This window comes from Pantoea sp. K16 (genome assembly GCF_048452805.1).
Classification (GTDB): Bacteria; Pseudomonadota; Gammaproteobacteria; order Enterobacterales; family Enterobacteriaceae; genus Pantoea; species Pantoea agglomerans.
In genome coordinates this window covers 286534-329774 of record NZ_JBLWNV010000004.1, presented here as the reverse complement: position 1 = coordinate 329774, position 43241 = coordinate 286534, and the positions used below count along the sequence as shown (strand labels likewise).

Annotated in this window: 36 protein-coding genes and 1 riboswitch; of the genes, 21 read left to right on the top strand and 15 right to left on the bottom strand. The window is 56.2% G+C overall.

Annotated elements, in window-relative coordinates; genetic code table 11:
* Window positions 1–227: 227 nt before the first annotated feature.
* The 4 genes from metA to aceK all read left to right on the top strand — a co-directional run bounded on the left by metA (window position 228) and on the right by aceK (window position 6149).
* Window positions 228–1157 (top strand): homoserine O-acetyltransferase MetA, encoded by a 930-nt coding sequence (gene metA, locus ACK13D_RS07650; protein WP_010252696.1) that lies wholly within the window; start codon window positions 228–230, stop codon window positions 1155–1157.
* A gap of 263 nt (window positions 1158–1420) precedes the next feature.
* A complete protein-coding gene (aceB, locus tag ACK13D_RS07645) occupies window positions 1421–3019 on the top strand; it encodes a malate synthase A (RefSeq protein WP_346550596.1) in 1599 nt (532 codons plus the stop codon).
* A 17-nt stretch (window positions 3020–3036) separates the two neighbouring features.
* Window positions 3037–4338, top strand: coding sequence for an isocitrate lyase (aceA, locus tag ACK13D_RS07640; RefSeq protein WP_033770824.1), 1302 nt, complete (start codon window positions 3037–3039; stop codon window positions 4336–4338).
* Between the two features lie 62 nt (window positions 4339–4400).
* Window positions 4401–6149 (top strand): bifunctional isocitrate dehydrogenase kinase/phosphatase, encoded by a 1749-nt coding sequence (aceK, locus tag ACK13D_RS07635; protein WP_418796056.1) that lies wholly within the window; start codon window positions 4401–4403, stop codon window positions 6147–6149.
* Here the strand turns inward: aceK and iclR are convergent.
* Entirely contained in the window at window positions 6124–6951 is an 828-nt protein-coding gene (iclR, locus tag ACK13D_RS07630) for a glyoxylate bypass operon transcriptional repressor IclR (protein ID WP_010252683.1), read from the bottom strand. The genes aceK and iclR overlap by 26 nt on opposite strands.
* A gap of 194 nt (window positions 6952–7145) precedes the next feature.
* On the opposite strand from iclR, the gene metH reads away from it, so the two are divergent.
* Window positions 7146–10829 (top strand): methionine synthase, encoded by a 3684-nt coding sequence (gene metH, locus ACK13D_RS07625; RefSeq protein ID WP_418796067.1) that lies wholly within the window; start codon window positions 7146–7148, stop codon window positions 10827–10829.
* A gap of 286 nt (window positions 10830–11115) precedes the next feature.
* On the opposite strand, the gene ACK13D_RS07620 is transcribed toward metH, so the two are convergent.
* The 5 genes from ACK13D_RS07620 to pgi form a co-directional block, all read right to left on the bottom strand.
* Complete coding sequence (locus ACK13D_RS07620) at window positions 11116–13206, bottom strand: YjbH domain-containing protein (protein ID WP_010672199.1); 2091 nt, start codon at window positions 13204–13206, stop codon at window positions 11116–11118.
* On the bottom strand, window positions 13206–13949 hold the full coding sequence (locus ACK13D_RS07615; protein ID WP_418796054.1) for a capsule biosynthesis GfcC family protein: 744 nt from the start codon (window positions 13947–13949) through the stop codon (window positions 13206–13208). Before ACK13D_RS07615 ends, ACK13D_RS07620 begins: the two co-directional genes overlap by 1 nt.
* The gene (locus ACK13D_RS07610; protein ID WP_010672200.1) at window positions 13946–14593 is read right to left on the bottom strand and encodes a YjbF family lipoprotein; all 648 of its coding nucleotides are present in this window, start codon (window positions 14591–14593) and stop codon (window positions 13946–13948) included. The genes ACK13D_RS07615 and ACK13D_RS07610 overlap by 4 nt, the downstream gene beginning before the upstream one ends.
* Before the next feature lie 197 nt (window positions 14594–14790).
* Window positions 14791–15039 carry an exopolysaccharide production protein YjbE gene (gene yjbE / locus ACK13D_RS07605; protein ID WP_010252668.1) on the bottom strand — a complete coding sequence of 83 codons (249 nt, stop codon included), beginning with the start codon at window positions 15037–15039 and terminating at the stop codon, window positions 14791–14793.
* Between the two features lie 565 nt (window positions 15040–15604).
* A complete protein-coding gene (pgi, locus tag ACK13D_RS07600) occupies window positions 15605–17251 on the bottom strand; it encodes a glucose-6-phosphate isomerase (protein WP_010672201.1) in 1647 nt (548 codons plus the stop codon).
* Window positions 17252–17642: 391 nt separating this feature from the next.
* A riboswitch (Lysine riboswitch) is annotated at window positions 17643–17835 on the top strand.
* Between the two features lie 113 nt (window positions 17836–17948).
* On the opposite strand from pgi, the gene lysC reads away from it, so the two are divergent.
* The 3 genes from lysC (at window position 17949) to panS (ending at window position 21335) form a co-directional block, all read left to right on the top strand.
* Entirely contained in the window at window positions 17949–19301 is a 1353-nt protein-coding gene (gene lysC / locus ACK13D_RS07595; RefSeq protein ID WP_022625207.1) for a lysine-sensitive aspartokinase 3, read from the top strand.
* Window positions 19302–19541: 240 nt separating this feature from the next.
* Window positions 19542–20234 (top strand): aquaporin Z, encoded by a 693-nt coding sequence (gene aqpZ, locus ACK13D_RS07590; protein WP_010672203.1) that lies wholly within the window; start codon window positions 19542–19544, stop codon window positions 20232–20234.
* Between the two features lie 183 nt (window positions 20235–20417).
* Window positions 20418–21335, top strand: coding sequence for a ketopantoate/pantoate/pantothenate transporter PanS (gene panS, locus ACK13D_RS07585; protein ID WP_010252655.1), 918 nt, complete (start codon window positions 20418–20420; stop codon window positions 21333–21335).
* A gap of 95 nt (window positions 21336–21430) precedes the next feature.
* Here the strand turns inward: panS and ACK13D_RS07580 are convergent, their stop codons facing one another.
* The 6 genes from ACK13D_RS07580 to ACK13D_RS07555 form a co-directional block, all read right to left on the bottom strand.
* Entirely contained in the window at window positions 21431–23056 is a 1626-nt protein-coding gene (locus tag ACK13D_RS07580) for a Na/Pi cotransporter family protein (RefSeq protein ID WP_163799198.1), read from the bottom strand.
* A 108-nt stretch (window positions 23057–23164) separates the two neighbouring features.
* A complete protein-coding gene (locus tag ACK13D_RS07575) occupies window positions 23165–24157 on the bottom strand; it encodes an ABC transporter ATP-binding protein (RefSeq protein WP_010252646.1) in 993 nt (330 codons plus the stop codon).
* 2 nt (window positions 24158–24159) lie between these two features.
* The gene (locus ACK13D_RS07570; RefSeq protein WP_031593877.1) at window positions 24160–24945 is read right to left on the bottom strand and encodes an ABC transporter permease; all 786 of its coding nucleotides are present in this window, start codon (window positions 24943–24945) and stop codon (window positions 24160–24162) included.
* A gap of 11 nt (window positions 24946–24956) precedes the next feature.
* Window positions 24957–25802: an ABC transporter permease gene (locus tag ACK13D_RS07565; protein WP_010252254.1), complete on the bottom strand. Its 846-nt coding sequence runs from the start codon at window positions 25800–25802 to the stop codon at window positions 24957–24959.
* Window positions 25799–26611, bottom strand: a complete 813-nt coding sequence (locus ACK13D_RS07560; protein WP_022625211.1) for an alkaline phosphatase family protein — start codon at window positions 26609–26611, stop codon at window positions 25799–25801. Before ACK13D_RS07560 ends, ACK13D_RS07565 begins: the two co-directional genes overlap by 4 nt.
* Window positions 26612–26631: 20 nt before the next feature.
* Window positions 26632–27693, bottom strand: a complete 1062-nt coding sequence (locus tag ACK13D_RS07555) for an ABC transporter substrate-binding protein (protein ID WP_187500846.1) — start codon at window positions 27691–27693, stop codon at window positions 26632–26634.
* A 206-nt stretch (window positions 27694–27899) separates the two neighbouring features.
* On the opposite strand from ACK13D_RS07555, the gene ACK13D_RS07550 reads away from it, so the two are divergent.
* The 4 genes from ACK13D_RS07550 (at window position 27900) to ubiA (ending at window position 30583) form a co-directional block, all read left to right on the top strand.
* Window positions 27900–28607, top strand: a complete 708-nt coding sequence (locus ACK13D_RS07550; protein WP_010672207.1) for a UTRA domain-containing protein — start codon at window positions 27900–27902, stop codon at window positions 28605–28607.
* A gap of 71 nt (window positions 28608–28678) precedes the next feature.
* The gene (psiE, locus tag ACK13D_RS07545) at window positions 28679–29089 is read left to right on the top strand and encodes a phosphate-starvation-inducible protein PsiE (protein WP_010252246.1); all 411 of its coding nucleotides are present in this window, start codon (window positions 28679–28681) and stop codon (window positions 29087–29089) included.
* A gap of 86 nt (window positions 29090–29175) precedes the next feature.
* Window positions 29176–29688, top strand: a complete 513-nt coding sequence (gene ubiC / locus ACK13D_RS07540) for a chorismate lyase (protein WP_010672208.1) — start codon at window positions 29176–29178, stop codon at window positions 29686–29688.
* Window positions 29689–29698: 10 nt separating this feature from the next.
* A complete protein-coding gene (gene ubiA / locus ACK13D_RS07535; RefSeq protein WP_022625214.1) occupies window positions 29699–30583 on the top strand; it encodes a 4-hydroxybenzoate octaprenyltransferase in 885 nt (294 codons plus the stop codon).
* Window positions 30584–30646: 63 nt separating this feature from the next.
* On the opposite strand, the gene plsB is transcribed toward ubiA, so the two are convergent.
* Window positions 30647–33070: a glycerol-3-phosphate 1-O-acyltransferase PlsB gene (gene plsB / locus ACK13D_RS07530; protein WP_132499376.1), complete on the bottom strand. Its 2424-nt coding sequence runs from the start codon at window positions 33068–33070 to the stop codon at window positions 30647–30649.
* Between the two features lie 128 nt (window positions 33071–33198).
* Between plsB and ACK13D_RS07525 the strand changes: the two genes are divergently transcribed.
* The 4 genes from ACK13D_RS07525 to ACK13D_RS07510 all read left to right on the top strand — a co-directional run bounded on the left by ACK13D_RS07525 (window position 33199) and on the right by ACK13D_RS07510 (window position 36090).
* The gene (locus ACK13D_RS07525; protein ID WP_010252234.1) at window positions 33199–33567 is read left to right on the top strand and encodes a diacylglycerol kinase; all 369 of its coding nucleotides are present in this window, start codon (window positions 33199–33201) and stop codon (window positions 33565–33567) included.
* A gap of 105 nt (window positions 33568–33672) precedes the next feature.
* The gene (gene lexA, locus ACK13D_RS07520) at window positions 33673–34287 is read left to right on the top strand and encodes a transcriptional repressor LexA (protein ID WP_010252231.1); all 615 of its coding nucleotides are present in this window, start codon (window positions 33673–33675) and stop codon (window positions 34285–34287) included.
* Between the two features lie 100 nt (window positions 34288–34387).
* The gene (gene dinF, locus ACK13D_RS07515) at window positions 34388–35710 is read left to right on the top strand and encodes an MATE family efflux transporter DinF (RefSeq protein ID WP_033759527.1); all 1323 of its coding nucleotides are present in this window, start codon (window positions 34388–34390) and stop codon (window positions 35708–35710) included.
* 167 nt (window positions 35711–35877) lie between these two features.
* On the top strand, window positions 35878–36090 hold the full coding sequence (locus ACK13D_RS07510) for a CsbD family protein (RefSeq protein WP_010672212.1): 213 nt from the start codon (window positions 35878–35880) through the stop codon (window positions 36088–36090).
* A gap of 73 nt (window positions 36091–36163) precedes the next feature.
* Here ACK13D_RS07510 and zur read toward each other — a convergent pair whose 3' ends face one another.
* The gene (gene zur, locus ACK13D_RS07505) at window positions 36164–36685 is read right to left on the bottom strand and encodes a zinc uptake transcriptional repressor Zur (RefSeq protein WP_010252202.1); all 522 of its coding nucleotides are present in this window, start codon (window positions 36683–36685) and stop codon (window positions 36164–36166) included.
* A 450-nt stretch (window positions 36686–37135) separates the two neighbouring features.
* Here zur and ACK13D_RS07500 point away from each other — a divergent pair, with 450 nt between their 5' ends.
* From ACK13D_RS07500 to pspG, 3 genes are all read left to right on the top strand, one after another.
* Complete coding sequence (locus ACK13D_RS07500) at window positions 37136–38383, top strand: conjugal transfer protein TraF (protein ID WP_050679829.1); 1248 nt, start codon at window positions 37136–37138, stop codon at window positions 38381–38383.
* Between the two features lie 107 nt (window positions 38384–38490).
* Entirely contained in the window at window positions 38491–39483 is a 993-nt protein-coding gene (dusA, locus tag ACK13D_RS07495; protein ID WP_010672214.1) for a tRNA dihydrouridine(20/20a) synthase DusA, read from the top strand.
* Window positions 39484–39662: 179 nt separating this feature from the next.
* Window positions 39663–39929 carry an envelope stress response protein PspG gene (pspG, locus tag ACK13D_RS07490; RefSeq protein WP_010252199.1) on the top strand — a complete coding sequence of 89 codons (267 nt, stop codon included), beginning with the start codon at window positions 39663–39665 and terminating at the stop codon, window positions 39927–39929.
* Between the two features lie 210 nt (window positions 39930–40139).
* Here pspG and ACK13D_RS07485 read toward each other — a convergent pair whose 3' ends face one another.
* Entirely contained in the window at window positions 40140–41123 is a 984-nt protein-coding gene (locus ACK13D_RS07485) for a quinone oxidoreductase (protein WP_010252198.1), read from the bottom strand.
* Between the two features lie 96 nt (window positions 41124–41219).
* Here ACK13D_RS07485 and dnaB point away from each other — a divergent pair, with 96 nt between their 5' ends.
* Both dnaB and ACK13D_RS07475 read left to right on the top strand, forming a co-directional pair.
* On the top strand, window positions 41220–42626 hold the full coding sequence (dnaB, locus tag ACK13D_RS07480) for a replicative DNA helicase (RefSeq protein ID WP_010252197.1): 1407 nt from the start codon (window positions 41220–41222) through the stop codon (window positions 42624–42626).
* A 129-nt stretch (window positions 42627–42755) separates the two neighbouring features.
* Window positions 42756–43235 carry an Lrp/AsnC family transcriptional regulator gene (locus ACK13D_RS07475; protein ID WP_010252196.1) on the top strand — a complete coding sequence of 160 codons (480 nt, stop codon included), beginning with the start codon at window positions 42756–42758 and terminating at the stop codon, window positions 43233–43235.
* Window positions 43236–43241 lie beyond the last annotated feature (6 nt).

Sequence of the window (43241 nt, the reverse complement as noted above, 5' to 3'; positions counted from 1 at the left end):
CGATGGTAGTGTGGGGTCTCCCCATGCGAGAGTAGGGAACTGCCAGGCATCAAATAAGTGAAGAAGCCCCGCACGGAAGTGCGGGGCTTTTTTACGTCTGCACTTTGCCACGTTAAGCTGAAACATTTTCATTTTCTGCATCAAACCTCGACATCTTACAACGATCAGGCTAATGTTGGGCATCCAGATGTCTAAACGTTTATATGGTTGTAAGAGGTGAGCAGGTTATGCCAATCAGGGTTCCCGACGAATTACCGGCAGTGAATTTTTTGCGTGACGAAAATGTCTTTGTGATGACATCGTCGCGCGCCAGTGTTCAGGAGATCCGCCCGCTTAAAGTGCTCATACTGAATCTGATGCCGAAAAAGATCGAAACGGAGAATCAGTTTCTGCGTCTGCTTTCCAACTCGCCCTTACAGATCGATATTCAGCTGCTGCGCATCGACAGCCGCGAGTCACGCAATACGCCCACTGAGCACCTCAACAACTTCTACTGCAATTTTGAAGATATCCAGCATGATAACTACGATGGCTTAATCGTGACAGGTGCACCACTCGGGCTGGTTGATTTTAATGATGTCGCTTACTGGCCACAGATTCAGCGCGTTCTGCACTGGGCAAATGAGCATGTCACCTCAACCCTGTTTGTCTGTTGGGCGGTTCAGGCTGCGCTTAACATTCTGTATGGCATTCCCAAGCAAACCCGGCATAACAAACTGTCTGGTGTCTATGAGCATCAGATACTGCATCCCCATGCGTTACTGACCCGTGGTTTTGATGATAATTTCCTCGCACCGCACTCACGCTATGCTGATTTCCCCACCCATTTGATTACGGATTACACCGATCTTGAGCTGTTTGCTGAATCGGAACAAACCGGTGCCTATCTGATGGCGAGTAAAGACAAACGTCTGGTGTTTGTTACCGGGCACCCGGAATATGATGCCCTGACGTTGTCTGGTGAGTATCATCGCGATTATGAAGCGGGGGTGAATCCGGAAGTCCCTTATAACTATTTCCCGCAGGATAATCCGGTATTGCCACCCCGCGCCACCTGGCGCAGTCACGGCAATCTGTTGTTCTCGAACTGGCTCAACTACTACGTTTACCAGATCACGCCGTTCGATCTGCGTCACATGAACCCAACGCTGGAATAGTCCTGTCTGAAGATCAACTGAACCGTGTTAGCCGATAGCAACACGGTTTTTTTTCGCCTTTAAAACGTTAAATGAAAGCAATTCCTTTAATGGATTAAAGTTTTATTGCAGATAAAACATAAGGATAGGTTGATTTATATTTAAAAATGGAAATAGTTTTTGATTTAAAAAAATAAATGCTTATGCTCTGATCCTGTAGCTCACAAAATAAACACCGTGTGGATCCGCTGCTTTCGATCCTTTGAATACAGGAGAACGCCAGCATGACAGACTCAGTGATCAGCCATACCCTGATTTTCAGCCAGCCCTTTAGCCATGCAGAACAGCAGCTGTTAACGCCCGAGGCTGTTTCTTTTTTAGAGTCTCTGGTCGCACGCTTTGCACCGCAACGCGAAGTGCTGTTATCGGCTCGCCAGCAGCGTCAGCAGCAATATGACCAGGGCTATCTGCCAGACTTCGATATGGAAACGGCTTCCATAAGGGCCAGTGAATGGCGTATTCAATCTATTCCGGCAGATTTAGAAGATCGTCGGGTCGAGATCACCGGCCCACCCGATCGGAAAATGGTGATTAACGCCCTGAACTCAAACGTTAAAGTCTTTATGGCCGACTTTGAGGATTCGCTGTCTCCGGAGTGGTCAACGTTGATTAAAGGGCAGCTGACACTGCGCGAAGCAGTACAGGGCACCCTGAGTTATACCAGCGACAAGGGCAAAATTTATCAGCTCGGCGCTACCCCTGCGGTGCTGATGTGCCGGGTGCGCGGTCTGCATCTGTCAGAAAAACATGTCAGCTGGCAGGGGAAGGCAATTCCGGGCGGGCTGTTTGATTTCGCGCTCTATTTCTTCCACAACGTCCGGCCGTTACTGGCCAAAGGCAGCGGGCCTTATTTCTATCTGCCGAAAACCGAGAGCTGGCAGGAGATCGCCTGGTGGCGTGAGATCTTCAGTTTCAGCGAGGATCAGTTCGATCTGCCGCGTGGCACGATCAAAGCCACTGTCCTGATCGAAACCTTACCCGCCGTGTTTCAGATGGATGAGATCCTGTGGAATCTGCGCGATCACATTGTTGGCCTCAACTGTGGCCGCTGGGATTACATCTTCAGCTATATCAAAACCCTGAAACAGCATGCGGATCGCGTGCTGCCGGATCGCCAGTCCGTCACCATGTCTCAGCCGTTCCTGGACGCTTATTCGCGACTGCTGATTAAAACCTGTCATCGGCGGGGGGCTTTTGCGATGGGCGGGATGTCAGCGCTCATCCCCGCTAAAGATCCCACGCGCAATGCCTGGGTACTGCAGCGCGTGACGGAAGATAAGCAGCGGGAGGCAGGTAACGGGCATGACGGCACCTGGATTGCTCATCCTGGTCTGGCAGATACCGCGATGGCGGTCTTCAACGCTGCGCTGGGCGACCGGCCAAACCAGCTGCAGGTTATGCGGGAAGAGGATGCGCCGATCACAGCGGAGCAGCTGCTGGCGCCCTGTCAGGGTGAGCGCACCGAAGCCGGTATGCGCGCCAACATCCGTGTTGCGCTGCAATACCTTGAGGCGTGGATCAGCGGTAACGGCTGTGTCCCGATTGACGGACTGATGGAGGATGCCGCCACCGCTGAGATCGCACGCACCTCAATCTGGCAATGGATTCGTCATCAGCAAATGCTGAACAGCGGCCAGCAGGTCACAGCTGAACTGTTTCTGCGCTGGCTTAACGAAGAGCTGCATCTGCTGCAAAACGCGCTGGGCGAAGCCCACTTCAGCGCCGGTCGCTATGACGACGCGGCGCAGTTGATGGCTCAGATCACCACCGAGCGCGAGCTGGTTTCTTTTCTTACCCTGCCAGGCTATCGCCTGATCCCCTGAACGGAGGAGCTATTGCCATGACACGTACTCAACAGATCGATCAACTGGAACAACTCTGGCAGACCACTCGCTGGCAGGGCATTACCCGCCCTTACAGCGCAGCAGAGGTCGTCAATCTGCGCGGCTCGGTCCTGCCCGCCTGTACGCTGGCAGAGCGCGGTGCGGAAAAATTATGGGCGTTGCTGAATGGCGAGGCAAAGAAAGGGTATATCAATAGCCTGGGTGCGCTGAGCGGCGGGCAGGCACTGCAGCAGGCCAAAGCGGGCATCGAAGCGATCTATCTTTCTGGCTGGCAGGTAGCGGCGGATGCCAATGTGGCGGGCCAGATGTATCCCGATCAGTCGCTCTACCCGGTGAACTCGGTGCCGGAAGTGGTGACGCGCATTAATCAGACCTTTCAGCGCGCCGATCAGATTCAGTGGTCCAGCGGCATTGAAGCGGGGGACAGCCGGCACACCGATTTCTTCCTGCCGATTGTGGCCGATGCTGAAGCTGGTTTTGGCGGCGTGCTGAATGCGTATGAGCTGATGAAGGCGATGATTCAGGCGGGCGCGGCGGCGGTCCACTTTGAAGATCAGCTGGCGGCGGTAAAAAAATGCGGTCACATGGGCGGCAAAGTTCTGGTACCGACTCAGGAAGCCATTCAGAAACTGGTAGCGGCACGGCTGGCTGCCGATGTGATGGGCGTGCCAACCGTGCTGCTGGCACGAACTGATGCCGACGCCGCTGACCTGATTACATCAGACTGCGATGAATACGATCGTCCCTTTATCCAGGGCGACCGGACGGCAGAAGGCTTCTTCCGCACCCACGCCGGCATTGAACAGGCGATCAGTCGCGGGCTGGCCTATGCACCTTATGCTGACATCCTGTGGTGTGAAACCTCAACGCCGGATCTGGCGATGGCGCAGCGCTTTGCCGACGCCATTCATGCGCGTTTCCCCGGCAAGCTGCTGGCCTACAACTGTTCACCGTCGTTCAACTGGAAGAAGAACCTCGACGACCGCACCATCGCGAAGTTTCAGCAGGCGCTCAGCGACATGGGCTATCGCTTCCAGTTCATCACGCTGGCGGGCATCCACAGCATGTGGTTCAACATGTTTGATCTGGCCCACGCCTACGCCCAGGGCGAAGGGATGCGTCACTATGTTGAAAAGGTTCAGCAGCCTGAGTTCGCTGCCCGCGATCGCGGTTACAGTTTCTCATCGCATCAGCAGGAGGTGGGCACCGGCTATTTTGATCAGGTAACCAATATCATTCAGGGCGGTAAGTCCTCGGTCACCGCGCTCACCGGTTCGACCGAAGAGCATCAGTTCTGACCCTTTTCCTCTGACTGATTCCCCGTCCGAAAACCGTGGGCGGGCGTTTACCGGAGCTGATTATGCCGCCACGCGAATCATTGATCGCCCACACTATCCTGCAGGGTTTTGATGCACAGTATGGTCGCTTTCTCGACATCACTGCTGGCGCGCAGCAGCGGTTTGAGCAGGCGGAATGGCAGGCGGTGCAGCATGCCATGAAGGCCCGTATTCATCTCTATGACCATCACGTCAGCCTGGTTGCCGATCAACTGCGGGTGCTGAACGGTGCGGCCAGCTGGGATGAGATGTTCTGGCTGCGGGTTAAGGACCACTATCAAAGCCTGCTGCCCGGCTATCCACGGCATGAAATTGCCGAAAGCTTCTTTAATTCTGTCTACTGCCGGTTACATGGACATGCCGATCTGCAGCCGGACCGGCTGTTTATCTTCAGCTCTCAATCCCTGACCGCACCGGTCACACCTTTGCGCCCGTTATCGCGCCGTTATCAGCCGGAGCGGGGCTGGCTGGCACTGGTAGATCAGGTGTTGAGCGATTTACCGCTGACGTTGCCGTGGCAGCAGCGCGCTCGCGACGTCGGCTGGATTGTCCGCCACCTGCAGTCGCATTTTCCCCGGCTGAACCAGGGCTGGCTCGAGGTTAACAGTGAACTCTTCTATCGTAACAAAACCGCCTGGCTGGTGGCGCGCCTGCATCTGCCGGAAGGCATCTTGCCCTGTCTGCTGCCGATCCAGCGCAGTGAAACGGGCGAACTGTGGATCGACACCTGTCTGACCGATGTGAATGACGCCAGCATTGTCTTTGGTTTTGCCCGCGCCTATTTCATGGTTTATGCGCCGGTGCCTGCGGCGCTGGTCGCCTGGCTGCAACCGATTCTGCCTGGCAAAACCCTGGCGGAGCGCTATATGGCGATTGGCTGCCAGATGCACGGTAAAACCGAGAGCTATCGCGAGTATCTTCAGGCGCTGGCAGAAAATAAGACGGCCTTTGAGATCGCACCCGGCGTGCGCGGCATGGTGATGCTGGTCTTCACGCTGCCGGGCTTTGACTGGGTGTTCAAGGTCATCAGGGATCGCTTCGCGCCGCAAAAAGAGGTGACGGAAGCGCAGGTCCGCGCATGTTATCAGCAGGTCAAAGAGCACGATCGCGTGGGACGTATGGCGGATACGCAGGAGTTCGAGCAGTTTGCGCTGCCGCTGTCGCGCATCTCACCGGCGCTGCTGGCAGAACTCCACGCCTGCGTGGCTGAGAAGCTGCATATCGAAGGCGATCGCCTGATTATTCGTCACCTGTGGCTGGAGCGCCGTATGCAGCCGCTTAATCTCTACCTGGCCCAGGCGAATGCCGCAGAGCGACGTCACGCGATTGAAGAGTATGGCAATGCCATCCGACAGCTGGCGGCGGCCAATATCTTTCCCGGAGACATGCTGTTTAAAAACTTCGGCATCACGCGCCATGGCCGGGTGATTTTTTACGATTACGATGAGATTCGCCCGATGCAGGAGCTGCACTTCCGGGATGTGCCCGCGGCGCGCTATGAGGAGGATGAACTCAGCGCCGAGCCCTGGTACAGCGTCGGGCCGGACGATGTCTTCCCGGAAACCTTCCGCTATGCGTTATGCAGTGAAGCCGCTACCGGCGCATTGCTGTTGCAACTGCATCCGGAGATATTCGACGCCCGCTGGTGGCGCGCGCAGCAGCAGCGCATCGCCCAGGGTCATGTGGAAGAGGTGATCGCCTGGCGGCAGACGCAGCGTTTCAGCGTCTGCTACGGCGCAGATAAAGTTAACGACCGCTGTACGCCAGCGTAACCTGGCGCGCTTCGCGGATGACCAGTGCACCTAATTCAGTAATCCGATCGTCAGTCATGCGGGCGATGGGGCCGGAGATGGAGAGCGCGGCAAACGCCTCGCCATGTTCGTCATAGATTGGCGCGGCGACACAGCGTAGTCCAAGCGCATGCTCTTCATCATCAAATGAGAAGCCCGCTTTGCGCACCAGCGCCAGATTCTCTTTCAGACTCTGCGGCGACATCAGGGTTTTCGGCGTGTAGTAATGCAATCCTTTCTGATGCAGCAGGGCGGTGACCTGCTCATCGCCCAGATGGGCCAGAAACGCTTTGCCTGCGCCAGACGCATGCATCGGCAGCTTGCCGCCAATCGGCGCGGACATTCGCATCAGCTGGGTACACTGCACCTGATCAATGATCACCGCCTGGTGATCGCTGAGATCCAGCACCGCCAGATTCACCGTTTCACCGGACTGCTCCATCAGGCTACGCAGCACCGGGTGTACCAGCGCCAGCAGGTTACGGCTCTGCAGGAAACTGCTGCCGACCACGAAGGCGTGTGCGCCGATCGTCCACAGCCCGAGATCGCCCACCTGCCGGACAAAACCCTGCTGCTGCATGGTGCTGAGCAGGCGATGCGTGGTGGAGTTAGGCAAACCCGCCTGCTGAGCCAGCTCGGTCAGCGCTACGCTGCCATGTGAGTCAGCAATCAGCTCCAGCAGCGTCAGGCCGCGGGTCAGCGATTGCACCTGACCTCCCGCGGGTGCGGCGACAGGGGTGCCACGGGGTTTCTTGCCGCGCTTAACAGGAACCGGCGTTGCCATCATTGTTTCTCCTTTTGCATTGTGGAAATCATTTTCGTTTTAATCACGCGCTTTGCAAACGCTGGTTTTCTGGTCAGACCTGTACAGCCGTGACCTGAAAATCTCTCAGTCGAGGTTACTTTGTCGCCTGACCAGCTTGTGCCAGAATGAAAAACGGGCTTTTCCGCCAGCAGACTGACGTGAATGGGGCAACAGTGAGCAATAAAATCGACGCGTTAAAACAGCAGCTCGCACAACGCATTATGGTGCTGGATGGTGGTATGGGCACCATGATCCAGAGCTATAAGCTGGAAGAAGAGGATTATCGCGGCAGCCGTTTTGCTGACTGGTCCTGCGATCTCAAAGGCAATAACGATCTGCTGGTGCTGAGTAAACCGGCGGTGATCCGCGAGATCCACGACGCCTATCTGGCGGCGGGTGCGGATATCCTCGAAACCAACACCTTTAACGCCACGTCGATTGCGATGGCGGACTACCAGATGGAACGTTTATCGGCGGAGATCAATTTTGAAGCGGCCCGCCTGGCGCGAGCCTGCGCCGATGCGTGGACGGCGAAAACGCCGGATCGTCCGCGTTATGTTGCGGGTGTGCTCGGCCCGACCAACCGCACCTGCTCGATCTCACCCGATGTCAACGATCCTGCCTACCGTAACGTCACTTTTAATCAGCTGGTGGAGGCTTACCGCGAATCGACCCGCGCGCTGGTGGAGGGCGGGTCCGACATCATCATGATTGAAACGGTGTTCGATACGCTGAATGCCAAAGCAGCCGTCTATGCGGTGCAGACCGAGATGGAAGCGCTGGGCGTGGCGCTGCCGCTGATGATCTCCGGCACTATCACCGACGCCTCCGGCCGAACGCTCTCCGGCCAGACCACCGAAGCTTTTTACAACTCGCTGCGTCACGCCGAACCGCTCTCTTTTGGCCTGAACTGCGCGCTGGGACCCGACGAACTTCGTCAGTATGTGGCGGAACTGTCGCGCATCGCTGAAGGCTACGTGACCGCCCATCCCAACGCCGGTCTGCCCAATGCCTTTGGCGAATATGATCTGGATGCGGAAGTGATGGCGCAGCAGATTGGTGAATGGGCCACCGCCGGATTCCTGAACATTATTGGCGGCTGCTGTGGCACCACACCGCAACATATCGCTGCCATGGTGGCGGCGGTTGAAGGCGTTGCACCGCGTCAGTTGCCGACGATCCCGGTGGCCTGCCGTCTCTCCGGTCTGGAGCCGCTTAACATCACCGCAGAGTCACTGTTTGTTAACGTCGGTGAGCGCACCAACGTCACCGGCTCGGCAAAATTTAAACGGCTGATCAAAGAAGAGAAGTATAACGAAGCGCTGGAAGTGGCGCTGCAGCAGGTGCAGAGCGGCGCGCAGATCATCGATATCAACATGGATGAAGGCATGCTCGACGCCGAGGCGGCGATGGTACGCTTTCTGAATCTGATTGCTGGCGAACCGGATATCGCCCGCGTGCCGATCATGATCGACTCCTCAAAATGGGAGGTGATTGAGAAAGGGTTGCAGTGCATTCAGGGCAAAGGGATCGTGAACTCAATTTCGATGAAAGAGGGTGAAGCGGCCTTTATTCATCATGCGCGTCAGGTCCGGCGTTACGGCGCGGCGATGGTGGTCATGGCGTTTGACGAAGTGGGTCAGGCGGATACCCGCGCCCGTAAAATTGAGATCTGCCGCCGTGCTTACCGGATCCTCACCGAACAGGTCGGCTTCCCGCCGGAAGATATAATCTTCGACCCCAACATCTTTGCGGTCGCCACCGGCATCGACGAACACAACAACTACGCCATGGATTTCATTGGTGCCTGCGAAGATATCAAGCGCGAGCTGCCCCATGCGATGATCTCCGGCGGCGTCTCCAACGTATCGTTTTCATTCCGTGGCAACGATCCGGTGCGTGAAGCGATACATGCCGTCTTTCTCTATTACGCCATCCGTAAAGGCATGGATATGGGCATCGTCAACGCAGGCCAGCTGGCGATTTATGATGATTTGCCGGCAGAACTGCGCGAGGCGGTAGAGGATGTGATTCTTAACCGGCGGGATGATGGCACCGAGCGGCTGCTGGCGCTGGCGGAGAAATACCGTGGCGGCAAAAGCGATGGCTCGCAGGAAAAACAGCTCGCGGAATGGCGCAGCTGGGACGTGGTGAAACGGCTGGAGTATTCGCTGGTCAAGGGGATCACCGAGTTTATTGAGCAGGATACCGAAGAGGCGCGCCAGCAGGTACCACGGCCGATAGAGGTAATTGAAGGCCCGCTGATGTCCGGCATGAACGTGGTCGGTGACCTGTTCGGTGAGGGCAAAATGTTCCTGCCGCAGGTGGTGAAATCGGCGCGCGTGATGAAGCAGGCGGTGGCGTATCTGGAGCCCTTTATCGAAGCCAGCAAAGAGGCGGGGCGCAGCAACGGTAAAATCGTGCTGGCTACGGTCAAAGGCGACGTGCACGACATCGGGAAAAATATTGTCGGCGTGGTGCTGCAGTGTAATAACTACGAAATCATTGACCTTGGCGTGATGGTGCCGGGCGAAAAAATTCTTAAAACGGCGCGCGAAGTGAATGCGGACATCATCGGCTTATCAGGCCTGATTACGCCGTCGCTGGATGAGATGGTCAACATGGCGAAAGAGATGGAGCGTCAGGGCTTTACCTTACCGCTGCTGATTGGCGGCGCGACCACCTCGAAGGCGCATACCGCTGTCAAAATTGAGCAGCATTACAGTGGCCCGACGGTCTACGTGCAGAACGCCTCACGCACCGTTGGCGTGGTGTCGTCGCTGCTCTCCGCCACCTTAAAAGAGGATTTCGTCGCCCGAACCCGCAAAGAGTACGAGACCGTGCGCATTCAGCATGCACGCAAAAAGCCGCGCACGCCGCCGGTCTCGCTGCAGGCGGCGCGCGATAACGCCACCTCAATTGACTGGGAGAGTTACACGCCACCCGTGCCGCACCGTCCCGGGGTCAGCCAGGTGGAGGCCAGCATTGAAACGCTGCGCAACTACATCGACTGGACGCCATTCTTTATGACCTGGTCGCTGGCGGGTAAATATCCCCGCATCATGGAGGATGAGGTGGTGGGTGAAGAGGCGCAGCGTCTGTTTGCCGATGCCAATGCGATGCTCGACAGATTAAGCCAGCAGTCGCTGCTGAAGCCACGTGGCGTGGTCGGTATTTTTCCGGCTAACCGGGTCGGCGATGATATTCATCTCTACAGTGATGAGCGGCGTGATGAGATTTTGTGTGTGAGTCATCACTTACGCCAGCAGACCGAAAAAACCGACTTCGCCAACTACTGTCTGGCGGATTTTTTGGCCCCGAAATCGAGCGGCAAAGCGGACTATCTCGGTGCTTTCGCGGTGACCGGCGGGCTGGAAGAGGATGCGCTGGCGGAGGCGTACGATCGTCAGCATGACGACTACAACAAGATCATGGTGAAAGCGCTGGCTGACCGTCTGGCGGAAGCCTTTGCCGAATACCTGCACGAGCGGGTACGTAAGGTGATCTGGGGCTTCGCGCCCAACGAAAATCTCAGCAATGAAGAGCTGATTCGGGAAAATTATCAGGGGATACGTCCGGCGCCAGGCTATCCGGCCTGCCCGGAGCACACTGAGAAAGCCGCCATCTGGCGTCTGCTGGCGGTGGAAGAACAGACCGGCATGAAGCTCACCGAATCCTTTGCCATGTGGCCGGGCGCGTCAGTCTCTGGCTGGTACTTCAGTCATCCTGACAGCCGCTATTTCGCCGTGGCGCAGATCCAGCGTGACCAGGTGGAAGATTATGCGGCACGCAAAGGGATGTCGGTCATGGAAGTGGAGCGCTGGCTGGCGCCGAATCTCGGCTACGACGCGGACTAAATAAAAAAGCGGCCTGAGGGCCGCTTCAGACTGCTGACAAATCCAGCTCCGGTTAAATCTGGCAGCAATGAAGAAACTCAACGCGCAGGGAACGCGGTCAGAGGAGGAAAGCGTCCCGCGCCAGGGACGGCGCGGGCCGAGCGGCCAGGGATGGCATTAGCGCTTTTCCGATCTGACCGGGTTCCCTGAGCAGGCGCGATCTCATTGCTATGCTTTGCTTCAGGCGTATGCTCCCTGAGCCTGCTTTCTGTTAACCGCATGAAACGGCCCTGAGGCCGCCATCTGCTTAGTTAAAGCGCGCGTCGCGATCGGACGTCAGATCATACAGCTGGTACTTGCGACCCAGCATCTGACCGCCATCACGCGTCAGCGGCACCCAGTTCACCTGCGCGCGACCGCGCGTTGGCGTCACGGTGAACAGATCCATTGGGATGGAGATATAGAAGCCTTTGGTGAAGTCGCCTTCGCCATACTCTTCAGACGAGACGTTGGTTTTGGTGGCATAGACACCCACCATCACGCCACTGTCGAAGCGCTTCGACACATCGACCGTCACGCCTTTATCTTTCGCCAGATACTGACCGACGCTGGTTTTCACCAGTACATCCTGCATGAACCATGGACGCCAGTAACCCGTCAGGTTGCCGGTTGAGGCTTTATAGCGGTTAAACTGCATCATGTTGTCCCAGTCACGCTGACGGACATAGTTGGCATCGACGCCCACCGCCCAGTTCGCATCGACCGGACGATAGAGCAGCTCGCCGCCCACGCCGCCATACATCGTCTCCAGGTACCCGCCGTAAACCTGACCATAGAAGCCGTTACCGAGGTGACCCATATAGTTCGCCTGCAGATCGTTGACGTAGACGTTGTTCTCAACGTAGTCGCGGATATGGGTACGCACGCGCGGCAGCGAAGAGTCCGCCGGTGCGCCGTTGTAGTTGAACTTGTCGTAGTTGTTGGCGAGGTTACCAAACAGACTACCGCCCACCAGCAGGTGATCCGTCAGCCAGTAATCAGCGCTGGCCATCACGCCGACCTGATACATATAGAAGCTTTCCGGGCCGCCCACCGACTGATTCAGCACCGGCGACAGACTGTAGTTCAGGCGATCCTGACGGATAAACATCCCCTGCTCAGTGGTACCCGGATCGACCGGTTCTTTGCGGGTCTGTTGCAGTGGCTGCTCATGGCCCAGCGGATAGCCTTCCAGATTGTTACGCAGGCTGGCGACCTGCGTCTCAGTCGTCACCTGTGGCATGTTAAAGCGCGACTCGGTGACATTGATGGTGTCGATGCCGTCAGGCAGGTGGTTCATAATGATGCGGTTCGCACGATCCACCCCTTCACGGGTATCGCGATACTTCGTCTGCTCGCCTGACACATAGATCGTGTGACCCTGAGTCTGAATACGCGGACCATCGAGACCGGCATTGTATTTCAGATCGGTCAGCTGAGTGCCCACCACCGTCGGCTCCAGCAACTTAGGCTGCGGCTGCGGATTGTAGGAAGGCTTCTCGCTGTCGATGTGCGCCTGACGCAGATCGTTGAAGTTGGTGCGAATGGTGACACCAAACATAAAGGTGTTACCGCGTTCGTAGCTGGCGTTGATGTCGGCCCAGTCGGTCACGCGATAAATCGCGCCGACGTTGAGCTTGCTGCGCTGCTCAAGGCGACCAGCAAAGTCATTCTGGTAGTCGTTGCCCTCATACTCCATTTTAAGGCGCAGCGGCTGCCAGGGCGTCTGATACTCCACGCCGCCAAACAGCGCCGTCGGACCGTGGAACATCTGCGAGCCGTTGATTGAACCCGCTTCGCCCACCTGCGGACGCTGGCAATAGCTGTCGCTGTATGAGCAGAAGGGGTTCTTCACGGTGCCGCTATTGCCGAGATAGCCCCAGCCAAGCCCCAGGGTAAAGTCGAACGGTCCCCATGCTTTGGTCGCCACCAGGTATTCGCTGTCGAACAGACCGGTACCGCCCAGATCGCGGGTTCCCACCGCCACTTCCGGCAGCCAGAAGCCCTCCTGCCACAGACGGAGTTTCAGGTCGAAGGCTTTATCTTTATAGCTCTGCGTGCCGCTGAATTCTGAGACCGCACTGTACTGACGGGTGCGCACGTCGGTATACCGCACAGTGGTCTCCAGCCAGGGAAAGAGCTGCAGTGACGCGGAGTAGTATCGGTACTGATCGTTGTCGCGCGCGTTGAGGCTGAACTCGCCCTCTTTGGCCATGCGCGCCGTCGGCACCTGCATCAGACCCACGCCGCCGAAATCGGATTGTGAAGGGCCCACCGGCTCGGGCCAGGTGTCAGCCTGCGCCTGACAGGCTGCCGCCACGGAAACAGCCAACAGGCTGAAGAGATAACGTTTTTTCATCAGTCTGGTATCCGGTGAGTCAGTACGGAAAGGATGCGTTCATTAAGGTCTTCATAGCTGCCTGGCAGGCTCCATGACGAAAAGCCGAGCCAGATAATGCTGCCTGGCTCCACTTCCGCGTGGCGATGATTCCAGTAGGCAACCGGCACCTGCTGTGTGGCGCCTGAAGGTGCAATCACGGTGACAAAATTGCGTTCTGCCCCGGAGAGTGCGTCATGACCATCCAGATAGTCGCGTACTGATTTAACCGGCTGCCAGCTCACTTTGCCTGCGCCGCTCAGCGCGCCGAGCAGCAGTACAGAATCTGAGGGGGCCTGCAGATAGAGGTCATAGCTGCCTTCCAGCCGACGGTTGTCAGCCGGATGCAGACGGATCCAGTCCGGGTCGAGCGACGTGAACTGGCGACCTGCTACTTTGATGGCGCTCAGCTGGCGGATCACCTCATCAATGGCCGCCGCCCGATCGCCGCTGCTGTCGGCACGCCAGGCACGTAACGCGCCCAGCGTCTGTTGATAGTGCTGCTGTGCCACCGCGCTGGCGCCGCGCTCGGCAATAAAGGTCGCACGCCAGTCAGTGTTGACCTGCAGTGGAGGCAGAGTCACCAGCTGGGAGAGATCCGCGACCTGGCTCAGCTCAGCCTGACCGCCGTTGTGCGGTGCATGAACGATAACCTGCGCAGTTGCCTGCGCTTCTGCGGCGCTGAACAGGCTCAGCCCGGCCAGCAAAAAAGTGATTTTTTTCATGATTTCGCCGGCTTCAGAATAGTGATATCTACAGGGAAGGCGTCTGCCGCCAGCATCTGATGGGCCTGCACCACATCGCCGCTGCTGTTATCGATCCAGAAGGTGTTTTCCCACTCGCGGTTACTGCTGTCGATGCTCACCTGCTCATGCCAGACGCGGCACGGAATGCGGTTGCCCGCCACGGTCAGGACTTCGTCGGTGCCGCGCTGGAAGGTTGAACGCACAGTCGCGCCGCGAACCTTGCCCTGTTCGGTCCACTGCACGATGCGGGTCCAGCCTGCACCGTTGCTGATATGCAGGCTGTCAGCGAGCGGATCCTGTTGCAGATTGCTGACGCTCAGCAGGTTATCCGGCAAGCCCAGGGTTTTAACCAGGCGGCCATGCTGTGTCACCAGCATCGCCTGATCCTGTGTCACCCATTTCTGCTGACCTTTCTCGTTGTAGCCGAGCACCACAAAAATGCGCGGACCTTCATTCAGGCGAGCATAGAGACTGGCATAGGGAAGATTATTGACCTGTTGATCGGTAACGGTCACGTCGTCCGGACCGTTAACCGCAAGCAGCAGAGTCTGTTCAAGACCTTTTTGCGTTTGTGTACAGGCCTGCAGCAGCAGGCAAGCGAGCAGCAGAGGAAGTTGGCGCACTGTGTGTCCCTGATAAGTCATGCCAAAGTAAAAAATAACCACACAGGCGTGTGGTTATGTTTAAAGGTGCTCTGCCCGTCCCGTTCCGGCTGCAGAAATACAGGTTACGTGGCTCAGCGTCCTCACTCACCGAAGTCAGTGGTTCAGCCTCTGCCCGTTTGCTGCAGATCAGCAATCAGACGGGGGTCGGGCATCCATCAACGAGTGGTGCTCGTCGTGGTCGTGGTTGTTGTACCGGTATTTGCACCGTCACCACCGCCAGAAGCGGCAATGCCGAGCCCGACCAGCGCGCCAAGTGCACCGATACCCACAGCGGTCGACGTGCCAGCAGAGATTGCTCCTGCCTGCGCGCCAGCTGCGGTACCAGCTTCTTCCGGCGCAGCAAATGCGCTGGAAGAGACGGCAACGAAGATCAAGGCTGCACCGGCAACCATAGTTTTTTTCATAACAGCGTTTCCTGCATTGAGTGAATGAAGGATCTCTGTCCGCTGAGGTTGCAACGCAGTCAGACTGCGGCAAAATCGACGGACAGTCCCATTGCGGGCGCGTTCAGTATAGGGCAACAAAATACCAGAGTTCAGCACCGGAAAAACCAGGATGAATAGCGGGGTGGGCGCGTGATTTAATTAGCTGGATTGGGGATAACTACTTTTTATATCGGAATATTTCGGGCTGATGCCAGATATTTCGCTGCTGGCGAATCAATTGCAAAGCGTAATGTTCTTTTTTATTAATATCTGGTACGGAATAAGAATAATCAGAATTTACTCAGGATTGCTGAAACTGAATATGATTATGAATCAATAGCTAACAATAGAGATTACCCGATTTCAGGACCATTTTATACTTTATGCTGGCCAGTTCAGCGCATCGATGTTCAGAATTATCTTAGGTTATTTTAAGACTTTTCCCTGACAACCCATGCTCTCCAACGATATAAACAGCCCATTCAGATGTAAAAACAGTCAAAAAAAGGGCGGCAAAGTGGCCGCCCGATGAAATTAACGCCGATTAACGCCAGGATTTATAGCGGTTAATTAAGGCATTAGTGGAGCTGTCGTGAGTGGTAACTTCGTCCTCGTTTTCCAGTTCCGGCAGAATACGGTTCGCCAGCTGCTTACCTAATTCCACACCCCACTGATCGAAAGTGAAGATATTCAGGATGGCACCCTGAGTGAAGATTTTGTGCTCATACAGGGCAATCAGCGCGCCCAGGCTGTAAGGGGTAATCTCACGCAGCAGGATGGAGTTAGTCGGGCGGTTACCTTCAAACACCTTGAACGGCACGATATGGGCTACAGACTCTGCAGATTTACCGGCATCGGTAAACTCTTTCTCTACGACGTCGCGTGACTTACCAAACGCCAGCGCTTCAGTCTGGGCAAAGAAGTTAGAGAGCAGCTTCGGATGGTGATCCGCGAGCGCATTATGGGTAATGGCCGGCGCAATAAAGTCGCACGGAACCAGCTTGGTACCCTGGTGGATCAGCTGATAAAACGCGTGCTGACCGTTGGTGCCAGGTTCGCCCCAGATGATTGGGCCAGTCTGGTAGTCCACCGGATGACCGGCACGATCCACATACTTGCCGTTTGACTCCATATTGCCCTGCTGGAAATAGGCGGCAAAGCGGTGCATGTACTGGTCGTAAGGCAGAATCGCTTCGGTTTCAGCACCAAAGAAATTGTTGTACCAGATGCCAATCAGTGCCAGCAGCACCGGCAGGTTCTGCTCAGCCGGCGCAGAGGCGAAGTGCTGGTCCATGGCATGTGCGCCGCTCAGCAGCTGCTCGAAGTTATCGAAACCAATCGAGAGAATGATCGACAGGCCGATCGCTGACCACAGTGAATAGCGGCCGCCAACCCAGTCCCAGAATTCAAACATGTTGTTGGTGTCGATACCAAATTCGCCCACCGCTTTGGCGTTGGTCGACAGCGCAGCAAAGTGTTTCGCTACGTGCTGCTGGTCGCCTGCCGTTTTCAGGAACCAGTCGCGCGCGCTGTGGGCGTTGGTCATGGTTTCCTGGGTGGTGAAGGTTTTCGATGCCACCAGGAACAGGGTGGTTTCCGGGCTGAGGTCTTTCAGCGTTTCGGCGATGTGGGTGCCGTCAACGTTAGAGACAAAATGCATGTTCAGATGGTTTTTGTACGGGCGCAGCGCTTCAGTCACCATAAACGGGCCGAGGTCAGAGCCGCCGATACCGATATTCACCACGTCGGTGATCGCTTTACCGGTATAGCCTTTCCATTCGCCGCTGATGATGCGCTCAGAGAAGCCTTTCATCTTATCCAGCACCGCGTTGACCTCTGGCATCACATCTTTGCCATCCACCAGAATCGGCGTGTTACTGCGGTTACGCAGCGCGACGTGCAGCACCGCACGATCTTCGGTGCGGTTAATCTTCTCACCCGAGAACATAGACTTAATGGCACCGCTCAGGTCGGTCTCTTTGGCCAGCGCCTGTAACTTATCGAGGGTTTCCTGGGTGATGCGGTTTTTGGAGAAATCCACCAGCATCTGATCATCAAAGGTGGCAGAGAATTTGGCAAAACGATCGGCATCCTGGGCGAACAGATCGGCAATTTCTACCGACTTCATCTGCTCAAAATGCTGTTGCAGCGCTTTCCAGGCTGCGGTTTGTGTCGGATTGATATTTTTCATGGCAACACTCTTGTTGATATTAAGAACCGTCATTCCATCGGAGGCACATCATGCCCGTTTAGCGTTTCAGTATGACCACAGTTGTAACTGAAAGGAAAAATTTTGTCAGCGCGCGCCGGACAGGCGATCTGAACGCCGCTGTTTATCGCCAGCATTCACTGGCGCGAACAGCCAGCGGACCGCAGAGGCAACGCGCGGTAAAGTGTGACGCGAAAGTCTGCGCAAAACGTTGTGCCGTATCAGGGATTGCTGCATGGGCTGAACCCATTAAGCACTGTAGCCGCTGCGACGCAGAGTCATTTGTTTTCTGATGCGGCGCTCCGGGCATCGCTGACATTGACAGCAGGTCCAGAAAAGGCTAGATCTATGCGCCTACTTGCGCACCTGTGCGCAAGCCAGAAGAGGCGCGTCGCCCAGGCAGTGTGTTGGAGGAACCGTATCCGGTGAAAACACATGATGGGGAGCGACGCCGAGGTGGGTCAGCACGCGGTGTGCTGCCTGTCGGCTACAGGGGCTGAATCCTCTGGGTTGTCACCAGAAACGTCTGCAGTCGACGTTTCGCAAGGTGGGGCGCTTCTGGGTGACTCGTCTATCCGATCTTGTCCGCCCGTTTCTGCTCTTTCCTTGTGCCTGGCTGAAAGAATGTTTCTCGACCCTTTCATCGGCGAGAACAAGATAACCTGACACGAGGTCCTACATGTCTCAAACACTGATAGTGGCAAAATTCGGCGGCACCAGCGTAGCCGATTTTGAAGCGATGAACCGCAGCGCCGATGTGGTGTTGCAGGACGCCAGCACGCGTCTGGTGGTGCTCTCTGCTTCGGCGGGCATTACTAATCTGCTGGTTGCGCTGGCTGAAGGCCAGCAGGCTCCCCAGCGCGCTGTGCTGCTTGATGATATCCGCCGTATCCAGTACGCCATTGTTGATCGCCTGCAGCGTCCGGAAGTGATCCGCGATGAAATCGATCGGATGATCGACAATATCAGCATGCTTTCCGAAGCCGCCTCACTGGCCACCTCGAATGCCCTGACCGATGAACTGGTCAGCCACGGTGAGCTGATGTCATCACTGCTGTTTGTGGAAATTCTGCGTGAACGCCAGGTTAATGCGGAGTGGTTCGATGTCCGCAAGGTAATGCGTACCGACGATCATTTTGGCCGGGCAGTACCGGATGTACAGGTGCTGGCGGAGCAGGCGACGGCGCAGTTACAGCCGCGCATTGAGCAGGCATTGGTCATTACTCAGGGGTTCATCGGCAGTGAAAGCGAAGGGCGCACCACCACCCTGGGTCGCGGCGGCAGTGATTACACCGCCGCGCTGCTGGGCGAAGCGCTGAATGCGGCGCGTGTGGATATCTGGACGGATGTGCCGGGCATCTACACCACCGATCCGCGCGTGGTGCCGACGGCGAAGCGTATTGATGAAATTACTTTTGAAGAAGCCGCTGAAATGGCGACGTTCGGTGCGAAAGTGCTGCACCCGGCGACGCTGCTTCCCGCCGTACGCCGGGGTATTCCGGTATTCGTCGGTTCCAGCAAGGATCCGGCAGCCGGTGGGACCCGCGTCTGCAATGAAACCCGCAACCCGCCGCTGTTTCGGGCGCTGGCGCTACGCCGTAAGCAGACGCTGTTAACGCTGCACAGCCTTAACATGCTGCATACGTTTGGTTTTCTTGCTGAACTCTTCAATATTCTGGCGCGTCATAACGTCTCGGTTGACCTGATCACCACCTCCGAAGTGAGCGTGGCGCTGACGCTCGACACCACCGGATCGACCTCAACCAGTGCCAGCCTGCTGACCCAGGCTTTACTGACTGAACTCTCGTCGCTGTGCCGGGTTGAAGTGGAAGAAGATCTGGCGCTGGTGGCGATTATCGGTAACCAGCTGTCAAAAGCGTGCGGCGTCGGCAAAGAGGTGTTTGGTGTGCTCGACCCGTTCAACCTGCGGATGATTTGCTACGGTGCCAGCAGCTACAACCTCTGCTTCCTGGTACCGGGCAACGATGCGGAAAGCGTGGTACGTACGCTGCATCGTAATCTGTTCGAGTAAACTTCTCTGCCATTCAGGCCGCGTCAGCGCGGCCTGAAAAACGGCAAGAATGGTTCATATCTCCCTCATTACTCCCCAGCACGCGACTTCCGATAAATCCCCTTAATACATAAAGTTACATTCTGTTATTGCCAAATGGCAACCCCTTTCTCTGCGCATTTCGTGCACCTGCATTGCGCTCCCTTTCCGCAGATTTATAATCCCGCCGCTGAATCAATTCACCCAAATTTAGGAAATATCATGAAAAGGTTAGTCGCAGAGGCGCTGGGTACCTTCGTGCTGGTGGCCGGCGGTTGTGGAAGTGCCGTGCTGTCAGCTGCGTTCCCGGAGCTGGGCATTGGCTTCATGGGCGTGGCGCTGGCTTTCGGGCTGAGCGTGCTGGTCATGGCGTATGCGGTCGGTCACATCTCAGGCGGGCACTTTAACCCGGCGGTGACCCTGGGATTAGTGGCAGGCGGACGTTTTCCCGCGTCTCAGGCTATCCCTTACATCATCGCGCAACTGGCTGGCGGCATTGCCGCTGGCGCGGTGCTCTATCTGATCGCCAGCGGTAAAGGCGACTTCAGTGCAGCGGCCAGCGGCTTTGCGGCGAATGGCTACGGTGAACACTCGCCGGGCGGCTTCAGCCTGCAGTCAGGTATGATCGCCGAAGGGGTGATGACCGCTATCTTCCTGATTGTGATCATGGGTGCCACCAGCGAGCGCGCGCCGAAAGGCTTTGCACCTATTGCGATTGGCCTGGCGTTAACCCTGATTCATCTGATCAGCATTCCGGTGACGAATACCTCGGTTAACCCGGCACGCAGCACCGCGGCAGCCCTGTTCCAGGGTGACTGGGCGATCTCTCAGCTGTGGATGTTCTGGTTAATGCCGATTATCGGTGCCGTGATTGGTGGTTTGATCTACCGCGGTTTAGAGGAAAAAGCAGCGTAATTTCGTCAATAATCAGCGGATCGGCAGCAGTCGATCCGCATTTTCCCGCCTCGACCCATCTTCGCCTTACGCCATGATAATGAAATGTTATGATCCGGCCTTCGTCACGGCAGTCGTTCCTGCATGATGACTCTCTATGGCAAATCTGCATAAAACATAACATTCTTATAAGGAAGTCTGGCTATGCTCGCCACGTTAACCCGCCTGTTCCCGCTCTGGGCCGTGCTGTTGTCTGTCGCCGCTTATTACTCTCCAGGTACATTTCTCGGCATCGGACCCTGGGTCACTTATCTGCTGATGCTGATTATGTTCGGCATGGGTGTGACCCTGAATATCGACGATTTTAAACGGGTCCTGACCCGACCTGCGCCGGTGATTGCCGGAACCTTTCTGCACTATCTGGTGATGCCGTTAGCCGCCTGGGGACTGGCAAAACTGTTTCATATGCCGCCCGATCTGGCTGCCGGTATGATTCTGGTCGGCTCAGTTGCCAGCGGCACCGCCAGCAACGTCATGATCTATCTGGCGAAGGGGGATGTGGCGCTGTCGGTGACGATCTCGTCAGTCTCTGCGCTGGTGGGGGTGTTCGCCACGCCGCTGTTAACCCGCTTTTATGTTGATACCCACATTCAGGTTGATGTGGCTGGCATGCTGCTGAGCATCGTGAAGATCGTCGTGATCCCAATCTCCCTGGGACTGATCATTCATCACAGCATGAACAGCGTGGTTCGCCGGGTGGAACCCTGGCTGCCTGCGTTTTCGATGGTCTGTATTCTGCTGATCATCAGTGCGGTGGTGGCGGGCAGTCAGGCCTTTATTGGATCGGTGGGTCTGATGGTGATCGCGGCGGTGATCCTGCATAACGCGATTGGCCTGCTTGGCGGCTACTGGGGCGGTAAGCTGTTTGGCTTCGATGAGTCAACCTGCCGTACCCTGGCGCTTGAGGTCGGCATGCAAAACTCCGGTCTGGCGGCGACGCTGGGCAAACTCTACTTCTCACCGCTGGCGGCATTGCCAGGCGCGCTGTTCTCGGTGTGGCACAACCTGTCAGGTTCACTGCTGGCGGGTTACTGGTCAGGAAAGCCGATTAAGAAGAAGTAACAGTGGCGGCGCATTATTGCACTGCGCCGCATCTCACTGCTGCCGCGCCGGACGATCGCCGCTCCGGCGCGGCAGGTTATTCACTCCGCTCAGTTTTATTCATAGTCACGTTCATCGTCGGGCTGTTCCAGCACCGTGTAGGCCACACTACAAAACAGTGAATTCAGGCGCTTCATGTCGCCCAGTAAACCGAGATGCAGCGAACTGGTCTCAATACTCTGCACGTTCTTCTGGTGCAGGCGGTCAACATGCGCATGAGAGTAGCGGCGGATCATCAGACGGAAACGATGTTTAGCGCGGCGCAGACGTTTAGCACTGGTGATATCGTGTGACAGAAACACCGACAGACTCATTCTGAGGTTAGCGATCAGCAGCTCATGCAGCTCCTGCAGCTCTTTTAATCCCTCGGCAGAGAACGCGCGGCCCGCTGCCAGCGACTTGTCAGCGACATCGCCGCTCATCCGCTCAATGATGTCCCCGGCCTGCTCCAGATTTAGTGACATTTCAATGATTTCGCCCCAGCGACGTGAGTCCTCTTCGGGGAGGTCCTCTTTTGGCATCCGCGCCAGATAGAGTTTGATGGCGGTATAGAGCACATCGACATCATCATCCAGCCTGCGCACCGTGCGTTCCTCGCGGGATTCGCCATGTACCACCTTATTAAACGCCTCCAGCATCTGCTCCAGCACGTCGCCCATGCGTAACGCTTCGCGGGCGGCATTCACCAGCGCCAGCGCCGGCGTATCCAGCGCGCTGCGATCGAGGTGCTTCGGCTTGAGGTGCAGCGCGTTATCCATGTCGTCGGCGATCATACGGCGACAGAGGCGCGCCATCAGGTCAGCAAACGGCACCATCGCCACGCAGCGGATCAGGTTGTAAAACACATGGAAGAAAATCACTAACTCTTCATCGTTGACCGGCAGCTTATCCAGCCACTCCGCCACAATATCGACAAACGGCAGGATGAACACACAGCCGATCAGCTTGAACAGCAGGCTGCCGAGCGCCACGCGCTTGCCCGCAGCATTCGAGCCGCTGGCGTTGATCATCGCCAGCAGGCCGCTACCGAGATTGGCACCAATCACCAGACAGAGCGCCACCTTGAATGAAATCACGCCGGTGGCGGTGAGCGTCGCGGTGATCAGCACCGCGGCCAGGCTGGAGTAGCTGATGATGGCGAACACCGCACCCAGCAGCGCATCGAGCATCACGTCGCCGGTCAGGCTGGAGAAAAGCACCTGGACACCGGCGGCCTGGGTAATCGGGCGAGCCGCTTCGACAATCAGCTGCAGCGCCAGCAATATCAGGCCCAGGCCAATACTGGCCCGGCCTAACTGACCCGCACGGGTCTGCTTGCGGCTGAGGAAGAACACCACGCCAAAGAAGATAAACAGCGGTGAGAGCCAGGAGAGATCAAATGTCAGGATACGCGCCATAATCGCGGTGCCGACATCCGCGCCAAGAATCACCACCAGCGCGGGCGTCAGGCTGACCAGATTCTGCGCCACAAAAGAGGTCACCAGCAGCGTGGTGGCGTTGCTGCTCTGCACCAGCGTGGTCACGCCAATGCCCGCCAGAAACGCCATCGGTTTTTTTTCTATGCTGCGACTCAGGACGCGGCGCAGATCGGCACCGTAGACCCGCATGATGCCGGTTCGTACGATATGCGTGCCCCAGACCAGCAGGGCCACCGCAGAGAGTAAATTAAGCAGGGTTAACACGTGGTGTCGCTCCTCGAATGTCAGGCTTAAAGCACAGACTGCCAGCCTGACGGAAGAGAGCAATCTGTGAAGGGGATTGCCGTGCTATGCGTGATTTTTTCCTGTGTTTTAAGCCACCTGGCGCAAAGTCGACATCTCCAATTGTAGACCAATCTTCCTGCCAGCGGGATGCAAATCCGCCGCCGATCGGTTAAGCACATCAACCGAAAGTTCCACATCATGCGCCCGGATACGATAGCGGATCACGTTGCCCAGCAGGCTGTGGCTGAGGATTTCCGCAGGAATGCCCTGGCCCGGCGCGGTGAACAGCATTGATTCCGGGCGAATGGCCACCTGGCTGTGGAAAGGCTGACCGGTCAGTCGCGTCGCCTGCTCAGCGCTCAGCAGGTTGTAGTTGCCAATAAATCCGGCGGCGAAGAGATCGACCGGTTGGGTATAGAGCGCTTCGGCATCGCCATTCTGCACGATTTTGCCCCGGTTCATCAGCACGATACGATCGGATAGCGTCAGCGCCTCCTCCTGATCGTGGGTGACGAACAGGGTGGTGAGATTCAGCTCGCGCTGGATGCGCCGGATTTGATCGCGCAGATGGCGGCGAATACGCGCATCCAGCGCCGACAGCGGTTCATCCAGCAGCAGCAGACGCGGACGCGTCACCAGCGAACGTGCCAGTGCCACGCGCTGACACTGCCCGCCTGACAACTGGTGCGGATAACGGCGTGCATAATCATTGAGTTCAACCAGCTCCAGCACCTCCAGCACCCGCTGGCGAATCTGCGCTTCGGGCAGTTTCTGCATCTTCAGGCCAAATGCGACGTTCTTCTCTACCGTCATGTTGGGAAACAGCGCATAGCTCTGAAACACCATACCGATGGCGCGCTTCTGCGGGGCCAGCGGCACGATATCTTTGCCCTCCAGCCTGATTTCACCGCTGTCGACGCCGGTTAATCCCGCCAGACAACGCAGCAGCGTCGATTTACCGCAGCCGCTGGGGCCGAGCAGGGTGACAAATTCCCCTTCAGCGGCGCTGAAATCGATCTGCTCAAAAATGGGCGTGGGTCCATAGGACTTGTTCAGCTCTCTGACCTCAAGGTAACTCATATTCAGCCTCGTTCGGGATTCAGGGCGTTGGCCAGCCAGGTAACCAGCAGCACCACAAAGAAGTAGGAGATCACCAGCGCGCTGGTGAAATGACCGCTGCCGTTACGCATGTTGAAGAGGTAAACCTGCAGGGTTTCATAGCGGTTGCCGACCAGCAGGTTAGCGAAGACAAATTCGCCAATCAGGAAGGAGAAAGAGAGCAGCACGGCAATCAGCATCCCTTTGCGCAGGTTGGGCAGCACGACCCACAGCGCCGCCTGCCAGGTGCTGGCACCCAGCAACTGCGCGGCATCAATCAGCTCTTTGAGGTTGATCGCCTGCATATTGTTCGCCAGCGCCCGGTAGATAAAGGGTAACGCGATAGTGAAATAACAGCCGATTAAGATCCACGGCGTGCCGGTCAGCATCAGCGGTGACGAAGAGTAGAGTTGCAGTAATCCCACTGACGACACCACCGGCGGCACGGCGAAAGGCATCAGGATCAGGACGTTCATCACCGCATCCAGTCGAGGAAAATAGTAAGCGATTACAAACATGGCAGGCAGCACCAGCACCAGCGAGAACAGCAGCGCACCCAGGCAAATCAGCAGCGAATGGCCCAGCGCCGTCAGAAATCGCGGGTCGCTCCAGAGCTGGATGAACCACTTCAGGCTATAGCCCTGTGGCAGAATGGTGTTACTCCAGTCGGACGACAGTGCATAAAGCAGTGTGGCCAGTAAAGGCAGTGCCAGCAGGGTAAAGAGTAACCCGACCATTATCCGGTGATAGAGGTGCTCAGCACGTGACATGGCGGCTCCTTTCATGGCTGTTTCGCATTGAGATAGCTACGGCGCACCAGATATTGCTGCACCAGGGTAATCAGCGCCATAATCGCCACCAGCAGCATCGCCAGCGCACTACCGGTGTTGGGATCCAGCGAGATATCGCCGGAGACCAGCGCGGCAATGCGCACCGGCACCACGTTGAAATTACCCGTCGTCAGGGCATAAATCGTGGCGTAAGCGCCCAGCGCATTTGCCAGCAGGATCACAAAGGTCCCGAGCAGCGCCGGAAACAGAATCGGCAGGCCGATATGCCACCAGTAGTGCCAGCGGCTGGCACCCAGCAGCGCAGCGGACTCCTGCCACTCTTTTTTCAGCCCGTCGAACGCCGGGTAGAGCAGCAGCACGCCCAGCGGGATCTGGAACCAGGTGTAGACCAGCACCATGCCGTTGCGCGAGAAGAGTCTGAAGCTCTCAACCAGACCATAATGGCGCAACAGCAATGTCAGGCAGCCGTTCAGCCCCAGCAGAATCACAAAGGCAAACGCCAGCGGGACACCGGCAAAGTTGCTGGTCATATTGGTAAAAGCGATGAGAAAGCGCTGCAGTCGCCCGCCGCCGAGCTGATGCAGTGAATAGCCGGTGACCAGTGCAATCAGTAAGCCGTAGACGCTTGACCAGAGTGAGATATCCAGCGAAAAGCGAAACGCCTGCTGGTAGAAGGGCGAGGTGAGAATGTCCTGATAGTTATCCCAGCCCCACTGGCTGTTCATCTCACTCCAGAAGCTGTTAATGGCGATCCACAACAGCGGTGCCAGCTGAAAGGCGACCCAGAACAGGGTGAACGGTAACAGCAGCAGCAGCGCGACTCCTTTTCCTCTCATCTCTTCGACTCCGCCAGCAGGCCGCGACAGACCGGCTTGTCATGCGCCACCTCAAGCAGTTCACACAGCGTGCCGCACAGATCGGTCTGCTGCGGTGCCAGGTCAGGCTGCAGCGAGAAAGCCCGGCCAAAGACAAACAGCGGCACCGTGGTCTCTTCCGGCAGAATACCGCCGTGGGAGCGATCGTCATTCATGCCGTGATCGGCGGTCACCATCACCTGATAGCCTTCAGCCAGCCACAAGGGCATCCACTGCGACAGCAGGCCGTCGGCGATGCGTGCCCGGTTGCGGTACTGTGGCGAGGAGAGGCCCGATTTATGACCGGCATCGTCGATATTCATCGGGTGGATTAGCAGAAAATCGGGATCGTGACGCAGCCGCAGGCTCTCTGCATCTTCAAACAGATGCGAGTCGGGATAGCTATCATCAGAATAAAAATGGCCATACTGAATGGGCAGGTCCGGCGCGTCAGTGTGACGATCGCGCGCCGGAACGAACGGCGTTCGGTTATAAAGCTCACTCACCCAGTGGTAGGCCGCCGCCGCAGTCGTCAGTCCCGCCGATCGCGCAAAGTGAAAGATGCTACGCTCGCGGCTTAACCGACTGACGCCATTATGAATAATGCCGCTTCTGACCGGCGGAACACCGGTCAGAATGCACTCATAAAGCGGGCGTGACAGCGAGGGTAATTCACAGGTCATACGGTAATAAAACCCGTTGCCCTGCGAACATTCGGCATGCAGGTAACCCATTGCATGTTGTGCGACCTGATTGCTCAGGCCGTCCAGCACTACCAGGATGGTCTTCATTCCGTTCTCCCTGCCGCGAATTACTGCTGCATGTTGATGATGACGTTTTCCTGCCACAGGCGCGGCAGCATTTTCGACGATTTATCCCAGGCAGCCTGATCCTTCACCGGACGGGCATTTTTATATTCAGATTGCGGCAGCAGGCGAGCCTGAACGTCCGCTGGCAGCGTCAGATGTTCAGCACGGATAGGACGGGCATAGCCTTTCGCCAGATTGATCTGTCCCTGGTCTGAGAAGATATATTCGCGCGTCAGTTTTGCGGCGTTAGGGTGTTTCGCATATTTGTTGATGACGGTGGTGTAGCCGGAGGTCACGGAGCCATCAGACGGGATAACCACTTCGTAGCGGTTTTTGTCGATCTGGTCCCGGTAGTTCAGGGCGTTAAAGTCCCACACCACCGCCATCTGCACTTCGCCTTTTTCGATATTGGCAATCACCGGATCGGTAACGCCAAGACGACCCTGTTTAGCCAGATCGGCAAAGAAAGCCAGCGCCGGTTTCAGGTTCTTCTCATCGCCACCTAAGGCATAGTTTGCCGCCAGTACGCCGTTGGCCGCCTGAGCTGCCACGCCGACGTCACCGATAGTAACCACATACTTACCTTTTTTCAGATCGGCCCAGCTATGGGGGATATCTTTAACCTGCTGCTTGTCGATCAGAAAGGCGATGGTGCCGGTATAGGCCAGCGCCCAGTGGCCATCTTTATCTTTAGCCCAGGCCGGAATCTGATCCCAGTGAGTGGGTTTATAGGGCTGGGTCACACCTTTAGCGACAGCGATCGGGCCAAAGGCGGCACCCACGTCACCGATGTCAGCGCTGGCGTTCTCTTTCTCTGCATCGAATTTCGCCAGCTCCTGCGCCGATGACATATCGGTATCGCTGTGCTTAAGGCCATATTTGCTGCTGATGTCGTTCCAGGTGTCTTTCCAGTTAGCCCAGCTATCCGGCATCCCGACGCTGTTGACCTGGCCTTCATTGCGTGCCGCTTTTTCCAGGGCGGCAAGGTCGTTATCGGCGGCCTGCGCAACGGGCAGGGTGAGCACTACAGCACTGGCTACTACAGAGGCGATAAACGCTTTCATCTCAGTTGCTCCGGGTGTAAGTTGATGGGCCTGGCTGGTCTAGTCCAGCAAGAACCGAGCCAATGTAGCCCCTGTATATGAACGATTTATGACAGGGCGGCGCTGTGCGGGGGATGGGGGATGAAAGATGTGACCCGTTCGCCTGTTGCAGGCGCGTTTACCTGAACAGTAAGAGTGCGGAGTCGCACCAAAATGAGGCTACTGTTGTGGAGTCGATAGCACTCAAAACGGCGGATGCGATCGCCAGCGTCCTGCTGACGCGCATTCAGGCCGGAGAGTTCAGCGCCGGGCGACTGCCGGCGGAGCGTGCCTTAAGCGAGGCGTTCAGCACGACCCGGATTACCCTGCGGGAAGCACTGGGCAAGCTGGAAGCCCAGGGAATGATCTACCGGGAACTGCGTCGCGGCTGGTTTATCGCACCGCCGCGGCTGATCTATAACCCGCTGCATCACAGCCACTTTCATGCCATGGCAATGGAGCAGGGACGGCAGGCGGCTACCGAGGTCATCGCTGCCGAACAGGTCGCGGCGCACGACAGCGTGGCGACAGCGCTGCGGCTGGCCTCCGGTTCGGCGGTGTACTGCATCCGCCGCCTGCGGCGCATCGATGGGCGCGCGGTGCTCTATGTGGAACACTACCTCAATCCGCGTTTTTTCCCTGGTCTGCTTGATGAAGATTTGACCCGCTCACTGACCGATCTCTATGACCAGCGCTACGGCATTCGTTACGGCGGCGCGCGCTTCACCATCCTGCCCGGCCCGCTGCCGGAGGTCGCCGCACCCATGCTGAATGTGGCACCGGGCAGCCCTGGTTTGTTGATCACCCGCATCAATCGCAACCAGCAAAAAGAGGTGATTGATTGCGACTGTGAATACTGGCGTTACGATGCGCTCTGTGTTGATGTGGAGGCCTGAGGAGTTATTGTGATTTGCGTCACACTCGCGCATGATACCGCGCGCTAACAACTCCTTTTTTAAGGCGCAACATGAGTGACAAAAATCCTTTGGCCCGCCACCTTGCAACGGTACTGCAATGGGTGCTGAATCTGGGTCTGCTGAGTCTGGCGATCATCCTGATCGTCTTTTTAGGCAAAGAAACTATCCATCTGGCAAACGTGCTGTTTAACACCAGCGAGCAGTCATCCTCCTATCTGTTGATTGAGGGGATTGTCATTTATTTCCTCTACTTCGAATTTATTGCGTTGATTGTTAAGTACTTTCAGTCGGGATATCACTTTCCGCTGCGCTATTTTGTCTATATCGGTATCACGGCAATTATCCGCCTGATTATCGTCGACCATAAAAATCCCTTCGATACGCTCTGTTACTCTGCGGCGATTCTGATTCTGGTAATCACTCTGTGGCTGGCAAACAGCAACCGCCTGAAACGCGAGTAATCTCCCTGCCGTCTGTCATGACGGCAGGTGTTCGCATCGCGTCTCTGCGCTAAACTAGCGTCCTGAAAATTATTGGGAGTGGTGCTATGTCGCAAGACGCGCTCAGCTTATTACGTGCGCTCAACTGGCTTTCTCCGTCGCAGGCAACCCTTGCGCCGCCATTGCTCGACTGGCTGATGGAGGAGGATTCAATGACGCGCCGTTTTGAACAACATTGTCAGCGGGTCACGGTTCAGCCGCTGCGTGAAGGCTTTATCGACGCCAGCGAGTTGGGTGATGAAAAGGGCTTGTTGCCAGACGATCAACGCTTCTGGCTGCGTGAAGTGTTGCTGTTCGGCGACGATAAGCCCTGGCTGGCTGGCCGTACGCTGGTGCCGGAAAGCACCCTCAACGGGCCAGAAGCGATGCTGCAGCAACTGGGCACCCGGCCGCTGGGCCGCTATCTCTTCTCCTCTTCGACGCTGACCCGCGATTTTATTGAGCCGGGGCAGGTGGAGGGATTGTGGGGACGGCGCTCACGCCTGCGTCTCTCTGGCAAACCGCTGCTGCTGACTGAACTGTTTTTACCGGCATCGCCGCTCTATCGCGATCTGGTCTGAGGATCCTGTGGTGCAAAATAGCTTAAGTATAAATAAATGGCGGGCCTACACGCGCCTGATGCGTATCGATAAGCCGATCGGTACGCTGCTGCTGATGTGGCCAACGCTCTGGGCATTATGGCTGGCTGACATGGCGATCCCGCCGCTGCCGGTGCTGGCGGTGTTTGTTGCCGGGGTCATCGTGATGCGTGCGGCCGGTTGTGTGATCAATGACTACGCCGATCGCAAAGTAGACGGTCATGTCGAACGTACGAAGCATCGGCCACTGGCCAGCGGCGCGGTGAGTGCAAAAGAGGCTAAGCTGCTGTTCGTGATACTGGCTCTGGCGGCTTTTGCGCTGGTGCTGACCATGAACATGATGACGATTATGCTCTCAGTGGTGGGGCTGGCGCTGGCCTGGGTCTATCCCTTTATGAAGCGTTATACCCACCTGCCGCAGGTAGTGCTGGGTGCCGCCTTTGGCTGGGCCATTCCCATGGCATGGTCCGCAGTTAGTGAGTCCTTACCTCTGGTCTGCTGGCTGGTATTCATCGCCAACATCTGCTGGACAGTCGCCTATGACACTCAGTATGCGATGGTGGATCGGGATGATGACCTGAAGATTGGCGTGAAGTCGACCGCGATTCTCTTTGGCCGTTTCGACAAGCTGATCATTGGTCTGCTGCAACTGGCGACGCTGCTGCTGATGGCGCTGGTTGGCCTCATGCTGCATCTGAACAGCGCCTTCTACTGGACGCTATTACTGGCCGCCGCGCTGTTTGTTTATCAACAGAAGCTGATCGCCGGACGCGAGCGGCAACCCTGTTTCCAGGCTTTTCTCAATAATAACTATGTCGGGATGGTGCTGTTCCTAGGTGTGCTGATGAATACTCCGCCGTTCAGCCAGCTGTTCTGACAGGGGATTCAGGCACAAAAAAGGCGACCTCATGAGGTCGCCTTTTTACTATGCGCGCTGGGTTCAGTCGTGCGCCACAGCGGTTTCAATCGTCATGCGGACATCGCTGGTGACCAGGTCTGCCAGCATATGCCAGGTCGCCAGGGTCTGCGCAACATCGGCATCACCGCTGTCGCTGATATAACCTTCATCGCGCAGGGTCAGGACCAGTGAGGTAAAGACCGCTTTGTCGAAGAATTCCGGGGCATTGATACCGTGCAGCACCGACAGACGCTGTGCCAGCGTCCGGCTCTCTTTCTCCAGCGTGCCGCGGTTAATCGTCGGCTTGGCGCTGAGAATGGAGAACGTAATGGCATAACGCTGCAGCGTTTCACGCACACCGGCGGCCAGCAGTTGTAGCGTGCGATAGCGCGCTGAGGAAAAGCGTAATTCACCGGCTTCGAACGTAATCAGGCCCTGACGCGCCAGCTCCTGACTCAGTTCGGTCAGCAGTTGCGGCAGTTCATCGGTCTGCCAGCGCAGGAACAGCTCACTCTTCAGCATCGGGTAGATCAGGCTCACCTGACGCAGCAGTTCTGCTTCGCTCAGCGTCTGGTGCTGCTGAACAATGGCGGCAATCAGCGACGGCATCACCAGCATGTGATGAATATTGTTGCGATAGTAGGTCATCAGCACCGCCTGCTCACGCGGCAGAATGATGATGTCGCCAATGCTGTCCTTTTCACTCTCAAACTTATTCATACCCATGGCGTGATCCAGCAGCGCTTCCGCTGAAAGATCGGGTACGGTCGCATTTGGCGAGTAAGGCACGTTGCGCAGCAACTGGGTGTAGCACTCCAGTTGTTCAATCAGCTGTTCACGGGTTAGTGAGCGCTGACGTGACGCCAGCAGGGCGGTGACACAGAGGTTCATGGCGTTAGCCGCGCCCGCTTCATTGATACGCACCATCAGGCTGGCAGCAATATCGTTGACGGTTGGGGTTAACCAGCTGGGACGCTGTGGCTCAATCGGATCGATGGCATCGCGCCATTCCGGCACCCGCTTATTGAGATAGTTGACCAGCGGCAGGGGTTCGCCAAAGTTCACGTAACCCTGACCGAGATTGCGCAGCTTGCGTAAGCCGCGCACCATCTGCATGAAGCCCTCTTTCTCTTTCGCCGCGCCGCGCAGCTCTTTAGCGTAAGTGCCCACTTCCATCACGTGCTCATAGCCGATATAGATCGGCACCAGCGTGATGGGGCGATTTCCGCCGCGCAGCATCGCCTGCAGCGTCATGGCTAAGGTGCCCGTTTTAGGGTCCAGCAGGCGACCGGTTCGTGAACGGCCTCCTTCGACAAAGTACTCAACCGAATAGCCGCGGGTGAATAGCTCGCCGAGATATTCGCGGAATACCGTGGCGTAGAGCTTGTTGCCTTTAAAGGTACGACGAATAAAGAAAGCGCCCAGGCGACGGAAAATCGGGCCGGCTGGCCAGAAGTTGAGATTGATACCGGCTGCGATGTGCGGCGGCACCAGACCCTGATGATAGAGCACATAGGAGAGCAGCAGATAATCCATGTGGCTGCGATGGCACGGCACATAGACAATCTCGTGGCCATCCTGCGCCAGCTGGCGAACTTTTTCTCCGCCATTGACGTTGATGCCCTGATAGAGCCGACTCCAGAGCCAGCCCATCACGCGGTCAGTTACGCGGATGGCTTCATAGGAGAAGTTTGCCGCAATCTCCTCCATCATCTCGACGGCATTCTGCTGCGCTTTCTCATGGGAGATTTTTTTGCTGCGAGCTTCATCTTCTACTGCTTTTTCAATCGCTTTGGATTGCAGCAGACGAGTAAACAGATCCTGACGCGCCGGCAAGCGCGGGCCAATCGCCGCCAGCCGCTGGCGGGCAAAATGAATGCGCGCCACGCGAGCCAGCTTCTGGGCGATCGACTGATCCGTACCGTGTTCAGTTGCCATGCGGCGCAGCGACACCGTCGGCGAGAAGCGGACAAAACTGTCGCGCCCGTGCCAGATCACCGCAAAGAACTTCTGCACCCCGTTCAGCACCCGCAGGTGTGGCGTTGCTTCGCCCTGGACTTCACGTCCTGGTGCGCGGCCAAACATCACCGTGACCGGCAGCATCTGAATATCCAGCTTAGGGTTATTGCGATGCAGGTCCAGGTAATCGTGAAAGATTTTCACGGATTCAACGCTGGGCACAAAATAGGGGAAGACGCGTGGGCCATTGTGGATAAAGACGTGGCGCGGCAGCAGAGAACCATCAATCTCCAGCGGAGTGAGCGGGTCGGGCAGATGATGCCGCAGACACTGTGCGCGTAAAGTCAGTAAGTCGGCCTTCGAATCGTAAGGCAAAACATACATAATAGGTCGGGTCGGATCCAGACCATGTTCAGACACGGGATCGGCCGGAATGGCCTTACTTTTTACCAAAAACGACAGTGGTAAATTAAGCAATTTGTAATAGAGTTTACGCCAACCTGACATAGACAACATGAAGCCTCTTGTTAGCAAAGCGCCGCAAGCATACCAGAAAGCGCAGCGAAGATCTGTGGTGGTGCCAATTGCACGCAGCCCAGACATTGACGTCAATCCGATGAAAGGGTTCCCACATCATGGCAAATAATGCCACCGGACTTATCAGAATAGTAAAAGCTGCAGGTTACTCATGGCAGGGACTGCGTGCCGCCTGGCAACATGAAGCGGCGTTTCGGCAGGAAGCGCTGGCTGCGCTGGCCGCTATTGTTATCGCGTGCTGGCTGGATGTCGATGTGGTCTCCCGCATCCTCATGATTGGGGCGGTGGTGCTGGTGGTCATTGTTGAAATCCTCAATAGCGCCATTGAAGCAGTGGTCGACCGCATCGGTCAGGAGCATCATCCGCTGGCGGGCCGGGCAAAAGACATGGGCTCGGCGGCAGTGCTGATCAGCATCTTACTGGCACTCTTCGTCTGGATCGCGCTGCTCTGGACACATTTGCGATAAGCCTTCCATAACGCGTCTGAGGGCGCGTTTTCCCTGACAATCGGTTTCCATTTCACCAATACCTGTATATACTCACAGCGACTGTATAAACAACCAGGGGGCGGGATGAAAGCATTAACCAGCAGGCAGCAGCAGGTCTATGACCTGATTCGCGACCATATTTCTTCAACGGGCATGCCGCCTACGCGTGCCGAGATCGCCGCGCAGCTGGGCTTCCGTTCGCCGAACGCGGCAGAAGAGCATCTGAAAGCGCTGGCGCGCAAAGGCGTCATCGAGATCGTTTCCGGTGCATCGCGCGGCATTCGACTGTTAATGGAAGAAGAAGCCTCAGAAGGGCTACCGCTGATTGGCCGGGTTGCTGCCGGTGAGCCGATCATGGCGCAGGAACATATCGAAACCCACTACAAGGTCGATCCGGGCCTGTTTAAGCCGTCTGCTGACTTCCTGCTGCGCGTCAGCGGAATGTCGATGAAAGATATCGGGATTATGGATGGCGACCTGCTCGCGGTGCATAAAACCCAGGATGTGCGTAACGGCCAGGTTGTGGTTGCCCGCATTGATGATGAAGTCACCGTTAAGCGCTGGAAAAAGCAGGGTGCTATCGTGCATCTGCTGCCGGAAAACAGCGATTTTGACCCGATTGTTGTCGATACCCGTGCGCAGTCACTGACCATAGAAGGTCTGGCTGTTGGCGTGGTGCGCAACGGCGAGTGGCTCTGATTCTTCTGCCAGCGTGCATTCGCCTTCTCTGATGCTATTCTGTCTGCCCTAATTTTGTCGCTGCCTCTTTTGCGCAGCGACACTGAGCACGGAACGGCGAATGCGCTTTATTACGGCAACCGATAAAAATCTCTGGCGGCTTGCGCTGCCGATGATCCTTTCAAATATCACCGTTCCCTTACTGGGAGTGGTCGATACTGCAGTAATTGGTCATCTCGACAGCCCTGTCTATCTTGGCGGGGTTGCGGTCGGGACTACAGTGACCAGCTTCCTCTTTATGCTGCTGCTTTTCCTTCGAATGAGTACCACTGGCCTTACGGCGCAGGCATTTGGCGCGGGCGATAAAATGGCGCTGGCACGCGCGCTGACTCAGCCGCTGATCATTGCGCTGCTGGCGGGCGTACTGTTCATCGCTTTGCGTTATCCGATTATTCAGCTGTCGACCCATCTGGTTGGCGGCAATCCCGATGTACTCGAACAGGCGGCACTGTTTATTCAGATTCGCTGGCTCAGTGCGCCTGCCACGCTGGCAAACCTGGTCATTCTGGGCTGGCTGCTGGGCGTGCAGTATGCACGCGCGCCGGTGATCCTGCTGGTGGTGGGCAACCTGGTTAACATCGTGCTCGATCTCTGGCTGGTGATGGGGCTGCACTGGGGTGTCGCGGGGGCGGCAACCGCCACGGCGCTGGCGGAATACATTACGCTGGGTGTCGGCAGCATCATGGTCTGGCGGGTGTTAAAACTGCGCGGAATTACGCTTAGTCTGCTGAAGCAGAGCTGGCGCGGTGATAGCGGCCGGCTGCTGCGACTAAACCGGGACATCATGCTGCGCTCTCTGATGCTGCAGCTCTGTTTCGCCTCGCTGACCGTACTGGGCGCCCGGCTGGGTCCGGATGTGGTGGCGGTTAACGCAGTATTACTGATGTTTATTACTTTTACTGCCTACGCGCTGGATGGCTTTGCCTATGCGGTTGAAGCTTTTGCGGGTGAGGCGCATGGTGCAAAAGATGGCAGCAAGCTCCTGCGCGTCTGGCACTCTGCCTGTCGGCAGGCGGTAGTGGTGGCGCTGTTCTTCTCGCTGATCTATGCCATTTTTGGCCCGCAGATCGTTACCCTGCTGACCTCTCTTCAGTCACTCCAGCAGACAGCGGACCGCTATCTGGTCTGGCAGATGATAATGCCGCTGATCGGCGTCTGGTGTTATCTGCTGGATGGCATGTTCATCGGAGCGACGCGCGGGCGTGAGATGCGTAACAGCATGGTAGTTGCCGCAGCAGGCTATTTTCTGACGCTGCTTAGCGTACCGGTGCTGGGTAACCATGGTCTTTGGCTGGCAGTCACGGTTTTCCTGGCGCTGCGCGGCCTGTCGCTGTGGCTCATCTGGCGTAAGCACTGGCGTCAGAACAGCTGGTTCGATGCCTGAGTCAGCCGTGGCTGCACGCAAGCCGATACGGATTATTCTGTATTATTCCACGGTTAACAAATTGGCTACTACAATTAACTCTATGCAGCGCAGTTAACCAGCGCTTTGTATCGTTATTTTGTTAAGTAGCAAGATAATCATTAAAACCCGAGGATTGGAGGTCTGCCATGAATAAAGACGAAGCAAGCGGCAACTGGAAGCAGTTCAAAGGCAAAATGAAAGAGAAATGGGGCAAGCTGACCGACGATGATATGCAGGTTATCGAAGGTAAACGCGATCAGCTGGTCGGCAAAATCCAGGAACGTTACGGCTCTACGAAAGATGAAGCCGAGCGCGAAGTAACCGCCTGGGAAGGTCAGAACAAAGATCACCGCTGGTAATCAGACAATAGCTTGATAATCAGCTGAATGCGTTCCGGTGGGCCCTCACCGGAACCGCACAAGGATGTGCCGATTACCCGCGTTTCCCCCGCTTTTTACCCTCATCCTGATGGTCATGCTCGCAGCTTTCATGGTGCGTACAGGCTTCAACCGCAGCACAATTTTCACATAAACCATGCGCTTCAATCACGCTGTGGCGTAATGCAAACTGCGCTTCACCTGCCAGACCAGCAATAATCTTCTCTACGCCCTGCGCCTGCTTCTCTGTAACGGCGGCACAGCGGTCACAGACCAGCATCACCGATGTATGTGCTGGTGCCTCAAAATGGTGACACATGACGTAGCTGTTGTTGGATTCCACCCGATGAATGAAACCCTGCTCCAGCAGGAAATCGAGCGCCCGATAAACCGTGGGTGGCTTGGCCTGTGGCTCGCTGACCCGGAGTTGATCCAGCAGATCGTAGGCGCTGATCGAGCCAGGCTGCTCGGCCATCAGGCGCAACACTTCAGCACGCTGCGAAGTCAGACGCACACCGCGCTGCAGGCACATCTTTTCGGCCTGAATCAAAATTTGCTGCGACGTCATGTTTGTCATGAAAATTCTCCGCTGGATAAGTGATGTTATTTTATCACACATAGTTTCGCGGCGCTGAGGTTGGTTTTCGTCTGAAAAAACAGCATCATTTGCCTGATAAAGCAGCACATTCAGAATTTAAGCCGTCTTCTATCTCAAATCTGACGACAAATCAGATCCATTCTGAATCCACCTGAAGCGGAATTTGTTGGCATTTTGCTTTGCATCTCACTGAGTTAAGAAGTAATGTTCAGAAAGACTTAAGAAAAGTCTGGCATTATTTGAAATATCCCAATGCAGTTTGAACAATTACAACGGTTTTTTGATTGGAAAACGTCCAATCCTTTGAATTAAGACACTGTTTCCTTTGAATTCACAGCAATAACGCGTTAGCCAGGGTTCACAATAGGGCTAACAAACTATTCAGTCATTGAATGTTTCAATGGCAATTTCTCAGGTGATGGCAGGCAAATGGTGAAAAAATCCGCTCAACGTTCAGCGCTGATCTACACGGCTGCAACGACCGCGCTTTTCCTTTCTTCTTCCGCCATGGCGGCAGGGACCTGGTATGATGCACGTAATGACGCCATGGGCGGCACCGGCGTAGCATCTTCTCTTTATGGCTCCGCAGTGCTGGCGAACCCGGCATTAATGACACGCGCCAAACCCGACGATAGCGTCAGCATTATTTTTCCCTCAGCGGGCATTCAGGTGACTGACAAAGATAAGCTGATAGATAAAGTGGATGATATTACGGACACCGTGGATCGTTACCGCGACGTTGTTGGCAACCTCACTCTTGCAGATTTTTTCCGTGTTAACTCTGAACTGCGCGCTGCCTCAGGTGATGTTGCTGATAAGCTAAGCGATTTGCGCGGTAACAAAGCAGACGGTTCTGCCGGCGCGGCCGTGGCCGTTACGATCCCCAACGACACTCTGCCTTTCGCCTTTATCACCAAAGCCTACGGTACAGCGCACGTCCGCGCTAACGTGGTACAGAGTGATATTGACTACCTGCGCAGTATAGAAAACGGGGCGTTTCCTCGTCCTGGCGATCAAAATAACCTGCGCTCCAGTGCGAATGGATTAGCGGCCCTGACCACCGATTATGGTGTAGCGGTGGCGCATGAGTTCACCATCGCCGGTCAGCCGGTATCAGTTGGCGTGACGCCGAAAGTGCAGAAAACCTGGCTCTATAACTACACCGCCAGCATCTACAACTACGACAAGAACGACATCAACAATAGTAAGTATCGCAGCACCGACACCGGCTTCAACGTTGATGCCGGTCTGGCGACCACCTTTGCTGAAAACTGGACGCTGGGTGTAACCGGACAGAACCTGGTTTCACGCGATCTGCAGACCAAAGAGGTCAATGGTTTCCGCGACACCTACCAGATTCGCCCGCTGGTCACCACCGGTCTGGCCTGGGATAAAGGTCCGTTTACCGTGACGGGCGATGTGGATCTGACTGAAACCAAACGCTTCAAAACTCAGGATAACAGCCAGTATGCGGCAGTGGGCGCGGAATACCGCGTACTTGACTGGCTGCAGCTGCGTGCAGGTTATCGTGCGGACATGCGTTCTAACGACGAAAATGTCGCTACGGCCGGTTTTGGTCTGTCACCGTTTAACAAAGCCGTACATCTGGATCTGGCGGGCTCTGTGGGTGCTAACAACACCTGGGGCGCGATGATGCAGCTGGGCTTTAACTTCTAAGCGCGTTATTCAGACTGTTCGGGGGCGGGCGATGCACTATCGCCCGCCCTTGTGTTATCCTTGCACAGAATTCCATCACCCCTTAATTACCGGATTGTCTGCGCTTCATGCCTAATTTCTCTTCGCAACGTTTCTCTATCGCCCCTATGCTCGACTGGACCGATCGTCACTGTCGCTATTTTCATCGCCAGCTGACCGGTGACACGCTGCTCTACACCGAAATGGTGACCACGGGCGCAATCATTCATGGCAAAGGGGATTACCTGGCTTACAGTGAGGCTGAGCATCCGGTCGCGTTGCAGCTTGGTGGTAGCGATCCGGCGGCACTGGCGCAGTGCGCGAAGCTGGCAGAGCAGCGCGGTTACGATGAAGTGAATCTTAATGTCGGCTGTCCCTCTGATCGGGTGCAGAATGGCCGTTTCGGCGCCTGCCTGATGGCCGAGGCGAATCTGGTCGCAGATGCCGTTAAAGCGATGCGCGACGTGGTTTCAATTCCGGTCACGGTGAAAACCCGCATTGGTATCGATGAGCTGGACAGCTATGAATTCCTGACCGATTTTATCGGCACGGTGGCGGGACGCGGTGAGTGTGAGACATTTATCATTCATGCGCGTAAAGCCTGGCTCTCCGGCCTCAGCCCGAAAGAGAACCGCGAGATTCCACCGCTGGATTATCCCCGCGTCTATCAGCTGAAACGCGATTTTCCGCAACTGACCATTGCCCTCAATGGCGGCGTGAAAACGCTGGAAGAGGCACAGATCCATCTGCAACACCTTGACGGCGTGATGATGGGACGTGAAGCCTACCAAAACCCCGGCATTCTGGCGCAGGTCGATCAGACATTGTTTGGTCGCCAGCATCCGGCGGCTAACCCGGTTGAAGTGGTGCGCGCCATGTATCCCTATATTGAAGCGGAACTGGCGAAGGGGACGTATCTGGGACATGTCACGCGCCATATGCTGGGTCTGTTCCAGGGGATCCCGGGCGCCCGCCAGTGGCGACGCCATCTGAGTGAAAATGCCCACAAACCCGGTGCCGATGTCCGTGTGCTGGAGGCGGCGCTTGCGCTGGTCGCCGATAAAATCCCGCAGGAAGCCTGACGCCTCATCTGAACCCGAAAAAACCAGCTCTGTTTGCTGGTTTTTTTACGCCACTATGTGGTTTTTCTCACCAGGTTGCGCTCTTCTGTTTATCTCTTATCAGAATAAAATCAATGAGTTAACTGTTGGCACGTTTTTTGTAATAGCTATAACAATCAATCTCAAAAAGGAGCGCTGACGTGGAAATTTTATTCGTATTGGGGTTTTTCCTGATGCTGTTGCTGACCGGCGTTTCGCTGTTAGGCGTGCTGGCGGCACTGGTGGTCGCAACCATCGTGATGTTTGTCGGTGGACTGTTTGCAATTGTTATTAAAGTGTTGCCGTGGCTGGTGCTGGCGGTGATTGCGGTCTGGCTGCATCGTGCCTTTTTTGGCGACAGCGATGAGCGAGCACGTCGCAAGCTGCGGCGTAAGATCAACAGGTTAGACCGCAAAGGCTGGCGCTAAATGCGGTGAAGATCACAGTGTTAGAGATTGGTCGGGGCTGATCTGCAATTAAACATATTTTTTACTTATGTTTTCTGGCAGGATGCCTGTCGTCAAATCGATGTGCCATCGACTCGACACGAATTCATCGCCGCTGTCCCTACACCAGCGCGAACAAAAAATAAAAAAAGAGAAGGGCTTCCCGCGGGAGGCCCTTTTTGTTGCTCACTACTATGGAATTAAGAGACAGGATCCCTGCGTGGCGCGGCTCTCCAGCATCTGGTGCGCTTTGCTGGCCTCTTTCAGCGCAAACTTCTGCTGCTCCGGTACATCAACTTTAATTGCGCCACTCGCCAGCAGCGAGAAAAGCTCGGCACTGGCGGTTTCCAGCTCCTGGCGGTTGGTGATATAGCCAAACAGTGAAGGGCGGGTCACAAACAGCGAGCCTTTCTTATTCAGAATGCCGAGATCAATCCCGGTCACCGGACCCGAAGCATTGCCAAAACTGACCATCAGCCCATGACGGCGCAATGAGTCCAGCGATGCTTCCCAGGTATCTTTGCCCACGGAGTCATAAACTACGCCCACTTTTTTCCCGTCGGTCAGTTCGCTGACGCGTTGCGCAATATTCTCTTCGCGGTAGTTAATCGTCGCCCAGGCGCCGGCCTTCTTCGCCATCGCTGCCTTTTCTGCTGACCCAACCGTTCCAATCAAATGGGCACCCAGCGCTTTTGCCCACTGACAGGCAATTAACCCGACGCCGCCCGCTGCGGCATGAAACAGGAAGGTCTCACCGGCGCTGATTTTATAGGTCTGGCGCAGCAGATATTGTGTGGTCAGCCCTTTCAGGTAGCTGGCTGCGCCCTGCTCAAAGCTGATCGCCTCCGGGAGATGCATCAGGCGATCTTCCGCCACGTTGTGCACTTCGCTATAGGCTCCCATCGACGCCAGACAGTAGACCACGCGATCGCCGGGCTTAAATAATGTCACGCCACGTCCAACCCGCGACACCACGCCTGCGGCTTCTGTACCCAGGCCAGAGGGAAAAGCGGCGACCGGATAAAGCCCGCTGCGAACATAGGTATCGATGTAATTAATCCCGATAGCGCGATGTTCTACCTGCACTTCATGTTCGGCCGGGTCAGCAGGTTCAAAATCTGTCCACTCTAAAACGTCCGGGCCGCCATGTGCGCTGAACTGAATACGCTTTGCCATTCTGACTCCTGTGATTGTTTCATCATGAGGGTGAGGCACGCACCCCAACTAAGGTATACTTGCGCGTCCCCACAGAAGATCGGTAATGCATTCACTATGGCAGGAAATAAACCCACCAACAAATCGAACGAAACGCAGGATCGCCAGCTCGCAGGCGTGAAAATGCCCCCGCATTCGCTGGAAGCGGAGCAGTCGGTGCTCGGTGGGTTAATGCTGGATAACGAGCGCTGGGACAATGTCTCTGAGCGCGTCGTCGCGAATGATTTTTTCAACCGCTCGCATCGGCTGATTTTTTCAGAGATGCAGCGGCTGCTGGAAAACAGCAAACCTATTGACCTGATTACGCTCTCCGAATCGCTGGAAACCCGTGGCGAACTGGAGATGGCGGGCGGCTTCGCCTATCTGGCGGAACTGGCGAAAAACACCCCGAGCGCGGCGAACATCGGCGCCTATGCTGACATCGTGCGCGAACGTGCGGTGGTGCGTGAGATGATCGCCGTCGCTAACCAGATTGCCGATGCCGGTTATGATCCGCAGGGGCGTAACAGCGAAGAGCTGCTCGACTTCGCGGAGTCGAACGTCTTTAAAATTGCGGAAGCGCGCGCGGATAAGGATGCTGGCCCGAAAAACATCGAGCAGATTCTGGAATCGACCGTTTCCCGTATCGAATCGCTCTATCAGACACCGCACGATGGCGTCACCGGCGTCGATACCGGCTATCAGGATCTGAATAAAAAGACCGCGGGCCTGCAGGGTTCTGATCTGATTATTGTCGCAGCACGTCCTTCGATGGGTAAAACCACCTTTGCGATGAACCTGTGCGAAAACGCCGCCATGCTGCAGGAAAAACCAGTGCTGATCTTCAGTCTGGAGATGCCCAGCGAGCAGATCATGATGCGTATGCTGGCGTCACTCTCCCGCGTCGATCAGACCCGCATCCGTACCGGGCAGCTGGATGATGAGGACTGGGCGCGTATTTCCGGCACCATGGGCATCCTGCTGGAGAAGAAGAACATGTACATTGATGACTCTTCCGGCCTGACGCCCACCGAAGTGCGTTCGCGCGCCCGGCGTATCTACCGTGAAAACGGTGGATTAAGCATGATCATGATCGACTATCTGCAACTGATGCGCGTGCCGTCGCTGTCGGACAACCGTACGCTGGAAATTGCTGAGATCTCCCGCTCGCTCAAAGCACTGGCCAAAGAGTTGAACGTGCCGGTTGTGGCGCTGTCGCAGCTTAACCGCTCGCTGGAGCAGCGAGCCGATAAACGTCCGGTCAACTCGGATCTGCGTGAATCGGGCTCGATCGAGCAGGATGCGGATTTGATCATGTTTATCTATCGCGATGAGGTTTACCACGAAAACAGCGATCTTAAAGGGATCGCGGAGATCATTCTGGGTAAACAGCGTAACGGCCCGATCGGTACGGTACGCCTGACCTTTAACGGTCAGTGGTCACGCTTCGACAACTACGCTGGCCCGCAATACGACGACGAATGATCCCCGGTTTGTGCTGTCATGCACGATCTGTGCATGACAGCCCCCATCCTCACAAAATAGTGTTGGACAACCTCTCGGGTTATCGGGTTATCTGTAACAAAGCGACGCCCATCACGCTGTGGAAACGGAATGACTCACGTAGACGATTACGACCTTAAAATCCTGACTTTATTACAATCCAACGGCCGTCTGACCAATCAGGAACTCAGCGATCTGGTCGGCCTTTCCGCCTCACAATGTTCCCGCCGACGTATCAATCTGGAACAGGCTAATCTGATCCTGGGTTATCATGCCCGGCTGTCGCCCGATGCCATCGGGCTTGGCATGGTGGGATTGATTGAGGTGCGCTTAATTAACCACACCGCAGAATATGTCGAGAGCTTTCACCGGATGGTGGAGCAGGAGCAGGCGATCGTGGATGCCTATAAAACCACCGGCGATGCGGACTATCTGCTTAAAGTGGCGGTGGCCGATCTCAATTCCCTTAGTGCGTTAATCAGCCAGTTAGTCGCGGGCCACCAGAGCGTTTCCCATGTGAAAACCTCGGTAGTGCTGGGACGCATGAAAGAGAACGGGCTGATGATGCTGCCTGAGCAGAAGACGCGCTAAAAAGGT

Coding starts and splice junctions, on each gene's coding strand:
- panS (WP_010252655.1), top strand. CDS start 20,418: ATGCTCGCCACGTTAACCCGCCTGTTCCCGCTCTGGGCCGTGCTGTTG.
- metA (WP_010252696.1), top strand. CDS start 228: ATGCCAATCAGGGTTCCCGACGAATTACCGGCAGTGAATTTTTTGCGT.
- ACK13D_RS07475 (WP_010252196.1), top strand. CDS start 42,756: ATGACTCACGTAGACGATTACGACCTTAAAATCCTGACTTTATTACAA.
- aceA (WP_033770824.1), top strand. CDS start 3,037: ATGACACGTACTCAACAGATCGATCAACTGGAACAACTCTGGCAGACC.
- ACK13D_RS07575 (WP_010252646.1), bottom strand. CDS start 24,157: ATGAGTTACCTTGAGGTCAGAGAGCTGAACAAGTCCTATGGACCCACG.
- plsB (WP_132499376.1), bottom strand. CDS start 33,070: ATGTCAGGTTGGCGTAAACTCTATTACAAATTGCTTAATTTACCACTG.
- dnaB (WP_010252197.1), top strand. CDS start 41,220: ATGGCAGGAAATAAACCCACCAACAAATCGAACGAAACGCAGGATCGC.
- lysC (WP_022625207.1), top strand. CDS start 17,949: ATGTCTCAAACACTGATAGTGGCAAAATTCGGCGGCACCAGCGTAGCC.
- zur (WP_010252202.1), bottom strand. CDS start 36,685: ATGACAAACATGACGTCGCAGCAAATTTTGATTCAGGCCGAAAAGATG.
- aceB (WP_346550596.1), top strand. CDS start 1,421: ATGACAGACTCAGTGATCAGCCATACCCTGATTTTCAGCCAGCCCTTT.
- ACK13D_RS07525 (WP_010252234.1), top strand. CDS start 33,199: ATGGCAAATAATGCCACCGGACTTATCAGAATAGTAAAAGCTGCAGGT.
- ACK13D_RS07485 (WP_010252198.1), bottom strand. CDS start 41,123: ATGGCAAAGCGTATTCAGTTCAGCGCACATGGCGGCCCGGACGTTTTA.
- yjbE (WP_010252668.1), bottom strand. CDS start 15,039: ATGAAAAAAACTATGGTTGCCGGTGCAGCCTTGATCTTCGTTGCCGTC.
- lexA (WP_010252231.1), top strand. CDS start 33,673: ATGAAAGCATTAACCAGCAGGCAGCAGCAGGTCTATGACCTGATTCGC.
- dinF (WP_033759527.1), top strand. CDS start 34,388: ATGCGCTTTATTACGGCAACCGATAAAAATCTCTGGCGGCTTGCGCTG.
- ACK13D_RS07500 (WP_050679829.1), top strand. CDS start 37,136: ATGGTGAAAAAATCCGCTCAACGTTCAGCGCTGATCTACACGGCTGCA.
- ACK13D_RS07620 (WP_010672199.1), bottom strand. CDS start 13,206: ATGAAAAAACGTTATCTCTTCAGCCTGTTGGCTGTTTCCGTGGCGGCA.
- ACK13D_RS07560 (WP_022625211.1), bottom strand. CDS start 26,611: ATGAAGACCATCCTGGTAGTGCTGGACGGCCTGAGCAATCAGGTCGCA.
- iclR (WP_010252683.1), bottom strand. CDS start 6,951: ATGGCAACGCCGGTTCCTGTTAAGCGCGGCAAGAAACCCCGTGGCACC.
- ACK13D_RS07615 (WP_418796054.1), bottom strand. CDS start 13,949: ATGAAAAAAATCACTTTTTTGCTGGCCGGGCTGAGCCTGTTCAGCGCC.
- psiE (WP_010252246.1), top strand. CDS start 28,679: ATGAGTGACAAAAATCCTTTGGCCCGCCACCTTGCAACGGTACTGCAA.
- ubiC (WP_010672208.1), top strand. CDS start 29,176: ATGTCGCAAGACGCGCTCAGCTTATTACGTGCGCTCAACTGGCTTTCT.
- pgi (WP_010672201.1), bottom strand. CDS start 17,251: ATGAAAAATATCAATCCGACACAAACCGCAGCCTGGAAAGCGCTGCAA.
- ACK13D_RS07570 (WP_031593877.1), bottom strand. CDS start 24,945: ATGTCACGTGCTGAGCACCTCTATCACCGGATAATGGTCGGGTTACTC.
- ACK13D_RS07510 (WP_010672212.1), top strand. CDS start 35,878: ATGAATAAAGACGAAGCAAGCGGCAACTGGAAGCAGTTCAAAGGCAAA.
- ACK13D_RS07565 (WP_010252254.1), bottom strand. CDS start 25,802: ATGAGAGGAAAAGGAGTCGCGCTGCTGCTGCTGTTACCGTTCACCCTG.
- aqpZ (WP_010672203.1), top strand. CDS start 19,542: ATGAAAAGGTTAGTCGCAGAGGCGCTGGGTACCTTCGTGCTGGTGGCC.
- dusA (WP_010672214.1), top strand. CDS start 38,491: ATGCCTAATTTCTCTTCGCAACGTTTCTCTATCGCCCCTATGCTCGAC.
- aceK (WP_418796056.1), top strand. CDS start 4,401: ATGCCGCCACGCGAATCATTGATCGCCCACACTATCCTGCAGGGTTTT.
- ACK13D_RS07555 (WP_187500846.1), bottom strand. CDS start 27,693: ATGAAAGCGTTTATCGCCTCTGTAGTAGCCAGTGCTGTAGTGCTCACC.